The 57,671-nt window shown below is 44.9% G+C and carries 43 protein-coding genes (2 of these 43 only partly in view); 35 read left to right on the plus strand and 8 right to left on the minus strand.

All coding sequences use genetic code 11. The annotated features are described in order from the left end of the window. The 12 genes from NSS67_RS15930 to NSS67_RS15985 all read left to right on the plus strand — a co-directional run. On the plus strand, positions 1–1,069 hold the final stretch of the coding sequence (locus NSS67_RS15930) for an AraC family transcriptional regulator (protein ID WP_339320429.1). 1,226 nt of this gene lie to the left of the window's left edge; only the last 1,069 of its 2,295 coding nucleotides appear in the window; its start codon lies beyond the left edge, outside the window; the stop codon is at positions 1,067–1,069. Positions 1,070–1,292: 223 nt separating this feature from the next. Then, the gene (locus NSS67_RS15935; RefSeq protein ID WP_339320430.1) at positions 1,293–2,207 is read left to right on the plus strand and encodes an ABC transporter permease subunit; all 915 of its coding nucleotides are present in this window, start codon (positions 1,293–1,295) and stop codon (positions 2,205–2,207) included. Between the two features lie 14 nt (positions 2,208–2,221). Next, entirely contained in the window at positions 2,222–3,154 is a 933-nt protein-coding gene (locus NSS67_RS15940; RefSeq protein WP_339320613.1) for a carbohydrate ABC transporter permease, read from the plus strand. 108 nt (positions 3,155–3,262) lie between these two features. After that, entirely contained in the window at positions 3,263–4,762 is a 1,500-nt protein-coding gene (locus tag NSS67_RS15945; protein WP_339320431.1) for an ABC transporter substrate-binding protein, read from the plus strand. Between the two features lie 124 nt (positions 4,763–4,886). Then, a complete protein-coding gene (locus NSS67_RS15950) occupies positions 4,887–6,773 on the plus strand; it encodes a heparinase II/III family protein (protein WP_339320432.1) in 1,887 nt (628 codons plus the stop codon). 15 nt (positions 6,774–6,788) lie between these two features. Continuing rightward, the gene (locus NSS67_RS15955) at positions 6,789–7,691 is read left to right on the plus strand and encodes an aldo/keto reductase (protein ID WP_339320433.1); all 903 of its coding nucleotides are present in this window, start codon (positions 6,789–6,791) and stop codon (positions 7,689–7,691) included. A 128-nt stretch (positions 7,692–7,819) separates the two neighbouring features. Further along, a complete protein-coding gene (locus NSS67_RS15960) occupies positions 7,820–9,751 on the plus strand; it encodes a hypothetical protein (protein ID WP_339320434.1) in 1,932 nt (643 codons plus the stop codon). Between the two features lie 25 nt (positions 9,752–9,776). After that, positions 9,777–11,000, plus strand: coding sequence for a hypothetical protein (locus tag NSS67_RS15965; protein WP_339320435.1), 1,224 nt, complete (start codon positions 9,777–9,779; stop codon positions 10,998–11,000). A gap of 2 nt (positions 11,001–11,002) precedes the next feature. Further along, positions 11,003–11,830 (plus strand): hypothetical protein, encoded by an 828-nt coding sequence (locus NSS67_RS15970; RefSeq protein ID WP_339320436.1) that lies wholly within the window; start codon positions 11,003–11,005, stop codon positions 11,828–11,830. Positions 11,831–11,857: 27 nt separating this feature from the next. Then, entirely contained in the window at positions 11,858–12,997 is a 1,140-nt protein-coding gene (locus NSS67_RS15975; protein WP_339320437.1) for a glycoside hydrolase family 88 protein, read from the plus strand. Positions 12,998–13,011: 14 nt separating this feature from the next. Beyond that, the gene (locus NSS67_RS15980) at positions 13,012–13,692 is read left to right on the plus strand and encodes a hypothetical protein (RefSeq protein ID WP_339320438.1); all 681 of its coding nucleotides are present in this window, start codon (positions 13,012–13,014) and stop codon (positions 13,690–13,692) included. 24 nt (positions 13,693–13,716) lie between these two features. Then, positions 13,717–16,578, plus strand: coding sequence for a right-handed parallel beta-helix repeat-containing protein (locus NSS67_RS15985; protein ID WP_339320439.1), 2,862 nt, complete (start codon positions 13,717–13,719; stop codon positions 16,576–16,578). A 205-nt stretch (positions 16,579–16,783) separates the two neighbouring features. Here the strand turns inward: NSS67_RS15985 and NSS67_RS15990 are convergent, their stop codons facing one another. Then, entirely contained in the window at positions 16,784–17,413 is a 630-nt protein-coding gene (locus tag NSS67_RS15990) for a YfbR-like 5'-deoxynucleotidase (protein ID WP_339320440.1), read from the minus strand. A gap of 222 nt (positions 17,414–17,635) precedes the next feature. Here NSS67_RS15990 and NSS67_RS15995 point away from each other — a divergent pair, with 222 nt between their 5' ends. The 11 genes from NSS67_RS15995 to NSS67_RS16045 all read left to right on the plus strand — a co-directional run bounded on the left by NSS67_RS15995 (position 17,636) and on the right by NSS67_RS16045 (position 31,776). Continuing rightward, positions 17,636–18,685 (plus strand): LacI family DNA-binding transcriptional regulator, encoded by a 1,050-nt coding sequence (locus NSS67_RS15995; RefSeq protein WP_339320441.1) that lies wholly within the window; start codon positions 17,636–17,638, stop codon positions 18,683–18,685. Positions 18,686–19,198: 513 nt separating this feature from the next. Next, entirely contained in the window at positions 19,199–19,375 is a 177-nt protein-coding gene (locus NSS67_RS16000) for a hypothetical protein (RefSeq protein WP_339320442.1), read from the plus strand. 278 nt (positions 19,376–19,653) lie between these two features. Beyond that, entirely contained in the window at positions 19,654–21,330 is a 1,677-nt protein-coding gene (locus NSS67_RS16005; protein ID WP_339320443.1) for a sugar ABC transporter substrate-binding protein, read from the plus strand. 65 nt (positions 21,331–21,395) lie between these two features. Continuing rightward, on the plus strand, positions 21,396–22,352 hold the full coding sequence (locus tag NSS67_RS16010; protein ID WP_339320444.1) for an ABC transporter permease subunit: 957 nt from the start codon (positions 21,396–21,398) through the stop codon (positions 22,350–22,352). Positions 22,353–22,386: 34 nt separating this feature from the next. Further along, positions 22,387–23,283, plus strand: coding sequence for a carbohydrate ABC transporter permease (locus NSS67_RS16015; RefSeq protein WP_339320445.1), 897 nt, complete (start codon positions 22,387–22,389; stop codon positions 23,281–23,283). A gap of 27 nt (positions 23,284–23,310) precedes the next feature. Next, entirely contained in the window at positions 23,311–25,071 is a 1,761-nt protein-coding gene (locus tag NSS67_RS16020; protein WP_339320446.1) for a glycoside hydrolase family 36 protein, read from the plus strand. A gap of 42 nt (positions 25,072–25,113) precedes the next feature. Then, a complete protein-coding gene (locus NSS67_RS16025; protein WP_339320447.1) occupies positions 25,114–26,481 on the plus strand; it encodes a hypothetical protein in 1,368 nt (455 codons plus the stop codon). 31 nt (positions 26,482–26,512) lie between these two features. Further along, positions 26,513–27,811 (plus strand): alpha-glucosidase/alpha-galactosidase, encoded by a 1,299-nt coding sequence (locus tag NSS67_RS16030; protein ID WP_339320448.1) that lies wholly within the window; start codon positions 26,513–26,515, stop codon positions 27,809–27,811. 334 nt (positions 27,812–28,145) lie between these two features. Beyond that, positions 28,146–29,336 carry a glycine C-acetyltransferase gene (locus NSS67_RS16035; protein WP_339320449.1) on the plus strand — a complete coding sequence of 397 codons (1,191 nt, stop codon included), beginning with the start codon at positions 28,146–28,148 and terminating at the stop codon, positions 29,334–29,336. A gap of 31 nt (positions 29,337–29,367) precedes the next feature. Next, positions 29,368–30,315 carry an NAD-dependent epimerase/dehydratase family protein gene (locus tag NSS67_RS16040; protein ID WP_339320450.1) on the plus strand — a complete coding sequence of 316 codons (948 nt, stop codon included), beginning with the start codon at positions 29,368–29,370 and terminating at the stop codon, positions 30,313–30,315. 216 nt (positions 30,316–30,531) lie between these two features. After that, positions 30,532–31,776: an anaerobic sulfatase maturase gene (locus tag NSS67_RS16045; RefSeq protein ID WP_339320451.1), complete on the plus strand. Its 1,245-nt coding sequence runs from the start codon at positions 30,532–30,534 to the stop codon at positions 31,774–31,776. A gap of 64 nt (positions 31,777–31,840) precedes the next feature. Here the strand turns inward: NSS67_RS16045 and NSS67_RS16050 are convergent, their stop codons facing one another. Then, a complete protein-coding gene (locus NSS67_RS16050; protein ID WP_339320452.1) occupies positions 31,841–33,040 on the minus strand; it encodes an ROK family protein in 1,200 nt (399 codons plus the stop codon). 186 nt (positions 33,041–33,226) lie between these two features. Here NSS67_RS16050 and NSS67_RS16055 point away from each other — a divergent pair, with 186 nt between their 5' ends. The 5 genes from NSS67_RS16055 (at position 33,227) to NSS67_RS16075 (ending at position 37,829) form a co-directional block, all read left to right on the plus strand. Continuing rightward, complete coding sequence (locus NSS67_RS16055) at positions 33,227–33,892, plus strand: chromate transporter (protein WP_339314195.1); 666 nt, start codon at positions 33,227–33,229, stop codon at positions 33,890–33,892. 11 nt (positions 33,893–33,903) lie between these two features. After that, positions 33,904–34,437 (plus strand): chromate transporter, encoded by a 534-nt coding sequence (locus NSS67_RS16060; RefSeq protein ID WP_339314197.1) that lies wholly within the window; start codon positions 33,904–33,906, stop codon positions 34,435–34,437. Between the two features lie 36 nt (positions 34,438–34,473). Further along, positions 34,474–35,451, plus strand: a complete 978-nt coding sequence (locus NSS67_RS16065; RefSeq protein WP_339314199.1) for a formylglycine-generating enzyme family protein — start codon at positions 34,474–34,476, stop codon at positions 35,449–35,451. A gap of 39 nt (positions 35,452–35,490) precedes the next feature. Continuing rightward, entirely contained in the window at positions 35,491–36,324 is an 834-nt protein-coding gene (locus tag NSS67_RS16070; protein WP_339314201.1) for an AraC family transcriptional regulator, read from the plus strand. A 107-nt stretch (positions 36,325–36,431) separates the two neighbouring features. Next, the gene (locus NSS67_RS16075) at positions 36,432–37,829 is read left to right on the plus strand and encodes a sulfatase (RefSeq protein ID WP_339314203.1); all 1,398 of its coding nucleotides are present in this window, start codon (positions 36,432–36,434) and stop codon (positions 37,827–37,829) included. A gap of 73 nt (positions 37,830–37,902) precedes the next feature. Here NSS67_RS16075 and NSS67_RS16080 read toward each other — a convergent pair whose 3' ends face one another. Beyond that, on the minus strand, positions 37,903–39,681 hold the full coding sequence (locus NSS67_RS16080; protein WP_339314205.1) for a histidine kinase: 1,779 nt from the start codon (positions 39,679–39,681) through the stop codon (positions 37,903–37,905). Continuing rightward, positions 39,668–41,107: a helix-turn-helix domain-containing protein gene (locus NSS67_RS16085; protein ID WP_339314207.1), complete on the minus strand. Its 1,440-nt coding sequence runs from the start codon at positions 41,105–41,107 to the stop codon at positions 39,668–39,670. The genes NSS67_RS16080 and NSS67_RS16085 overlap by 14 nt, the downstream gene beginning before the upstream one ends. Before the next feature lie 249 nt (positions 41,108–41,356). On the opposite strand from NSS67_RS16085, the gene NSS67_RS16090 reads away from it, so the two are divergent. The 5 genes from NSS67_RS16090 to NSS67_RS16110 all read left to right on the plus strand — a co-directional run bounded on the left by NSS67_RS16090 (position 41,357) and on the right by NSS67_RS16110 (position 48,473). Then, positions 41,357–42,325 (plus strand): ABC transporter permease subunit, encoded by a 969-nt coding sequence (locus NSS67_RS16090; protein WP_339314209.1) that lies wholly within the window; start codon positions 41,357–41,359, stop codon positions 42,323–42,325. 24 nt (positions 42,326–42,349) lie between these two features. Further along, entirely contained in the window at positions 42,350–43,249 is a 900-nt protein-coding gene (locus tag NSS67_RS16095) for a carbohydrate ABC transporter permease (RefSeq protein ID WP_339314211.1), read from the plus strand. 57 nt (positions 43,250–43,306) lie between these two features. Next, the gene (locus tag NSS67_RS16100) at positions 43,307–44,938 is read left to right on the plus strand and encodes an extracellular solute-binding protein (protein WP_339314213.1); all 1,632 of its coding nucleotides are present in this window, start codon (positions 43,307–43,309) and stop codon (positions 44,936–44,938) included. A gap of 121 nt (positions 44,939–45,059) precedes the next feature. Then, positions 45,060–46,955, plus strand: coding sequence for a family 20 glycosylhydrolase (locus tag NSS67_RS16105; RefSeq protein ID WP_339314215.1), 1,896 nt, complete (start codon positions 45,060–45,062; stop codon positions 46,953–46,955). 15 nt (positions 46,956–46,970) lie between these two features. Beyond that, entirely contained in the window at positions 46,971–48,473 is a 1,503-nt protein-coding gene (locus NSS67_RS16110; RefSeq protein WP_339314217.1) for an arylsulfatase, read from the plus strand. 78 nt (positions 48,474–48,551) lie between these two features. Here the strand turns inward: NSS67_RS16110 and NSS67_RS16115 are convergent, their stop codons facing one another. Then, positions 48,552–50,006, minus strand: a complete 1,455-nt coding sequence (locus NSS67_RS16115) for a sulfatase-like hydrolase/transferase (RefSeq protein WP_339314219.1) — start codon at positions 50,004–50,006, stop codon at positions 48,552–48,554. 154 nt (positions 50,007–50,160) lie between these two features. Here NSS67_RS16115 and NSS67_RS16120 point away from each other — a divergent pair, with 154 nt between their 5' ends. After that, on the plus strand, positions 50,161–51,906 hold the full coding sequence (locus tag NSS67_RS16120) for a beta-galactosidase family protein (protein WP_339314221.1): 1,746 nt from the start codon (positions 50,161–50,163) through the stop codon (positions 51,904–51,906). A 255-nt stretch (positions 51,907–52,161) separates the two neighbouring features. Then, a complete protein-coding gene (locus NSS67_RS16125; protein ID WP_339314223.1) occupies positions 52,162–52,551 on the plus strand; it encodes a hypothetical protein in 390 nt (129 codons plus the stop codon). A gap of 82 nt (positions 52,552–52,633) precedes the next feature. Here the strand turns inward: NSS67_RS16125 and NSS67_RS16130 are convergent, their stop codons facing one another. The 3 genes from NSS67_RS16130 to NSS67_RS16140 all read right to left on the minus strand — a co-directional run. Further along, positions 52,634–53,659, minus strand: coding sequence for a serine hydrolase (locus tag NSS67_RS16130; RefSeq protein ID WP_339314225.1), 1,026 nt, complete (start codon positions 53,657–53,659; stop codon positions 52,634–52,636). Positions 53,660–53,705: 46 nt separating this feature from the next. Continuing rightward, positions 53,706–54,533 (minus strand): MerR family transcriptional regulator, encoded by an 828-nt coding sequence (locus NSS67_RS16135; protein WP_339320614.1) that lies wholly within the window; start codon positions 54,531–54,533, stop codon positions 53,706–53,708. A gap of 197 nt (positions 54,534–54,730) precedes the next feature. Continuing rightward, on the minus strand, positions 54,731–57,671 hold the 3' portion of the coding sequence (locus tag NSS67_RS16140) for a bacterial Ig-like domain-containing protein (RefSeq protein ID WP_339314227.1). 2,261 nt of this gene lie beyond the right edge of the window; 2,941 of the gene's 5,202 nt are visible here — the last part of the coding sequence; the start codon falls outside the window, past its right edge; it ends in the stop codon at positions 54,731–54,733.

Raw genomic sequence — 57,671 nt, forward strand, 5'->3', positions numbered from 1 at the left:
CGATGATCTGGAGGCATTTGAAAGACAATCAAGCGATTCTGATAAGCGTCTCTATAAATTTGCAATTGCCAATATTACTAAGGAAATTTTAGCGAGAGATTTGCACTGTGAAGTCGTGCCTATGCAGAACGATCATTTCGTCCTGCTGCTAGGGGAAGACCGTGAAGGCTCCAATATGCACTTGGATGACCTGATTGGAGTCTTACAAGAGCTTCAGCAAACCATTAAAGCATATTACCGAATTTCTTTCTCCATTACGATCGGGAATGAGATGGAGGATTACAGCCAGCTTTCACGTCAATATGGACAGGTTTTGGAAAATGCATCCTACCGCATCATTTATGGGGAATCTTGTATTATTACATCCGAGCATGTTAAACGTAATATGGAAAATAACGGGCCATTTCAATTCCCGGCAGAGGTGGAGAAGAAAATTTCGGAATCCATCAAGTCCGGACATAGCAATATATTCCGTGAACAACTCGAAATTTTGTTTCACCAATTGGAAAGCTTGCATTATAACAACATCATGTATTCCATTTTTAATCTGTTCACCATTCTTAATCAAGCGGTGGGAGATATCAACAATCGATCCGTTAGACAAGTGAATTTGGACTTCAAATATCAATACCAGCAGCTGCTCAAACAGGAATCGCTGGAGGCCATGTTCAACATTTTCTTGAATATATTTCATGAAATTCAAGATCAACGCTCACAGGACTTCAAAATGCAGTCCAATCAGATTTTGATTGATACGGTAAAAGAAATGATTGAGGAGCAATATGATGATGCCAATCTAAGTCTGCAGAGTATAGCGAGCGCGATGAAATTATCATCAGCCCATATCAGCAAGCAGTTCAGGCAACATGAATCGATGTCGATCAGCGAATATATTAATGAGGTTCGTCTGTGCAATGCGCTAACGCTTCTTGAAAACAAAGATTACAGTATTTCACGCATTATGGACATGGTGGGTTACAGTAACGAAAGCTATTTCTTCAAGCTCTTCAAGAAAAAGTTTGGCACAACGCCCAAAGAATATCGTTTTAAAAAAGTCATTAAGGACTAGGAAGTTTCATTGGCTGCCCATAAGCCGTTTCAGTTTGAAGGTTTAATGCTGAAGCGATGCTTACTGGGCAGTTTTGCGTTTTTATCTTAAAACTACAGTGTTTTCGCGATTTTACCTACAAAAAGTAGAGTGTTTTTTTAAAATTACAGTATTTTTTATTCTTGTTTTCGCTGGATAATAGGGGCACAGAAGTCGCATGAGGCAATGAGAAGGAGGATCAGGAATGATAAAAAGGGAGTGGAGGCACTTCAAGCGTAACCGGGATTTGTTTGTCATGTCATTACCGGCGATCGTGTATAAAATGTTACTTAGTTATCTACCTATGCTTGGATTGGTCATTGCATTTAAGCAATATCGATACGATCTTGGCGTATTCGGAAGCGAGTGGGTGGGTTTAAAAAACTTTGAGTTTTTCTTCCGTTCGGATACAGCGTTCATTGTTACGAGGAACACAATTCTTTACAATCTTTCTTTTATTGTGCTCACAATGGTAATAGCGCTTACATTGGCGATCTTGTTGAATGAAGTCTCAAGAAAGTGGATCAAGTTGCATCAAACGGTATTATTTTTACCTTACTTCCTATCATGGGTAGTGGTCGGATATGTAGTACTGGCATTCCTAGATCATAAAAGCGGATTTATAAACGTTACGTTAGGAATGTTCGGTGAAGGGGCGATCAAATGGTATGAACAGGCGAAGTATTGGCCCGTAATCATCGTGATTACTCAGCTTTGGAAAGCGGTAGGATTCTCAACACTGATTTACTATGCAGGGCTTCTAGGAATTGACTCCAGTTATTATGAAGCCGCTAAAATTGATGGTGCAAACAAATGGCAGATGGTTCGAAAGATTACGATTCCATTACTGACACCGTTGATCGTGATCTTGTTCATTGTGGATGTGGGGAAAATATTTCGAGCCGACTTTGGATTATTCTACTTTATTCCGAACGATTCAAGTTTTCTCTACGGCACGACAGATGTTATCGATACTTATGTATACCGCTCACTTCGGGTTGTCGGGGATATTGGAATGTCTACTGCGATAGGATTTTACCAGTCCGTCGTCGGATTTGTTCTGGTCCTGTTAGCGAACTGGATTGTTAAAAAAATAAACGAAGATAACGCACTTTGGTAAGGAGGAGATGTATGATGCCGACTTCACAAGTCGCGATCAATAAGAAAACTGCAAATCGTTTTATCGAAAGCAAACAATCCAGATGGAGCTCCCGGATCATTAATCTATTCTTCTGTTTGCTATCTATCCTGTTTATTATCCCTTTGCTGCTGGTTATATCCATTTCATTTACGGATGAAAAGACACTATTGCAAAGCGGATACCAATTAATTCCGGAAAAGTTCAGTCTTGCCGCGTATTCCTTGATTTTTGATTCGCCAGGCGTTTTGCTTAATGCTTATGGCATTACGATTCTAGTGACGGTGATCGGGACGGTTATAGGCTTGTTTCTTACAAGTTTGACCGCCTACACGATTTCAAGGAAAGATTATCGGTACCGAAAAATAATGACTTTTTTTGTATTCTTTACAACATTATTTAGCGGCGGACTCGTTCCGTTCTATATTATGGTCACTCAGTACTTGCATCTGAAAGACACAATAGGGGCATTGATTGTTCCTTACCTGCTTAGTCCATTTTTCATTCTTGTGATGAAAGGCTTTATGGATAAAATACCCCTGGAGGTCATTGAATCTGCAAAGATGGATGGAGCAAGCGAATGGCGTATTTTCTTTACCATGGTGATTCCGCTTTCCCTGCCTGCGATGGTAACCATCGGACTATTTATTTCTTTCCAGTATTGGAACGACTGGTGGCTGGGCTTGCTGTTCATCGACAACCAAAATTTAATTCCGCTTCAATTGATGCTGTATCGTGTGATGAGTACCATTGAATATTTATCAAACAACTTATCATCCGTTAACGTAAGTATCGACATGACACAATTCCCGAGCTTGTCCACAAGAATGGCCATGGCGGTGCTTGCAGCAGGACCAATGATGCTTGTTTTCCCATTTTTCCAAAAATATTTCATTAGCGGCTTAACGGTAGGCTCTGTCAAAGGCTAACATCAAAGGACATTATCAAACTGTTTTCTGATGAACGTGCGGCTACAAGAATAACTTCACGTCATCACGAACTGTTGATATAAGAATCAAATTAGGGGGAATTATGCGATGAATAAACAATGGTTCAAAGTAATTGCAGGTGTGCTCGGTCTGTCAATGGTTTTGGTGGCATGCGGCGGTGCCAAGGAAGAGAAAAAGACAGCTGGGGAAGGACAACAGAAAGAAGAGCTTCCGATGGTGGAGCTCGTTTGGAATTTTCCGCTGAGTGCCATTCCGCAAGATCTGGATACCGTACAGGAAGCCGTAAACAAAATTACCAAGGGAAAAATCAACGCAACCGTAAAACTGAAAGCGCATACCTTTGCTGACTACAATCAAAAAATGAATACGGTCGTCGCATCTGGTGAGAGTTACGACATTGCATGGACGGCGAATTGGAACTGGGATTATTTGCAAAATCAATCGAAAGGCGCATTCCTTGAACTCGATGATTTGCTGAATAGCAACGCGCCAGGTTTATTGAAATCGATGCCTGAATTCGTGTGGGATGCAGCCAAAATTCAAGGTAAAGTTTATGGCGTTCCTAACTATCAGACGGTAACAAAAAGAGAAGGCTTCATCATTCAAAAGCGTTTCGCGGACAAATATAGTTTAGATGTGAGCTCCATCAAGAAGCTTGAAGACATCGAGCCGTTCCTGAAACAAATTAAAGAAGGTGAATCAGCGGAGATTGTACCATTTCTGAATGACAAGTATGGAAGATTCAATATCATGCCCCAATCTCTAGGTATGGAAGCGATTACGGCAAATAACATAATCGGCGTAGATCTGAAGAATCCCGAAACTCCGATTAATCTGTATGAGACCGAGCAGTATAAGCATTATTTGGATACGATGAGAAATTGGTATACAAAGGGCTACATCAATGAAAATGCGGCTACTTTGAAGAATAAAAACGATATTATCCAAACAGGCAATGCTGCAGTACAGTTTCATAATGTTCTTAAACCGGGCGGAGAAGTCGAAGCCAAAGCTGCTAATGGTGGAAATGATGTTATCTATGTTCCATTGACAGAGCCTTATGCATCTACAGGTACAGTTATTACTACCATGCAAGCCATCAATAAGAACTCTAAAAATCCTGAGCGTGCGATGATGTTTATAAACCTGTTGAACACAGATAAAGAACTTTATAACACCATCAGCTTTGGTGTGGAAGGAAAACATTACACCAAAGTGTCCGACAACGTGATTCAAGTAAACAAAGATGGGGGTTACGCGCCAAATGCAGGATGGGTATTCGGTAATACATTTAATGGCTACTTAGTTGAAGGCGTCGATCCTGCTGTCTTAGAGGAGACCAAAAAGGCGAATGAATCCGCGACGAAATCTCCATTAATGGGCTTTAAGTTTGACAGTACACCTGTTATGGCTGAAATCGCAAACCTGGCTACAGTAATCGATCAGTATCTACCTGCTTTGGAAACCGGTACATGGGATCCGAACGAAAAGCTGAAAGAATTCCAAGATAAACTGAAGCAAGCTGGTACCGATAAGGTTATGGATGAACTGGCGAAGCAGATTAAGGCCTGGAAGCAAACAAAGTAATCATAAATTGATGGATATGTATGCGTACAGCGACGATCGTAGCATGAGTCGCTGTACGTATCTGTTCATATGGACATCCACTTGTTTTTAGTTCATTAGGTCTTCAACAACAGAGGTGACGAAATTGATAAATAAATTGACATTAAAGCAGTTAAAGCAGGCTTTGGAAGAACCGCCACATTCAACATATAAGCTGTATGAGGAAGCGAGCTCTTCTGAACATTGGCGGAGAATTAGCGAAGATTCGAAATATTCAGCTTTTTGGGAGCAACTGAAGAAGCGCGGAAAAGAACGGATCAAAGAGCAGTCGCTTCCACCTCAATTCTCGGAGTTTATTTTATTCGGCACTACCGGTGACCGCTCTTTCTATCAGAATAAGCGAGATCATTTAATTGAAGGCGTTCATACGTTCAGCTTGCTGGTCATGACAGACAAGCAAAACCCGGAATGGGTCGCGGGACTAGAAAACGCACTTTGGAGCATTTGCAATGAATTTACCTGGGTACTACCTGCGCATGTGGGACTTTACATTAACCAATATCCGCATCGAATTTGGGACCAACCGAACATGCCGCGCGAAACGGTGGATTTGGCATCGGCGCATATCGGGTTTACGCTTGCTGAAATCATCCACTTCATGGGAAGCCGATTGCATCCATGGGTGGTGGAACGGGTCAAGGCCGAAATCGAACGACGACTTTTTCAAGTTTACTTTCATGACCCGGTTCCTCAGAACTGGGAACTCAAAACGAACAATTGGCCTGCCGTTTGCGCCTCTTCCATTGGAGCGGCAGCTATTTATATGGAACAGGACAGTGAAAAGCTAAGCGGAATGCTGTGGAGGGTGATTAATGTTCTGCGCGGTTACCTGTCGGGCTTTGATGAACAAGGAGCTACTCCCGAAGGACCGGCATACTGGCAGTATGGTTTCTCTCATTTCGTCTTTTTCTCGGAATTGTTAAAAGAGCGAACCCAAGGACGAATTTCCCTTCTAGCAGATTCCAAAATCGAGCAGATTTCACTCTTTCCGCAATTTTGTATGCTGGGTGACGGCAAAGTGGTCAATTTCTCCGACTCTCCTGAACAGGTGAAATGGAATCCGGGATTGATTCACCGCTTGCAAAGCTACGCACCATCTCTTCAAATGCCACAATCATCGAGCTTGCTGCAGCCGACATCCAGCAGCTGGATTGAGACCTCAAGACTTTTGCTGTGGTCGCCTGAACAGACAGAGTCCCGGGAAGCGGAATGGCATAAATCAGGGTCGATAGAAGAGCGAATTTTCGAAGGAAATCAGTGGGCCATTTCAAAGATCATCGATTCGGAGGGACATTTGGTTGCTTTTGCAGCAAAGGGCGGCTATAACGAAGAACCTCATAATCATAATGATTTAGGACACTTCATCCTGCATGTTGACGGTCAAAGCGTGCTTGCAGATATGGGGCTGGGTATCTATACCAGACAGTATTTCCAGCCAGAATATCGCTACAATCAATTGAATGCCGGCTCGCACGGGCACTCGGTGCCTATTGTGGACGGATGCAGACAGGGCTTCGGAAAACAGTATTACGCCGAATTGGTCGAACATCATCAGACGGATAAAGAGATGGGGTTTTCCCTTGATTTGACTCAAGCCTATGACTGTCCTTCTTTGGAAAGTCTTACTCGACATTTTGCATGGAAACGCACAGTGAATGAATCGCCTCAACTTTTGATCCGAGATCAGGTTTCATTTTTGGGCGAGCTGAATTCCTTCCAGGAGGTGTTTATTAGCAGTACCGAACCGGTAAAAAATGCTCCAGGTCAATTCATGTTGAACAGCGTGATGTTCTTCTATGAAGAGAACGACTGGCGTGTGGAAGTGGAGGAAGTAACACTAGATTCCGATACCGAAAAGGGAAAGGAATTCTACCGGATGATTCTACACTGCAAGCACCCTGAAAGAATCATGGAGATGACATTCAGGTTCGAAATTCACAAAGAGAATCACCTTGCACCTAATTTTCAATAAAGGAGTCGGAGCAGCGTGGAATATGCCACATTGGGGAAAACAGGTTTTCGAGTATCCAAAATCGGTTTGGGCGGCGCGCCACTTGGAGGCGATTTCGGCGAGACAACGGATGAAATCGTTACTCATGTAATCGATAGTGCTTTGGATTTTGGCATTAACTTTATTGATACTGCCCCTTTGTACGGACGTGGGGAAAGTGAGCGGAGAATCGGGAAAGCCCTGAAAGGTAAACGCGGGAATGTCATTCTTGCCTCCAAGGCGATTATGCGTGGGGAGCCTTATTCGTATGAAAATACAATCAAGTCCGTTGAAGATAGCTTACGCAGACTACACACGGATTATATTGATTTAATCCAATTGCATGAATTGGAGCAGACGACTTATGAACAGGCCGTAAATGAAACACTGCCTGCATTCCGCAAGCTGAAAGAGCAAGGGAAAGTAAGAGCGATTGGTGTAAATGCAGGAGATCTTGAGCTGTTGATGCCATTCCTGCGCGAAGATCTGGTCGATACCATTCAGACATATACAAAATATACATTAATAGACTATACGGCAAAAGATGAGCTATTACCCCTTGCGAAGGAAAAAAATATCGGCGTCATTCATGGCAGTCCACTTGCGATGGGAATTTTAGCGGACCGACCGGCGCCTTTTTTAAGGAATAATAAGGTGATGCTTGAAGAAGCGGAACGAAGAATAGCGCAGTTGGATTTTTTACGTAAAAGTGAAATGAATGGACTTGTTGAGGCCGCGCTTCGATTCAGTCTGACATGCCCAGATATCGCAATTACATTAGTCGGAACGACTTCAGTGAAGTCGCTGGAATTAAACACCGGCTATTGCGATGGAAGAGGATTATCTGATGAAGAGATGAAAAAAGTGATTGGATTATTCCCTGGACAGCGATTGTTTTAGAACAATATTGGATAGGAGGAGTCAGAATGAGACTCGCAGGAACAATCGCACTGAGGTCAATCACAATAAAATGGTAGCCGAATCGTAAAAAAAGAGTACAAAGGGACAGAGAAACAGGAGGTTTCACGATGGCCATTACAGAGAACCCGCAATCGATTCCTGTCATTGCCGCAAAGCGGAAAACAATACCGCCACAGTGGGCATTCATGCAGCGTCAATTATTTGATCAATTGAACAAGGCGGCAGTGGAGTTTGTTGAACGCTATACGCAGCCGGACGGTACGCTTATCTGGAGACAGGATTGGCCGGGTATGGATGGATCCGACGATCCCTATGAAGGATTTATGAATTTAGCTCTGCTATATATGCTTGGCGGTAGTTCTGAACTTCATGAGCTGTCCCGCAAAATTTGGGATGGCATCACATGGCAGTGGACGGAATATGGTCAAATTCATCGCGAATTCGACGCGTATTACGACTGGATGCATCACGGCGAAGGGTATTTGTACATCTATTTTCTGGGACTCGCCGGCCCTGCTACATTAAAGGATCATCAGCGGGCGGCGCGATTTGCCGCCATGTATATGGGTGAGGACAAAGAAGCGCCAAACTATGATAAAGAACGAAAGCTGATTCGTTCACCCATTACGGGAAGCCGTGGTCCTCGATTTGAACTTACTGGTGAGGATTGGTGCACACACCGCGGCATTCTCGATGATTATTTGGCACCTTATGAAGATATTCCGGGCGTGGACTTTGCTAGCGGAACATGCGCATGGTCGAACGATGAGGTTTATGCCCGCGTTATCGCCATGATGAACGAGCGGATGACTCGTGGTGATGTGCCATTGAATTTAAATGCCACCGGGCTTGTAACTCATGCATTCCTTCATTTCGGAGAAGAAAAGTATCGTGAGTGGGTTTTGGAATACCTGACCGTGTGGGAAGAGCGAACGAAACAAAACGGTGGGATCATACCCGATAATGTAGGTCTGACCGGTAAAATCGGGGAGTACAATGACGGCAAATGGTGGGGTGGATACTACGGATGGCGCTGGCCGCACGGGTTCTTGACGATTATTGAACCGCTAACGAATGCATGTATGAACGCGGTGCTGCTGTCAGGGGATATGAGCAAGTTGAACCTGGCCAGGGAGCAATTGGATGCAAACTGGGCGCTTCGAAAAGAACAGGACGGAAAATGGGTTGTTCCAAATAAAAAGTTTGACTCAGGTTGGTCGGATTTCCGCGGCGCGGATCCAAAATATGCGATTTACCTTTGGACGATGTCCATGGCGGATGAAGATCTGGTGCGCATTGAGCGCATTCCTAAGGATCATGATTGGAATGAAATTATTATTCCGAAACTATCCGGTACCGATAAAAAGACACGCAGAAACACTAAACATTATATCGGAAATACACAGCCATGGTTTCAATTTATCTCCGGCAAACATCCGGATTATCCGATACAGGCTTTAAAAGCCAACTTCGAGCTTGTTGAACAGCAATTGAGTAAACTGCGATCACAAGCCGGAGACCCTTACAACTGGTCCAATCAGTATAGTGAGAATGATTTCTCGAGCATTCATATTTGGCAAGAAATGTGTCCTGTGTATATGGAGAGTCTTGTCCAATTGACATTAGGCGGTCCGATGCATATTTCGCACGGTGGATTGCAGCATGCCCGGGTTCGATATTTCGACGTATGTGCCAAGAGACCCGGATTGCCGGAATCCGTTGCAGCGCTCGTCAAAGAGCTCTCTGCTAACTCCGTGACAGTGGAAATAGTGAATATCAGTTTGTTTGATCATCGCTCTGTTATCATTCAAGCCGGCACTTTTGGGGAGCACTTATTTAGAGAAGCATCCATTATCGGTGATAAAGATGAGGTGACTGAAACGATTTCAGTCCACCAAAAATGGCTTACCGTAGATTTAGCACCCGGAACCAGTGTGACTCTTCGAATCAGCATGGATCGATACGTGAGCTCCCCTTCTTACGATATGCCGTGGCTGGATTCAGAACAAAAAGACTTGCTTAAGGGCAGATTGCTATAGTCTAACAAGGAGTGAGAAGTACAGGATGAACGCTCATATCTCTTATTTAAATAAACTTGAAATGGCTGATCCTAACGCAGGTCTGAAGAATGACTTTATATCTCGTCAGCCTCACATGTCAGTTCAGACGACCACTATAAATAAAGAGTATTATTTGGATTTTGCCGAAGGGAGACTTCGCGCCTTTCTGCCTTATGTTACTGAGGAAGGTGCTGTTCTCGATCCGAAGGACGGAAAAGAACATGAATATGCAACGGCATCCTTCGCCAAGGCAGGTGCTGTACTTCTTCATTCAGGCCGGTGTCAGGAATTGCTGGACACCATTCTGAAAGCGATGGACTGGGGCAGCTATTGTCTTGGCGAAAACCAGGTTCCAGACGATCATGCGGATTTCACATCCCATATGCTGGTTCTGGCATATGAGCTGTTATCCGACTTCGCAGATTCTTTCCGTGTTGAACGCTGGCGTTACAATTTGCAGCGGTTCGAGCCGGAGCTTACCTATTCGCAAACCGAGCGGAACTTCCCTGATATCAGGCAAGTACGCAATTGGGCAACGTATGCAATGCACGGAGAGATGATGAGGTATCGCACCGGTCTAGCCGATACAACCAGCTTTATTGACAAGTACTTACCGTATCAACTGACACGGTTCACGCCAGAGGGCTTATATCGGGATCCAAATTTGCCTGCCGCTTATGATCTGGCAGCCAGAGATCAGTTAAACGGAGTGCTGGAAGCCGGATACCAGGGGGCATCCGCGGAACTGTTGAAGATTCTTCTTCATCGCGGAGCCCAGACCATGCTGTTTACGCAATCCGTTACCGGAGCTACAAGCTGCGGAGGCCGCAGCAACCAGCTGCTTTGGAATGAGCTGTCCTTTACCCATATTTGTGAAAGGGAGGCAGCTTATTACCTTCGACACGGAGATTTGTTGTGGGCAAAAACGTTTAAACGCGCGGCACATCTAGCTTATCAATCGATTCTACGATGGGTAGACGATCCTGAAGAATTTCGCCTTTTTAAAAATCGATTTCCTGTATCAGAGCGGGTTGGTTACGAATTTTACGCCTATCATTCCACGTACAGCTTGTATGCCGCTCAGATCGCTGTTTCGTGTTATATGGATGCGGATGACTCTATTGAAGAAGCGGCTGCACCATGCGATGTCGGAGGCTTTGTGCTGCATTTACCATCATCCATCGCATCTATGCAACTACCGGACCGAAGCAAGGCGGCTATCATATAAGTTTGGATACCGCTGCTCAGATGGGCCAGGACGCGACCGGATTTGTCCGTTTACATCGGTCAGGAATTCCGGAAGAGACGGCTCTGTCAACGGGAATAGCCGGCTTGGATGGGGAAATTCCGTGGATTTTTTATCGTCCCAAACAGACGATTCCCGCACCGTTGATTCCAGCAGCCATTGGCCCTACATGGAGAGATGAGCATGGAGCTTGGTACAGACTGGCCAATTACGGCCGCAGACAGCATGAAGTGTTCCACGCCTTGGATGTGGAGGGGCAACCTTTAAATGCGGAAAGGCTGCATTGGATAAATGAACTATCGTTGCTGGAAAGTCAGGAGGAGGACTTAAGCTTTTCTCTGTCGTATATCGCAAGCCCGCAGCCAAAGGCCTATCCTTTGGATCCGAATACTCCCGGTGCTAACGTTAATGAAGTATATCAGCGTGCGATCAGTGACGTTCTCCCCAGACCGGGAAATGGCAGTGCGGAACGTATTGAGGAAATTTACCAGATCGGTATGGAGGGAACAACGGTTACCTGGAAGCTGAATTCAGCTGAAGCGGCTGAGATAACTGCAGTTGGGGTTACCGTTCCGCTACTGGTGACGAATGGGACGGAACAATCAACCATCAACTCTGAAGGAAGCAAGGTTACGGTAAATTACGGTCATGCCAAATATACCGTGTGGGCGGATGAATCAGAGCATGGCGTGGAATTGGAAATGCTGCCCGGGCGAATGCCGAATCGGAACGGTCATTATCAGCTGGCCCAATGGACGCGAAAAGATAAACAGGAAATCACCTTACGCTTTTCACTAACGCTGGAACAATAAGGCCGTCAGGGACGGAAGGAGATTGAGATGAAGATTATCGAGCCGCATCCTGATTCGGAAAGTCAACTTTGGCTTGAAGCGACCTGGGGCAAGATTATAGGAAAAGTCGAGAACATGTGCGACTCGATCGGAGCGGATTTTCCATACGCTTCGTATCATGGCAAATATAATCGCGAACAAGCGGATTGGTGGACCAACGGTTTCTGGCCAGGACTGTTGTGGCTTGTATATCGTGAGACGAAAGATGAACGTTTGAAAGAAGTTGCAGCACTTACCGAAGCAAGAATGGATGTGGTGCTATATGATTTTTTTCCGCTTCATCACGATGTAGGCTTTATGTGGAGCTTGTCTTCCGTGGCGCAGTTCAAATTGCTTGGCCATGAAGATTCCAGACGACGGGCCATGACCGCGGCAAGTCATCTGGCGGGACGCTTCAATCCTGCTGGACAATTCATTCGGGCCTGGAATCAGCCAGAACGGGTCGGTTGGGCGATCATCGATTGCATGATGAATTTGCCATTGCTGTATTGGGCCAGCGAGGAGACCAAGGATCCGCGATTCCGTCATATCGCGAGGCTGCATGCGGATACCACGCTACGTGAGTTCCTAAGGCTGGATGGTTCGACTCATCATATCGTCTGCTTCGATCCGGAGACGGGAGAACGTCAGGAAGCGCTTGGTGGACAAGGCTATGACCCGAATTCAGCCTGGTCCCGCGGCACGGCATGGGCGATTTACGGGATGGCTTTAAGCGCTAGATATACCGGTGATCAACGCTATATCGATGCGGCCAAGCGTTCGGCCGATTTTTTCCTCGCAAATTTGCCGGATGACGGTCTTCCGCCATGGGATTTCCGGGCGCCTTGGGAAGAAGGAATGGCCATGGACTCCACGGCATCCGCATGCGCGGCAAGCGGAATCCTAGAACTTAGTTTGCTGGTACCGTCAAGTGAATCCCGTATGTACCATGATGCGGCTGAGAAGCTGCTTCGTAAGTTGGATGAACGATATACAACCTGGAATGATCCGCATGAAGAAGCAATTTTGCTGTTTGGTACAGCCAATAGTCCGCGAAAAACTCATGTGAACGTACCCATTATATACGGAGACTTTTTTTTTGCGGAAGCAATTTGCAAGCTGCGGGGCATCAAAGACACGTTCTGGTAAAGGGAGCTGCTTGTATGAAACGGTTGTTATATTATTCCCAACTTCGGAGTAACTCCGAAAGCAAGTTTCGCCGAACGGTCAATACAGATATTGAGTCTCTTCGAAAGGATTGGACAGCTCAGGGACTATCCGATGTTTCCATCTTTATCTTACAGCAGTTTGTGTTTATTTACGCGGAAGCAGACCCTTCAGCAGAACACGCAGAGTGGCGCTGGCCACGGCATTATAGCCGGATCTTGGTAACATGGCCGTCAGTTCCATTAAGTAAGGGCCATCCTTCCGGATCCAGGGAGAGTTTCGAAGTGCCTTTAATCGATGTTTTTCACGACGGGGTGCCGTCAGATCGTTCATCTTGGAGAGATCACCGTCACATTGATGAGCGTATCGGCTCGGTCGCTTGTTTACGTCCAGAGATGGCAGCAAGCTATATCTACTACCATTTTCAAAAACAGGAAGAAGCGGCGGCGAGCTTTAATCAAACTTATATAATTGGAATGTTCGGCACACTGATCTTTTCGTATCATGAGTTGCCCAGCCTGACTAGCGGACATAAACCTCATGGACTTCTTCATACGCAGCAATCACCGGTCCATTGGCATGAAGCGATGCTGCCTCACTTTATTCCTTGGAAGGATGAGTCGGGCAATGATATTTTGTGGATGCAGATGGAGAGAATCCAGGGAAGTAGCCTGTAACTAAATTAGCGAGGAGTGAACACAATGATAACCGGAATAAGGCAGTGGCTGATGCCATTTAACAAAGTCTGTTTAAGTGTCGTATTAATTGCTTCGTTCTCTTTTCCATTAATTATGAATCATTCGATTGTGATGGCTGCAGGCGCTACATATTATGTAGATACGAATGGAAGTGATGTCAATGACGGGATATCTTTAAGTACGCCGTTCCAAACGATTGGACGCGCCGCTCAAGCAGCGACAGCTGGCGATTCGGTGCTCATCCGTGGAGGAACATACAGGGAAACGGTCATCCCGCTACATTCTGGGACGAACGGGAATGAAATTACTTACCAAAATTACAATGATGAGAAAGTAATTGTCACTGGCAATGATGTCGTTACCGGATGGACGCAAGACAGTGGAAACATCTATAAAGCTCCGATGTCATGGAATTTAGGGGCGGGAAATCAAGTGTTCGTCAACGGAGCATTGATGGATGAAGCTCGTTGGCCTAACCAGACAGGAACGTTACTGAATCCTACAACATCCTCAGCGGGTACATTTACGAATGCGACCAATATTTACGATACCTCACTTCCGGGTGGGAATAATTTCTGGAAGGGTGCGACGATTTGGACTACAAGCGGAAGTGCGTGGATTGCTCAAACTTCAACCGTAACGGGGTACGATTCCATTTTAAAGAAGCTGACTATACAGCCTTTAAAGGGTACAGGAACCTATTACGATCCTAAATCTGGAAATCGGTATTATTTGAGCGGTATTAAAGGAGCGTTGGACACCGCAAAAGAATGGTGGTATGATTCCGCGAACGGTCAGCTCTATTTGTGGGCTCCTGGCGGCGGAAATCCATCTACCGTCATGGTTGAAGCCAAAAAGAGAAACAATGCTTTTGATTTATCCGGTAAATCCTACATCAACGTTAAAGGGATACAAATTACGGCTTCCACGATTGTGACGGATAACTCTACCGATCATGTTACGCTGCAGGAGATTGCAGCCAAATACGTTTCACACCATAATTTGAACACCAGCGCCGGAGAACAAGCGAATCTCGGAATCATTCTTAACGGCAGCTATAACGAGATACGCGATAGCGAGATTGCTTATAGCTCGGGCAGTCTTGTTACGATAAAAGGAACGAATAACAATATCATTAACAGTTATATTCACGACGGCGGCTATGTACCGAACTGGGAAGGTCTCGTCAACCTGCAGGGAGCGAACAGCTTGATCAGTCATAATACCGTATCGGATGCCGGGCGTGTGACGGTTTATTTCAGCGGCGGAATGACTGCTAATGTAATCCAATTCAACAATATTTATAACGCAGGCTGGCTGACCACGGATTTGGGCATGGTTTACGGGCCGAATACGGACGGTCAAAATACGGAAATCCATCACAACTATATTCACGATAATAAAGCAGCCGCTGCGAATTCAGGAATATATCTGGATAATTATACAAACAATTTTATTTTGCATCATAATGTCGTGTGGAACAACGAGGGCATTCGATTGAATACACCGTCTAATTACAATCTTATATATAATAATACCGTATGGTCCAATACGTCTCCGGTCGGAGCGTGGGGAGATGTTTTTGCTCAAGATATGTATGGCGACAAAATATACAATAATATCATCAAAGGTGTGGATACTGTAACCGCAGCCAACGCTGAGCATAGGTTTAATTTGACTAGTTCACCGGGATTTGTAGATGAAGCGAACGCCAATTATCGTTTGTTGTCTACTTCAGCGGCCAAGGATTCAGGCAAGGTGATCCCGGGGATTACTGATGGATACACAGGAAGTGCTCCGGACATCGGAGCTTACGAATATGGGGGTGAGGACTGGATTGCAGGTCACAATTTTGCAAGTTCACTTAGTCCGACCTATACAAGACCGGATACACCTCAAATGAATCGTGTGGTCAACGGTGGCTTTGAATGGGGAAATCTGAGTAATTGGACGAAAACGGATGGGGGAAATGCCTCGGTTGTTGCCGACAATCATTGGGGCAAAGCAGCTAATGCGGGGATGTCGAGATCGCAATTCAATGGTGTTAAGCTTAGCGGCAGCGTGGACGGGATCACGCAAACCGTTACTGGCCTTGAGCCTGACACGAACTATATCGCGGGAGCATGGCTGCGTTCACCCGCGGGCGAAAACGCGGTTCTCGGTGTGACGGACTTCGGTGGTACAGAGGTCAGCGCTTCTTCAAATAGTTCAACTTGGACTATTGTGAAGGTGAAATTTAAGACAGGTCCATCACAAACGAGCGCTAAAATCTTTTTGAAAAAGACTTCCACAACGGGGGAAGCATACGTGGATGATGCGGGTCTCGTATTGGATTCTTATTATCAATCCATGTATAGCTTCGAGGGATTCGAAAACGGCCTAGGAAACTGGATCTCTGTCCCAGGCAAAGGTACGCCATCCCTCAGCAGTACAAAAGCACACTCAGGAATTAACAGCTACCTTGTTAGTGAGGATATGGATGCGATCCAACAGACGTTCCATTCTTTGCAAAATAAAATTGTAACGATGTGGTTCTATGATGATGCAAACGCAGCGAGCATGCAAGTGGCGGGCTTTGTTGACAACAGTTCGGCAATCCGTGGAATCGCTGTCAATACGCCGACCTCTACCACCAAGTATTCGGTCCGTCTGGACGGAGTATATACTGCAACTTCTGTAAGCAGAACGACAGGTTGGCACGAACTGAAGTGGGATTACACTTCGGGGACGAAAGTCGATATGTATATTGACGGAGTACTGGTTGCTTCACCGACGGGCGGAACAAGCTTTAATCGCATTGTTATCGGTGACTCCTGGTCTGGAAATACGACGACGACTTACTTCGATGATATTTTTATTCAATAGATTACTCAGCAATATGGCATTATGCCAAATAAAGAGCGAGGATTCCCCTCCTATGGAGAGAAATTCTCGCTCACTTTCTCGTTGTCTAAGTCAAGTCTATAACATCCATTAATAGAACCAGTGAGACCGCCCTATCAATGTGGAAAATATAGCTTGATTCTTCAATTACATAAATATCGGAAACTGTTAGTAGCTAGAAAGACACTTAGAAGTCTAATGCTTCTTTTGTAATCTTTTTGATATCAACAGGACAGTTGGAGCTTTCCTCAACAAGATCAGGAAGTATATGTCGCAAGAAATAATCTACACAATGTAGTTTGATGTTCTTGATTTTAATCAATGCCTCGCGGTACATGACAATAAATTCTTTCTCCGTGTTGCCCCTTCTTAGTTCAGTAAAGGCTTCGTATACTTGATCGAGTTTGTCAGCCATTTCAAGTATTAACCCTTCTACAGAATCATCTTTGCCTTCACGTAATTGTCTACGGAAGATCGATTTGAGGTCCTCAGGAATATTTTCGTCAATGAAATGTGCAATCATTCCTTCTTCTACTTTCTGGAGCATACCTCGAAGTTCGAGAGAATAATGTTTCACGGGAGTTTTGATATCTCCAATAAATATTTCACCGTAATCGTGGCTACTTGTAATTTCATAAAGCTTTTTCCAATCCACAGTTACGCCATTACTTTCCTCAATATCGGCTAATGTTTTTGCATATTGCACAACTTTCCATGAATGAGCAGATACACTATGTTCTTCAAATTTGAATTTACCTGGACAGCGAATAATACGTTCGAGATCGTTGAGCGATTGAAAATAGGTGTGAATCCCCATAAATGTCGATCCTTCCTGTATATAAAGTGATGGTGTTGTTACCTTATCCTAGTATAGGGGGGATTTGTTATTAGAGAATTAAATCAAAAATTGGGCGTCGTTGAATTCGTCACTCAGTCATAAGTCCTATGCTTAGATTTAGTAAGTAAATAAATTTCATTGCTATTTACATTTCTTGTTGGTAAAATATTTAGTAAATTAAACCGAGGGTGTGATGGTGAATTGGTCACAATAAAGGATGTTGCGAAAAAAGCGGAAGTTTCTAGTGCTACGGTTTCGCGCGTGTTGAACAAAGACTATACATTACAGGTTTCAGAAGATACGAGACAGAGAATCATTGTGGCGGCTAAAGCATTGGGTTACCGAAAGGGAGGAATCCGTTCGAAAAGACCGGTTGATTCAGAAATAGTGAAGAAAAACGTAGGGTTGCTTATTACATGTTCCGAGAAATTGGAGTTTTCTGACCCTTACTTTTTGTCTATTCGACAAGGAATCGAACAAGAATGCGTTAAACAAAACATCAACGTATCCAAGATATTTCGGATCATGGATGAATCTGAACATGCTATCGACTCGAACGAGTTGGATGGTTTGTTTGTTATCGGCAAAGTACACAACGAGCTATTGAACCACCTGACACGGATGCATCAAATTGTTTCTGTTGACTACATGATCGATGATAAATTCGACTCTGTTATGTTCGATTTGCAGAAGGCGGCTAGACAGGCCATTCAACATCTCATCGCGCTTGGTCATCGAAAAATAGGTTATATCGGCGGAATCAGTTACATCCGTAAGATAAGCGGTAGATGTTATGCTGCGGATATTCGTCAAGTTGAATATGAAGCGATCATGAAAGAAGCGGGATATTATAATCCGAAGCACATCTTTGTGGGGGAATGGCGAACAGAGGAAGGGTATGCGCTCATGAGAAAAGCATTGGAACAGGATGATCGACCTACAGCTTTCTTGATTGGGAGCGATCCAATGGCGATTGCGGCGTTGAAGGCTGTGAGCGAGTTTAAGTTAAAAGTCCCTGAAGATATTTCTATCGTGAGCTTTGACGATATTCCGTTCGCTTCTTTCGTCACACCTCCGTTGACAACTGTGAAAATATTTTCTGAAGAGATGGGAAGAACAGCTGTAAAATTAATGGCCGATCGCTTCAATGGGCGTGAAATTCCTCTGCATGTCACAATACCAACGAATCTTGTCATCAGGAATAGCTGCGGATCGGAAAGCGGAAGTACTAGTATTGATACACAAAAATAGTGATGCTATGCATAAAATGCATAGTTTGGAAGAACCGCTACGTGCTTCCTAAGCCCGGCATTTGAAAAGAATTTCGATAAAACGGTAGCCAAACTCGGACCTGATTTTATTGGCTATCGTTCACTCGATCTTGCATGAGGAAGTAACCTCACTTCCAAACCCGAAGCAACTTTTTTCTCCCTCCCTCACATGATTTCCCCCTAATATTATTGATGTTTTAGTTGTACTGAATAATAGGAAAAATATTTCAGAAGATGTATTGACTTTTACTGAAATATCGGTAAAATAAAGCCGTGTTTATTGTTTGTTTTACTAAATAAGTGTGTTCTACATTGTTTTTAAGTACGAAAAACGGGAAGGTCAGAGCGTGAAGAAGGAGAAGTTCTTTTTTTTATTCAAAAATGTAAGCGGTATCATTGTTGGGGTGTCAACTTTATTTCTAAGGAAAGAAGGGATTTCTGTGAAAAAATCCTAAAGGTCGTTCTAATGTTAATATTGGTCCTGTCCACACTTGTGACATGCTCAATAAAGAATAACGGCGGCAACGAAGCGCAAGCTACCCCAGCTCCATATGAATCCGCATCCACAGATCCGCAGGCTAAATCGAATGAGTTTGAGTGGGAAGTGACGAAGGAAACGTATCCAAATGGGCTTCGGCAATCGAGCGTGCCCCCCTTATCCAGCACCTAATTAAATTATTGTTGAATTTCAATTCACCCAGAAGAGTATCGATGTTCAAGTTGTACTGCATAATAGGTAAAATATTTCAGTGAAAGTATTGACTTTTACTAAAATGTAGGTAAAATTAAGCCGTAATCGTTGTTGTTTTACTAAATAATAGATTGTCATCCAGATCGAAAAAGGGGAAAGTCAGTGCGAAGAAGGAGGAGCGATTTTTTTAAGATTCAGATTGTAAGCGGTGTCATTATTGGGTGTTAACTTCATTTCTAAGGAGAGAAGGGATTTATTTGAAAAAAACCTTAATTTTCGTTCTAGCGTTAATCTTGGTCCTGTCCACGCTTGCGGCATGCTCGAAAAAGAATAACGACAGCAACGAGGCGCAAGCTACCCCAGCAGTTTCTGAATCTGTATCTACAGATCCAGTAGCCAAATCGAATGAGTTTGGTTGGGAACTGCCAGAGAAAACGATCGAATTTAGCTATTATGCGGGTCAAGCCAATCCGGATAAAGCGGAGAAAAACGCCAAGCAACTGAAGCAGTACATCCTCGATAAATTTAACGTAAAAATCAACAAGCTCGTTTACGACGTTAAACGCGACGAAAGACAAAACCTGATGCTCGTATCGAATGATTATCCTGAAGTTATCGCAGGTATGGACGAAGCAACCGTATCCAAATGGGTTGCCCAAGGCAAGGCGATCGAGCTAGGTCAATTCATCGACAAGTATGCTCCGCATATCAAAGAACAGCTTGGTGACCTGTACAAAACTTACTTAACCGACGGAAAGCTGTATGCGCTACCTAGCTATTGGGGGCTATTGCCGATTCCGGACTACGCCGCACATATGCGTTATGACTATTTGAACGAGCTGGGCAACCCGACATTCGAGACGCCTGACCAATTCTACGACATTTTGAAGCAAATGCAAGCCAAGCATCCAAAGAACGATAAGGGAGAAAAAACGTACGCGCTTTCGGCATACGCTCCGGTTACGACCAATACTGTGCCGACGCTTGCGGGCATTTGGGGCCTAAAAGAAGGTTATAAAGTAACGCCGGAAGGTGTAATGACGCATTGGGTCAATACGCCGGAAGGTCTCGAATTGACGAAATTCATGAATAAAATTTTTAGGGACGGCCTGCTTGATCCCGACTCGTTCATTAATAAATACGAAAACATGAAAGCGAAAATGTCCACCGACCGCGTCATGGGCTATGTAGGCGCTTGGTGGATCGGCTGGAACGCCGGCCATGAATTATGGCAAAAAGCGGATACGAAATGGACGGAAGACAAGCGCTTCATGCAATATGCCCTGAAAGCGCCTAATGCGGAACAATCGTTTATGTCCGGTAAAAATGCTAGAAGCGGCAATATGACGATTATTACGGACAAAGCGAAAAACCCTGAAGACATCGTCAAATGGTTGGATTTCTCCATGACTGATATCGGAACCCGATTAATCGGATGGGGCGTTCCGAATACGGATAAATCCACTTGGAAATTCGAGAACGACCAACCAAGCTTCGTCGACGCTGCAAAGCAAGCGATTCTCGATTCGACGTTCGACTATGACGCCGGTGAGCTGATCGGCATGGATCAATTAAATTTGGTTTCGCCCGATGGAACGATGAAGGACGATGGCAAGAGCACCTACTGGTACGATCAAAATTTCAATGAAGAAGCCAAATGGAAGAAAATGTTGAACGACAATCTGAAGGATACAATCTACGACAATACTTTCGGCAACATTCCGATCCTGGCGAACAATCCGTTGGCAGTAACCGATAAACAAATCACCGATTTGCTAGAAACATTATGGTCGAAAGCGGTCATGAGCAAGACTGAGGAAGAAAGCGTTGCGAATTTCAAAGCGATGCAGGATAAGTTGAATGCCGCGGGTCTGAACAAGATCGAACAATTCAAATCGGAAGAGTACCAAAGAAGATTGAAGGATTGGAAGTAAGGACGCCCGGGAGGAAGGGGGCTTCCCCCTTCCACTTGTAAAAAAAAAGATTTGGAGGCGTATGCGTGAACAAATTGAATCAATTACATCGGGCGGCACCATCGCAAATGAAAATTCGGAACGCGATGAGAAGTTTGTATCGGGAACGGCAATTATGGCTGATCAGCATCCCTATGATCATTTGGGTTCTAATATTCTGCTATATGCCGATGTATGGTATTTTGATGGCTTTCGTCAACTATATTCCCGGCAATACGATTCTACAGAGCGATTGGGTAGGGCTTACCCATTTTAAGATGTTCTTTGATTCGCCGGACTTCCCACTCGTCTTGCGAAATACGTTGGCTATTAGCGGACTGAGTATCTTATTCGGATTTCCCGCGCCGATCGTGCTGGCCATCTTGCTGAACGAGCTGAATAACAAACGATTTAAAAAGACGATTCAGACGATTTCTTATTTGCCTCACTTTATTTCATGGGTTGTCGTGGCTAGCATTTTGTTCGCCCTCCTAGGCAACGAGGGTATCTTGAACGACGTGTTAATGCGATTGGATATCATTGATCAACCGATCTCTTATCTGGGCGAAGGAAAATACTTCTGGGGGATCATCACTTCAGCGAATTTGTGGAAGGACGTCGGTTGGTCCACCATTATTTATTTATCCGCGATGGCGGGCGTCGATTCGGAAATGTACGATGCCGGCAAAGTCGACGGGTTGAACCGATTCGGACTGATCTGGCATATTACGCTTCCAAGCATTCGGTCGACGATCGTACTGCTCTGGATACTCGGCATCGGCGGCATCTTGAACGCAGGATTCGAACAGCAGTTGTTGATCGGAAACGCGCAGACGAGAGAGTATTACGAGGTTATCGATACGTATGCCTATAAATACGGCATCGAGCTAGGGAACTATTCGTACGGTGCAGCCATCGGGCTGTTGAAAGCGATTATCGGGGTTACTCTCGTGTTCGGTGCGAACAGGTTCTCGAAAAAAGTGCTGGATACGTCGATCATTTAATACGATACATGTCAATGACAGGAGGCGCGACCTGATGAATTCGTCTTTTCAAAAGAAGTCGCTCGGAAGCAAAATTTTTGATATTGCCAATGTTGGCTTTATGTTGCTTTTTTCAGTGCTCATGATATATCCCTTTCTGAATTTGCTGGCCCTCTCGTTAAACGACGGCGCGGATGCAGCAAGAGGGGGCATCTTTCTTTGGCCGAGAATGTTTTCGTTCGATGCATACAGCTTCATGCTTCACGAGAATAAATTGTTTTCGGGGTTCGGCATTTCGATCCTGAGAGTGCTTGTAGGTACGACCACCTGCGTGATGGCAACAGGTTTGCTGGCTTATTTAAGCACGATACGGCATTTTTCGGGCAGAAGATTAATGAGATTATTGTTTTTGATGACGATGTACATCAGCGGTGGATTGATTCCGACGTATATGTTGATCGTGAAGTTGGGATTGATCAATTCATTTCATGTTTATTGGATCCCAAGCTTATTGAATGCGTACTACATGCTCATTATGGCTTCCTATATGCAAAATTTACCCGAATCGCTATTTGAATCGGCGCGCATCGATGGGGCCAATGAGCTTGGCATATACTTCCGGATTGTCATTCCAATTTCGTTGCCGGTATTCGCGTCGATCGCCGTCTTCAGTTCGGTCGGACATTGGAATTCTTGGTTCGATGTCGTCTTGTACAACTCGAACGGACATTGGGATACGCTACAGGTTTACTTGCGGAAATTGCTACTCGAAGTGGAATCGTTCGAAGAGATCAAAAATCAGCAGATCGCGCAATCCAAATTCAGAACGTTGTCTCCGGTCACCTTGCGGGCTGCGGTTACGATGGTCGTGACGCTACCGATCGTGTTTATCTACCCGTTCCTTCAAAAATATTTTGTCGGGGGCATTACGCTAGGCGCGGTAAAAGGTTAATCAGTCGCGATAGAGAGGAGTTATGGTATGCAAAATATTTCATCAGGCGGTTATACGTTTACCTTGACGGGAGGAGAAGAAGATTTTGATGTTTCGCTCTCCTTGAAACAATCGGCAACTGGCATAATTCGTTTAAACATGAAGCTTCAGTCCGATGAACCTAGAATTCCCGGAGCAATGGAGTTGACCTGGCAACTTCCGATTATCGACGTGTTCGCCAGCTGGCATCCGGGCTTTTATCGGAACAAGAGGCTTCGAGTGGACTGGGAGAGTGGATTCCGTTCAAAGGCTACGTCGTCCGCACCGGTTTGCGTCCTTTACGGCTTCCAAGGAAACAACAAGATGACGTTTGCTTTTTCCGACGCGCTCAATCTGGTCGAATTAAAAGCGGGCATTCACGAAGAAACATCGAATTTTCTTTGTTCTGTCAAGCTGTTTCAGGATCTGACCTCGCCGATCCAGTCTTACGAAGCGACGCTCCATATCGATACGCGTGACATTCCGTATGAAGAAAGCCTTGCGGATGTGCAACGATGGTGGTCTACGCTACCGGGATATGAACCGAGTCCTGTTCCTGATACGGCAAAGCTTCCGATGTACGCGACCTGGTACAGCTTTCATCAGCAACTGTCGGCAGAATCGGTAGAACGACAATGTGAGATCGCCAAAGCAATGGGCTGCGAAGCCGTCATTGTTGACGATGGGTGGCAAACGGCGGACAATGCGCGCGGGTACGCCTATTGCGGTGATTGGGATGTGTTCGAGGGCAAAATTCCAGATATGAGGGCGCATGTCGATCGTGTTCACGAGATCGGAATGAAGTTTCTGCTATGGTATTCCGTTCCATTCGTCGGGAAGCACAGCAACGTCTGGCTACAGTTCGAGAATAAACTGCTCGGAAAAATCGAAGATTTGGGCGCGGGTGTGCTCGATCCGCGATTCCCGGACGTTAGGGAATATATTATTGGAACTTACGAGAAAGCGCTGCGGGACTGGGATTTGGATGGATTTAAGCTTGATTTCGTGGACAGCTTTAATCTCACATTAGCCAGCGACATCGAAGGAAGAGATTACGAATCGGTACCTGAAGCGGTCGACTGTCTCTTGAGCGACGTGATGTCTAGGCTAAGGGCGATCAAGCCGGATATTATGATCGAATTCCGCCAATCGTACATCGGACCGCTCATGCGTAAATACGGCAATATGTTCCGTGCGATGGACTGTCCGAACGATGCGTTAGAGAATCGTTCACGTACGCTGGACGTTCGACTGCTCGCGGGAGATACCGCCGTTCATGCCGATCCGCTCATGTGGAATCCGGAAGAGCCGACGGAGAACGCGGCGCTGCAATTGGTGAATACGTTGTTTGCCGTCCCGCAAGTATCAGTTTTGCTAGATCAACTTCCCGAATCCCATCTCCGGATGTTACGGTTCTGGCTGTCATTCTGGCGCGAGAAGAGAGCTATTCTACTGGACGGGCGGTTGACAGCGAAGCATCCGGAGCTGGTCTATCCGCTTGTGACTGCCAGCGGCGATGACGAAGCCATTACGGCCGTGTATGCGGATATCGTTGCGAATCCGGGCTCCCGGATACCGAAAACGTGGTTCATCGTCAATGGCACGCTTAACGATAGAATCGTGATAGAGCTCGAGGAAAGCATGGGCGAGCGAAACGTCGTCGTTAGGGATTGCCAAGGCCAGGTAACGGCTACGTATAAATCAGTGTTCGCGATGGGGCTTCATCCGATCGCGATCCCTCCGGCGGGCATTGCCGTATTCGAAGCGTAATCCCGACCGTGATCAAAAATTTGTGGAAGGATGAATCCACCAATGAGCATTTATGATCCACAACTCGGACGAGTGACGATTGACTCTTCGAACCAGCAACTATTTGCAGGCTTCGACTGGGCGAAAAGCCAAGCGCTTGCCTATGTCTCGGACGGAACGCCGGTCGGTAAATTTTACGAAGCCGCGCTGCCGGGCAGGGATGCGTTCTGCATGCGCGACTTGAGCCATCAGAGTGTCGGGGCTAACGTACTCGGTCTGCAGGACTATACAAAAAACATGCTGTTTAAGTTCGCGGAGGGTATTGCCGAATCTCGGGATTGGTGCACGTACTGGGAGATCGACAAATACGATCGGCCAGCTCCGGTCGATTATACGGACGATTCCGACTTCTGGTATAACCTTCCTGCGAACTTCGACATTCTGGATTGCTGCTATAAGCAATACCTGTGGACGGGAGACCGCGATTACGTGGATCATCCGATATTCCGGAATTTCTACGAGCGGACCGTCACCGATTACATCGATCGTTGGGACAAGGACAAGGATGGGTTTCCTGAGCATTACGCTCCTTACGGCCGAAGAGGTATCGCCTCCTACGTGGAAGACGGCCTTCAACCGCTTCTTGGAGGCGATGTGCTGGCAGCACAATACGCGGCATTTGGCTCCTATTCCCGTCTTCTTGCGATAAGTGGACAGGCGGCTCTGGCAGAACATTACGAGAACAAGGCGAAAGACGTCCGGAAGCTGTACAACCGAGACTGGTGGAACGAAGAGAATGGCAGATTCAACGGCGCACTCATGCAGGATCGCCGGGGGTATCCTGGTTTCTACTACTCGGCTACTTACTTGCCATTCTATTTCGATCTGGTAGAGCCGGGCGACAGAAAACAACGCGCCTTAAGGGATGTTGTCCATCACGGCGGCTCGAATGTCGAGGAAAAATCCCACATGGCCGAGATTTTCTACAGACACGGCTTGAATCGGGAGGCCTATTCATCCTTGCTGGAAATGATGGATCCACAGCTGAAGAGACGGGAATATCCCGAAGTGAGCTATAGCATCATCGGAGCTATTTTAACGGGTACGATGGGCTTGTCCGCAGACGCTCATCGTCAAAGTTTGGTCACCATGTCCCGCCTGACGGACTCGATCGATTGGATCGAAGCAAAGGATATTCCCGTAATGAACGGACAAATCGATATTGCTCATACGAACGGTCGCGAATCGTCGTTGACGAATAGGACGGGACGCACGATTCAGTGGGAGGCGCGGTTCTCCGGCTTCCATCAGAAGCTATACGTAAACGGAACCGACATGCTTGCGTCGATCGGAAGCGACGGAAATGGAGAATTCGTGAGCACGGCGGTAATAGAGTTGAACCCGGGCGATCGGGCTACGGTAAAAATATAAACTTGCAACATAGAGGGATGAGGGGAAATATATGTCCAAAATTACTTTTCTCGGTGCGGGAAGCACCATTTTTGCCAAAAACGTTTTAGGGGATTGCATGTTGTCGCCAGCGCTTCAGGATTTCGAGCTAGCGTTATTCGATATTGACGAGGAACGATTGAAAGATTCGGAGAACATCATTCTGAACTTGAAACAAACACTCGGCAGCAATTGTTCGGTTAAAGCCTATCGTAACCGTAAAGAAGCACTACAAGGTGCCAAGTATGTAGTTAACGCGATCCAGGTCGGCGGATATGATCCGTGCACGATTACCGATTTCGAGGTTTCGAAGAAATACGGCTTGCGGCAAACGATTGCCGATACCATCGGCATCGGCGGTATCTTCCGCAACTTGCGGACAATTCCGGTCATGCTTGATTCCGCCGAAGACATGAAGGAGGTTTGTCCTGATGCGTTGTTCTTGAACTATACGAATCCGATGGCTGTGCTGACGAACGTAATGAATACGTACGGTGGAATTAATACGATAGGCTTGTGCCATAGCGTTCAAGTGTGCGTCCCTCATATTTTCGACCATCTGGGGATGGATCACGAGGGTGTGCAATGGAAAATCGCGGGCATCAACCATATGGCCTGGTTGCTGGAAGTGACGAAAAACGGCGTCGATTTGTATCCGGAAATCAAACGGCGGGCAGCGGAAAAGCAAAAGGAAAAGCACGACGACATGGTGCGGTTCGAGCTGATGCAGAAGTTCGGATATTACATCACGGAATCGTCCGAACATAACGCTGAATACCATCCGTATTTCATCAAACGGCAATATCCGGAGCTGATCGAGCGCTTCAATATTCCGCTGGACGAATACCCTCGTCGGTGCGTTAACCAGATTGAGCGTTGGAAGACGATGCGGAACGAATTGATCGGGAACAAAAACCTGACGCACAAGCGGACGTCCGAATATGCTTCCTTTATTTTCGAAGCGATGGAGACGAACGTACCGATCAAAATCGGGGGTAATGTTATGAATACGGGCCTTATCACGAACTTGCCTAAGGAAGCCTGTGTCGAAGTGCCGTGCATAGTCGACTCGAGCGGAGTCACTCCGACATTCGTCGGGGATTTGCCGCCGCAATGCGCCGCGTTGAACCGCACGAATATCAATACGCAATTGCTAACGATCGAAGCGGCGATGACGGGCAAGAAAGAACATATTTATCACGCAGCAATGCTCGACCCGCACACATCTGCTGAATTGTCTATGGACGAAATCGTTTCCTTATGCGACGACCTGATCGAAGCGCACGGTAATTGGCTACCTGAATTTAAATGAGCAAAAGACTCCGCTTAAGGCATGTTTGCGATCATGGCGGTCGTGTGCATCGAGGGCATCAGCATGGATTTGATCGCCGATAAGCTGTCCGATGCGCATAGGGCGCAGACAGCTTCCGAATAAAACAAATGACTCATGTGACTAGTGATCCCCGCTCCCTCACGGGAAGGGGATCTTTTTCTCACGTTTTGACAGGTGTTTTGAGGGCTTATTATTGCGTTTTTCCATATCGTCGAAATATAAGGGTCGGACTCGTCTTATTCGGAAGCGATCACAATTTGCTTGCACCCGTACAAAAAAGTATTTTGAACAAAAAGTAAAAGGGGAGATGGGAATGAGCAGTAAAATTCTAATAAAGTTTCTTCAGAATGGTCTATCCGAATTGAAGAGTAAGGGTTTATATAACGAAATCGATCCACTGGAGGGGCCGAACGGTCCAATCATTATGATCAGGGGCGTGAAGCGGATCAACCTATCCTCTAACAATTATCTTGGCCTTGCAACGGATGATAGGCTTATTGCCGCTGCCGTGAAGGCAACTGAGAAGTATGGTGCCGGATCAGGAGCCGTTCGAACCATCAACGGAACGTTCGACCTGCATGTGCAACTTGAAGAAAAGCTCGCCGCATTCAAGCACACAGAGGCTGCAATTGCTTACCAATCCGGTTTCAACTGTAACATGGCCGCCATCTCGGCCGTCATGGACGAACATGATGCGATTTTGTCCGATGAGCTTAATCATGCATCCATCATCGATGGATGCCGTTTGTCCCGAGCGAAAATCATTCGTTATCGCCATTCAGACATGGATGATCTACGCACAAAGGCAGAGGAGGCTACCAGATCCGGCGCATACGGCAAGATAATGGTGATCACGGATGGCGTGTTTTCGATGGATGGAGACATTGCGAAGTTGCCTGAAATTCAGGAAATCGCTGAAATATTCGACTTGATTACGTATGTGGACGATGCTCATGGCTCAGGGGTGTTGGGAGGGGGAGCTGGGACGGTCAAACATTTCGGGTTGTCTGATCGAATCGATTTTCAAATTGGAACATTGTCTAAAGCAATCGGCGTGGCTGGCGGTTATGTGGCAGGGTGTCGCGATTTGATCGATTGGCTGAAAGTACGAAGCCGGCCGTTCCTGTTTTCTACTTCGCTCCCTCCGGCGGCGATAGGGGCTTGCATTGAGGCGATCGATATATTGGAGCAGAGTACGGAGTTGCAGGATCGTCTTTGGGCAAACGGTGATTATTTGAAGCAAGGGCTTATTAAGCTTGGTTACAACGTCGGAGCGAGTGATACGCCGATCACCCCGTGTATCATCGGAGATGAAGCATTGACCCAAACATTCAGTAGACGACTGATGGAGGAAGGCGTCTATGCGAAAGCGATCGTGTTTCCGACAGTACCGAAAGGTACAGGACGCATTCGCAATATGCCAACCGCGGCGCATACGACAGATATGCTCAATGAGGCATTAGCTGCATATGAACGGGTGGGACGCGAGATGAGCTTGATCTAACAAGACTAATAGGAAAGGAGAGTTATTCAGTATGAAAAAGATTCTAGTAACCGGTGCCCTCGGGCAAATCGGATCTGAACTAGTGTGCCATTTGCGTCGACTTTATGGCGCGACTCAGGTGGTGGCAACGGATATTCGATTAAGTGATAATGCCGCTGCTCATTCGGGACCTTTTGAGCTGTTGGATGTCATGGACGGCGCGTCGATGCTAGAAATCGCGAAGGCGCATCAAGTCGATACGATCCTGCATCTGGCTGCCTTACTGTCCGCCACCGCGGAAGCTAAACCGCTTCTAGCTTGGAACCTTAACATGGGTGGATTGACCAATGCTCTAGAAGTCTCGCGGGAGTTAGGGTGTTCGTTCTTTGCACCGAGCTCGATCGGAGCGTTCGGGCCTGGCACGCCCAAAAAGGGAACGCCTCAAGATACCGTTCAGAGACCGGTAACGATGTACGGCGTGAGCAAAGTAGCCGGTGAACTCCTATGCGACTATTATCATCAGAAGTATGGTATTGATACGCGTAGTTTACGTTTTCCCGGATTGATATCGTACATGGCGCCTCCCGGCGGCGGAACGACGGACTATGTAGTCGATATGTATGTCGAAGCTCTTGCTAAAGGACAATACACTTCTTATATTGCAGCTGGTACTTTCCTAGATATGATGTATTTGCCGGACGCATTGGACGCGATCGTGAAGTTGATGGAGGCGGATCCAGTGCGTCTGCTTCACCGCAATGCTTTTAACGTAACGGCCATGAGCGTCGATCCGGAGACAGTTGCAACGTCGATTCGACGTTATATCCCTAACTTCGTACTGAACTATGAGGTGGATCCGGTTCGTCAATCGATCGCAGAAAGTTGGCCTAATTCGCTCGATACGACCGCTGCAATGCAGGAGTGGGGGTTTTCCCCAGTATACGATTTAGGGGGCATGACCAAGGACATGTTTGAGAACTTGAGTGTTCGCCTGACATAATATCTAATATATTCTGCTATTCATTCACAAAGAAACTGCACCCTCATTAGTTCGTCGCAACGGACAATGAGGACTGCAGTCTTTTTTATCTCCAGTTATTCGACAAGCTATGATGTTTTACTCATCGTCGAAGCATATACCTATGATTTAATAGAAGAAATAGGAAATAGCTTTCACAAAGCAAAGATAGTATTTACATAGGAGGGGCAGAATCGTATGACAACATGCATACAGACCTCGAGGCCAGAAACTCTTCATGTCATGTGGAAAACAGTCTCTGAGGACTGTAATCTAGCCTGTGATTATTGCTATTACAGTACAGCTGGGGGTCATCCTCATCATCCGATCCGAGTGATGGACTTGGATCTTCTGGAGCGGTTTATCGCTCAGTACATGGGTAGATCATCTGGTATAGCGACTTTCTCTTGGCAGGGAGGGGAGCCGTTATTGGCTGGACTTCCGTATTTTGAACAAGTGATATCGCTGCAAGCGAAGTACGCTCCACCTCATACTATGATTAGTAATGTGCTGCAGACCAATGGTACGCTTATTAATGAGAAATGGGCGCGATTTTTCAAACGGTATAACTTTTTGGTTGGAATTAGTCTGGACGGTCCTGAGCCCATTCATGATGCTCATCGAATAACGGGTTCGGGGAAAGGTAGTTATGATCTAGTTATGCGTGGGATTCGCCATTTACAGAATGAGGGTGTGGATTATAACATTCTGACGGTGATCCATGAAGATAACGTAGCGAACCCGGACGAATTGATGGCATTTTACCAAGAGCATAAATTCCCTTATATTCAGTTCATTCCTTGCATGGATTTTGTTTCACAGAAGAGTGATATGCCCGGGAGCTTCCGAATTACACCTGAACAATATGGAGAGTTTTTATGTCGCACATTTGATTTGTGGTACAACGACGGGTACCCAGAGCTTCCCATTCGTATTTTTGAGAATATGCTTCTTGTATTCATGCATCGTGAGGCAGAATTATGCGTTCACAGCTCATGCTGCCCGAAGATGATGGTGCTTGAAACAAACGGGGATGCCTACCCTTGCGATTTCTTTATTGATGAAGAGCATAGGCTAGGAAATATCGGCCAAACCGACCTGGAAGCGTTGCTTACTAGCCCAGTATATGATGACTTTTTGTTAATGAAGCCCAATATGAATGAATCATGTCATAAATGTGAGTACCTAAGCTTTTGCAATGGGGGATGCCCGCGGAACCGGAACTGGCTCGATGTTAACGATCGTACGGAGGCTGATTATTTCTGTCACAGCTATAAAATGTTCTACTCACATGCCTATGAACGCATGATGATACTTGCGAATCGACTTAGATTGGAGCAGATGCTGGAGTACAGGAAAAGCGCAAAAACACTTCCAGGTCGAAATGATCCATGTCTCTGCGGAAGCGGGAAAAAATTCAAAAATTGCTGCCAGTCATTATAGGTCAGGTTAAATAAGGTTGTCCCAACAATCAAGCAAATGGTTGTGGGACAACTTTTTTATTATGCTAAAGAACCATGTGATTCCTAACCATTATAGCCGCACCAGTCACCACAGCTTCTTCTTTTAATATACCTAGGGAGAAGTTAGGTTGGTATTCAGGATAACGGTAAGTGTTTCTCTGTGCTACTTCCACAGCCGTTTGGAAGAACAATTCGTGAGAGTGAATGAGCGCACCACCTAGAATGATGGTCTCAGGATGAAACAGGTTGATAACATTGGCGAGGCCAATACCGAAGTGAATGGCGGCTTGGGTAAATAATTCACGCGCATGTGGATTACCATCTCTAAAGGCTTGTACCAATACATCATAAGTCAGTTTCTCTGGCGATACTTTATATCTTTGGAGGATCAGATCGTTGTCCATTTTCGCCTCCGAGCGTGCACTTTGTTCTAACGCCTGCACGGATACGAATGCTTCCAGAGCACCGTAGTTCCCTTTATTATTTAAACGTGGTCCGTCTGTCTGGATGATCATTTGACCAATGGCATCTTCCATATCCATCGTGCCATGAACAATACTTCCATGCGACATCATCGCATAGCGGAGCCCTGCTCCAGCATGTACATAGAGCATATGTTGAATGTTAGCGTGACGGATGGACCAGCGTTCCCCAAGCAGTGCGGAATTGGCACCGTTATCCAACCAAGCTTTGAAGCCCGTCCGTTCCTCCACCAGTTTACAAATAGGGAGATTGTTCCAGCCTGAAGAAGGGAAGTGGAGCGGTTTTAAGATTAAACCATTTTCTCGGTCAAGTGGTCCCACGGCCCCTATTCCTATCCCAATGATTTGACTATCCTTCAGCTGGTGGTCTCTAAGGAAAGCGCGTATTTGATTACTTATATGATCCATAAATTTTTCTGGTGTGAATGCCTGATCCATTCGCCAATGTACAATTGATTTTGGGTTCATTTGCATATCAAATAATCCAAGGGAAGAATACAACCTGGAAATCTCTAAACCGATGATGTAACCGTAGGAAGGATTGATCTGGTATAAAATAGGTCTTCTGCCTCCGCTAGATTCCCCAAATCCGCATTCTATCAGCAAGCCTTCTTCTGTCATTTCATCTAATAATCGGGTCATTGTGCTTTTGGTAAGTGAAAATGTTTGTAGAAGATCCAACTTGGAAACAGTGCCTTGTTCGGCGATTCGGTCATATAGGAGTTTCTTTGGGGATGGAATGTGTGTTGATCGCTTTTCCACGATATACCTCCAAGCTATATATAAGATTAACTTTGAATATGGCAACTTATATAGTTTGTAATAATTAACATTAATATAGTATAACTCATAAACCATAGATTGTATTTTACCGTTCAAAAAACTTAATTCCATTTTGGAAAAAAGTGATATAATGAAATTACGACAGAACATATTGAGGGTGAAGTCATGAAAACAACAACAATGAAAACAAACTCGATGATGAATACAAATCTAAAGCTTAGTCTACTGTTCCAGTTGTTTTGGGTATTTGTTCGAATCGGTCCCGTAACTTTCGGGGGAGGTTATGCGATGATCCCTATGATCGAACGGGAAATTTCCGCTAAACGAAAATGGCTGGGAGAAGAGGAAATGGATGAAATTCTCTCTTTAGCTGGCGCTGCACCTGGTGGTGTAGGTGTAAATGCGGCGGCATTCATTGGTTATCGTCTTGCTGGTGTGAAGGGTGCGATTGCTGCGATCGCAGGGATCACGATTCCAACCTTTATGATTGTTTGTGTGCTTAGCGCCGTTTACTCACAACTGGCTGAAGAACCGAAAGTTATTGCCGCAATGAAGGGGATTCATGGTGCTGTAATCGCTCTGATCCTAGTAGCTGCGTATCGCATGGCTAAGAATGCTATTTTTGACAAGACTACCGCTGTTACAGCGATAGTTATACCGATCGTTTTATTAGTTTTCGGAATCAATCCCATTTACGTGATCGCAGTTGGATTAATTATCGGATTTGTATTTTTGCCAATCAAACAGCTTTTAGGGCTCCAAGTTCGGACCGAGAAGGAGTCCTTGAATTATACTGATGAAGAGTCGAATTATCCGGAGTATTACATCTAGGGGGAAGCGATGTGATTTGGAATTTATTTTTTACATTTATAAAAATCGGACTACTCTCCTTTGGCGGAGGGTACGCAATCATACCGATGATTCAGCATGAAGCCATGGCTGGTGGTTGGTTGTCCGAAAGGGAATTTCAAGAGGTAGTTTCCATCGCAGGGATGTCACCTGGCCCAGTTGCAACTAACAGTGCAACCTTGATTGGATATCGTATAGCCGGAATTGAAGGAGCAATTGTGTCAACATTAGGCATGGTTCTACCTTCATTAATCATTATCATTGTTATTTCCATTTTCTTTTATCGGGTGAGAGACAGTCAATGGATTAAAACACTATTCTATGGTTTGCGACCAGTGATTACAGGTTTGATTGCCTATGCTGCGATTCGGTTTGGATTAAATAGCGTGGAACACGCTTTCGTTACTTGGCAAACCATTGGCACGTTGATCATTGTATTCGCTGCACTTTATGGTTTAATGAAATATAAGCTGCATCCGCTCACCATTATCGTTGCCTCTGGCATTCTTGGTGTAGCCTTTTTTTAGACAGAGCCGGGACGATCCCAGATTGGAGGTAAGTACATGTCAGAGAATATACGGGACTGCTGTTCAGCCAGTCGAAATCAAGTCGAGAAACAAGGGGCTGTCGATGTCTGTAAGGAGATCACAACAGTCCAAGGACTAAAAGGGGATAAAGATTTATCGGACATGATCCTTATTCCAGAAGGCACTTTTCTTATGGGGACGGATGACAAGGAAGGGTTTCCAGCAGATGGGGAAGGACCCGCTAGGAATGTTACGGTATCTACTTTTTTAATCGATGCAACGGCGGTTACAAATAAGCAGTTCGCTTCTTTTATTGAGGCAACAAAATACGTTACAGACGCTGAACGTTTCGGCTGGTCTTACGTGTTTCACTCCTTTGTTTCCGAAGAGACAGGCAAGAAGGTGGCCCAAGTGGCCAATCAAACCCCATGGTGGTGGGTTGTAGAGGGAGCGGATTGGTCTCATCCTGAAGGTCCGGATTCACATGTGGATGAACGTCTTGATCATCCGGTGATCCACATATCATGGCATGATGCTGATGCATATTGTCGCTGGGCCGGCAAACGTCTACCGACGGAAGCGGAGTGGGAGTATGCAGCACGAGGTGGTCTAGTTCAGAAAAGATATCCTTGGGGCGATGAATTAAAACCGGGCGGTGAGCATCGATGCAATATTTGGCAAGGAAAGTTCCCCGATAAAAATCATGCCAGCGACGGTTATGCAGGTACTGCACCTGTAAAATCCTATCTGCCCAACGGATATGGTCTATATAATATGTCAGGAAACGTGTGGGAATGGTGCGAGGATTGGTTTACTAAGGAGTATCATTTATCTTCCGAATCCGTGAATCCGAGAGGCCCGGTAAGTGGTGAAGCGAGGTCGATGCGTGGTGGATCGTATTTATGCCATAAATCTTATTGTAACCGCTATCGGGTGGCGGCCAGAAGCAAAAATACACCAGACAGCTCTGCAGGAAATATTGGCTTTCGATGTGCGGCTGATTATACCAGTTGAGAATACATAAAGACTATTACTTTAGAAGGAGGAACTCCTTTGTCCTCTATCATTCATAGTCAGTTTGACATCACCGTGCTGGACGTCATAAAAATTCAATATCAGAAGCGGATCCTGTTCGATTACGTCCAGTCTTGTTATACCGTCTCTTATATCCAAAAAGGTGAGGTATTGACGACTTCCTCCGAGGGTGAATATGTTGCTTCTGCCGGTGACGTGATGATCCATCGTCCGAACGAGCCCTTTAATGTGATCTCCAAAACGGATGGCATACATTATCTGTTTAATATTAACGCTAAGGTGAGAGATGGAGATGACTTCTTTAAGTTATTCCCTCTAGGCAAGGTAATTCGGATTAGGGATCAAAGCGAGTATGAGCGAAGGTTTGACGAGCTGCGAAGCCTATGGTTACAAGAGGAAGATGATTTCAGAAATGTTCAGGCCGGTTCATTAGCATTTTTTCTCCTTTATGAAATTATGGAGAGTACCAAGCTTGGCGGGCGCCGATCATCACGAGATCCCTTTATCACGGACCGCTTTAACGAAGCGTTGCAATATATGGAGGAGAGACTTGATCAGGAGATTAGTAGAGAGGAGCTTTCCAAGCTCTATCATATGAATCCTGTTTATTTTAGCCGGGCATTTCAGAAAATATATAAACTGACACCTATGCAAATGCTTCGAAAATTGCGGCTGCAGCAAGCCAAACAAATGTTAGAATATACGGATTATTCAATAGAGCATATCTCCCAGAGATGTGGCTATTATGATGCTTCGCACTTCAACAAGGTATTCCGTAGCGAATACGGCAAGGGTCCGGCTGAGTATCGAAAAAGTATCGAATTTACAAAAACAAACATCGCCACTCCATAGTGGAGCTTTCCATATTCCTTTACACTTATAAGCATGAGCAGATTATGCTGAGCTGCCCGAATCGATGCGTAACTATTTCGATCAAAAGGAAAGGCAGGGAAAAACTCATGAGAATCTTATATTTGGATTTGGATTCGCTTCGCCCGGACCATCTGGGATGTTATGGCTATCATCGGAATACGTCCCCGAATATCGATTCAATCGCCAAAGAAGGTGTCACCTTTACCAACTACTATTGTTCAGATGCTCCTTGTCTGCCGTCCCGTTCTGCTTTAATGTCGGGGAGATTTGGCATTCATAATGGGATTGTCGGACATGGCGGAACTGCTGCTGATATGCGTAGAGAAGGGGCGAAACGTGAATTCAATGATCGACTGGGGATGGAGAGCCTTCCCGCTATATTAAGGCAAGCGGCCATGAAAACCGCGTCGATCAGCACCTTCGCCGAACGGCATTCGGCTTGGACCTTTAATGCTGGGTTTCAAGAAGTGTTCAATGTTGGTGGAAGAGGGCATGAGACGGCAGAACAGGTGCTTCCAGTAGCGCTTAAATGGCTTGAGGATAATGGGGAGTCCGAGAATTGGTTTCTGCACCTGAATTTCTGGGATCCTCATACGCCTTATCGTACACCCGAGAGCTACGGCAATCCGTTCGAGAAGGATCCTTTACCCGATTGGATCACCGAAGAGGTGTTTGAGCTTCACCGAAATAAGAAGGGCCAGCACAGTATCGAAGATATGAATGCACTCGCTAAATCGCATTATCATCAGCATTTGAGGCATAATCGGGAGATAGCCAATCATGACGACCTGCGTGTTATCTTTGACAACTATGATGCCGGAGTCAAATATCTGGACGAGCATCTCGGGCAAATCTTCTCCAAGCTGAGGGAACTTGGCGTGATGGAGGATACGGCTATCTTGATCTCTGCGGATCACGGAGAAAGTCTGGGCGAGCTAGGAATTTACTCCGAGCATGGTACGGCAGACGAGGCAACTTGCCGTATTCCGATGATTGTTCGCTGGCCTGGGGGCAAGAAGGGAATGGTGGAGGATGGGCTACATTATCACCTTGATTTAGGACCGACATTAGCAAGTCTTTTGAATTTGAATGGGGCTGCTTCTTGGGATGGTGAAAGTTATGCTGACGCCATAATGGAGGGACATTTGGGAGGGCGTGATTATCTCGTAATTTCACAATGCGCGCATGTATGTCAACGCAGCGTCCGATTTGAGGATTGGTTATATATACGTACCTATCATGATGGACACCATGGATTTCCGAAAGAAATGTTGTTTGATTTGAAGCGCGACCCTTACGAACAACATAATCTCGCCGAAGCGCGTAAAGACATCTGTATGGAGGCTGTCTATCTGTTGAATGAATGGCATGACAACATGATGGGCTCCATGGACTGTGATATCGATCCATTATGGACGGTATTAATGGAAGGCGGTCCCTACCATGCGAAAGAGTATGTGAGCTCATCCTCACAGGATGTTTAGCGTTGTCCTTGTGAATGCTGCGAACGATAAACATATGAAATGGAGGTTGCCCCTGAATGGGCAACCTCCATATTTATTCTATGGCTTCTTGTGGATCTATTAAAGATCCGGGAAGCCTCAAAACGGTCTTCGTCCCGCTACCTTCCTTACTGTACAGCAGAACTCCACAGGGATCTCCGTACTTAAGATTTAGACGATTATTGACGTTTAGGAGCCCGATATGATCGCCGGATTCTATATTCTTACCTGCCAGCAGCTCGGTTAGTTGTTCTAGCCTCTCAGCATCGATGCCTACACCATTATCTTCTACAGCGATTTCAAGGAGTCCCGCTTCGCTTTTCTCTACTGTGATCAGCAAGATGCCCTGACCTTGAGTTTCAAGCCCATGTCCAAGTGCATTTTCGACAATAGGTTGAAGGATCATTTTAGGTACCGGAATGTGTAACCATTCCTCTGGACAGAACAGCTTGTAAGTGAATTTGTCCGGGAAACGGCCTTGGTAAATCCTCACACAAGATTCTGCGATTTTCAGTTCCTCTCCAAGAGTTACCTCCTCTTTGCCTTTGATGCTGTACTTGAGCATCGTGCTTAACGCGGTAGTCATCTCGAAGATTTCTCGGTTTCCTTTTACTATCGCAACACCTTTGATGGTATCTAAAGTATTGCTTAAGAAATGGGGATTAATTTGACTTTGCAAATACGAGTATTCGGCTCGTTGCTTTTCTAGGTCAGTCTGGTAAAGCTGGGTTGTAGCATCGATTAATTGGTCCGTCAAATCGTGAATCCTTGTTGTCATATCATTGAACTGTCGAGAGATGATTTCAATCTCAGCGTAGCCCTTTAAATCGACCTTGTTGTTCAATATCCCTAGACTTCCGCCCTTTAATTGATTCATATAGCGCATAAGCCTAGACAACGGTCTTAAGAGATTCATCATGAGTACTGAGTACGGAATAGAGACGACCAACAAGATTAATGCTAGAAAAGCATAGCTGACCTTCTTCAATTTCTCCAGTTCTTTCATTAAATTATGTACAGGAACAGCGGTTATGATTTTTCCAGAGATCTCAGGTAGGCGAAAGGATTGAATAGCATATTTATTTCCGTTGACTGTTTCGACGATTGACTCTCCATCACTACCAGTTGCCCGGGTTTGAAACTGCTGGAGCATATCTTCCGGCTCATCGCTATTAGAGTAGATCATCCCTTTATCATCCATCATAAAAAAGCTGGTTCCGACCAATCGAGGATACTCAGAAATTTCAGTTTGAATGGCCTTCATATCCACAATAACAGCGATATAGCCGATTTTTTCTCCATATAGGGACGTGTCACCTGAAGCAAAGATGTTCATCCCGAAAAGTAATTTTCTCTTGTCGATTACCTTGTCTGGAGGACTGTATCCGCGATAATGAACGATTCCATCATCCCCGGCCGTCTTCATAAGATCTACAGCATATTTTGTTCTTCCTGCTAATGAAATACGAGTGTTTGAGCTCCCGATAATAATAATATCCAGGATGTCCGTATTCATGTTTCGGGCGATACTGAGCAATCCGTCTACCTTTTGAGAAAGGTCGTACTCCCGAAGCTTATCATTCTCGACAAGAAACTTTTGGACAGTCGAGTCGTACCCTACATTCATCATCATGGATGAAACGTTGGCATAGTTGGCAGAAATTCGTTGCTTGAGGAGGGACACTAGTTCCGTATTGTATTGCGTATTCTGATTGATGATGGTCTCGCTTGATAGTTGATATACCTTAGAGACGATGATTGGGATAATGGCTACAATAAACAACCCGAACAACAGAACCTGAGTACGGATGGATAGTCTCTTAAATGTCTTCATTGTTTTGTTCCCTATATTGCGTTGGTGTCATTTTGAGATGCCGTTTAAAAATTCGCGTGAAGTAGAAATAATCCTGAAAACCACATTTCTCACCAATTTGGTAAATGGAAAGGTCGGTTTCGACCAGCATTTTACAAGCATATTCAATTCGTAAACGACTGATATGTTCGATGATGGTCTCGCCAACTTCTTTTTTGAATAATTGGCACAAGTAATTAGGACTTAAAAAAAACTGATTGGCTAAATGTTGGATGGAAATCTCTTGGTTAAAATGGTTGCGAATGTACAACATGATTTCTTTGACTTTGTTGTTTGAAATTCGTGAAATATCAGTTTCGTTTCTGTTCATAAAAATATCAAGCGTCATAAGAATCAGATCATCGATCATAGCTTCAGCCGTGCCGTATCGATAATAGAGCTGTTCATACCCTTCAAAAAAACGACCATTAACTCGAGTCCCTTCCCGAGGAAATAAGTATAGGATCGATGTATAGAGCAAATAGGCCTCTTTAATGGTGAAGGTTCCCTCTTTGAATAACTTCTTTATTGATTCCATGGCTGCTATAAAACCGAGCCGGTCTTTACTATGAAGAATCCGGGAAATCTCTTTGAGCTTCTCGTCGATCGGTATTTCCTGTTGCTGATTCACACGATAACATCCAGGCATTCCCGTTGTGAACATACTGAAAGCAGCATGAGAGGCGGATTCTAAAGATGCATCCAATTGGTGTATATCCGAAATAGGAGGACCGATCCCAACCCCACACTCTTGTACAACTTCTGTTTGTTCAAGACCCCGGAGGAAGGCTTCGTATTGGCACTCTTCCAATAAGTAACCATACCGACGGCGGCTCATCGGGAATAACAGGGAAGAGAACTGCCCGACATTTACGGGTGAACTTAATCCTTGGATAACAATGGGGATATGAGGCGTATCTCTTGACAATGGTATTCTCTTTTCATTCAACCATGAGCTAATTCGTTCAAGATCTCCGGAACAAACTGCTTCATACAGTTCAAAGTCGTGGACAGGGTTGTCTTTAACCGCCTTCGATTCGTGTTGCTGCGCTATTCGGTTAAGCATTCCTTCAATTTCTTCGATTTCAAAGGGTTTCAGGCAGTATCCGAAAGTACCATAATTCATCGCTTTTTGTGCATAAGCGAACTCTGCATGTCCGCTGAGTACGATAAAGATTGTGTCAGGTGCGACAGCCTTGCCACGTTGTATGAGCTCTAGTCCATTCATTACAGGCATCTTAATATCTGTTAGGACAAGGGTGGGGCGAAGCGATTGAATTAATTGAAGGGCTTCTAGCCCGTTTTCGGCGTCGTCGATCACTTCAAAGCCGTATTTTTTCCAATTCACTCCTGCTTTAATTCCTTCTACAATCCACTTCTCATCATCTGCAATAATCACTGAACGCATAAGTGAATCCCCCTTCTCTTTGGAGCTCTTAGATTCATCCTAGCGATTGTGGGCCTAGGGGGGTATGGATTATCTTACGCTCACTATGTCGGATATTAAGCGTCACCGGTAGGTCACTCGCTTAGGTGTGAAAAATCCACATGATCGGAGTTGTATTCTCTATACACGATAATTTACACTCCCGATATAATTTACCATATAAATCGCTTACAAGCATAAACAATCTCATACAGAAAGGTGAGGAGAAGATTGGCTGATTCTGTAACCGCTCGTACGCCTAAGCGAAGCTTAAGAACTCTTGCACCTAAGCAGAGCTTAGGAAAAACGATTTTACAGTACAAGTATTTTTACCTCATGGTTCTACCAGTGTTAATCTGGTACGCCCTCTTCAGCTATGCTCCCATGTACGGAGTAACCCTAGCATTCAAATCTTTTAATTACAGTAAAGGGATTCTGGGAAGTCCCTGGATTGGCTTGGAGAATTTTCAAACGCTGTTGACCGACCCCGATTTTCGCAGAGCATTTTGGAATACGGTCATTATCAGCTTGATGAAGTTGATCACTCATTTTCCAATGCCCATTATCCTGGCGATTGTTTTATATGAGTTTTCCAGGACAAAAATGAAGCGATTTTTTCAGACGATCCTGACGTTCCCACATTTTATTTCATGGGTTGTACTGTCGGGGATCATCATCAATATTTTAAGCAAGGACGGGATTTATAACCAGATCATCATGTTGTTTGGTGGGGATCCAAATTCTCCTCTGGTGGATGAAAGTGCATTCAGACCCGTTCTATATATCACGCATGTGTGGCGAGAGATCGGTTGGGATTCAATCATTTACCTGGCGGCTCTTGCAGGGATCAATCCTGAGCTGTTTGAGGCGGCAGAAGTGGATGGAGCGAATCGGTTTCGCCGTTTGCTTAACATCGCATGGCCGGGCTTGAAAAGTACAGTCGCAGTCCTGCTAATCCTTCAAGTTGGACAACTACTAACCCAAGGCTCGAGCTTCGAGCAAATATTCAATCTGTATAGTTCACCGGTATATTCGGTTGCCGACACAATCGATACATACATTTATCGGACATCTTTCACGATTGGAAGCGACTTTGGATATACGACCGCCGTGGGTGTCGTCAAGTCCATTATCAGCCTAATTCTTTTATGGGCGGCCAACACGTTTGCTAAGAAGATGGGCGAGGAAGGACTGTATTAATTTGCATGAAAAGGGGAGAAGCAAGTGACCGACACAACGGTTAAAAAGAGAAAAAAATGGAGTGTCTTCGATATCGTCGCATTCGTGGTTCTGGGGCTTCTAGCACTAGTAACATTTTTTCCCTTCTATAATGTTCTTATTATCTCTGTTGCAAAGTTCGAAGCGATTAGTAAAAGCGACTTTTATATTTTTCCACTTTCATTTGACTTGTCGGCTTACAAGCTGTTGCTTCAGGATATGAAGTTTTGGTCTTCGATTTTAAATTCTGTCATCGTAACGGTGGTTGGCGTGTTGTTCAGCATGACAATCTCTGTGGCAGGAGCATACGCATTATCCAAGCGGGGAATGCCCGGCAGAAACATAATGCTTAGTTTGATCTTGTTCACTATGTTTTTCAATGGCGGTTTGATCCCCTTTTATCTAGTCGTTAAGGATCTGGGATTCGTAAATAATTTACTCGTCATGATCATACCCGCCGGTCTCAATACATTTTACCTAATCATTATGAAAAACTATTTTAATACTATCCCTGAGAGTTTAGAAGAATCGGCTAAGCTGGATGGGGCGAATGATCTGTATATCCTTTATAAAATCATTATTCCGATCTCTGCTCCATTCATGGCGACTTTTGCTTTGTTCTATGCGGTGGAAAGATGGAACGAATGGTGGTATGCGCTGATCTTCATCAGTGACGCCTCAAAAGCACCGCTCCAGATTTATTTACGGGAGACACTCATTACTTCGAATTCTTTGCTAAGTCAAATGGCACAGACGCTGGCTGAGCAGGAGCAGACGGGTAAGGTCTATACACCTGCACTTCAAATGGCGGCGATTGTGGTTTCGAGTATTCCGATTATTGTTGTGTATCCGTTCCTTCAGAAGCACTTTAATAAAGGCATTATGGTTGGTTCAATAAAAGGATAAGAAAGATTTTAAATAGATTGATTCTATCCTAAAATAGTATAAAGGGAGGTTTCAAGCATGCTTAGAAAGAAAATGATGACACTGGCATTATGTATAACTTTATTAGCTTCGGTGCTCACGGCTTGCGGTGGAGGCAATAACGACAAAGGGCAGTCGGGATCAAACGGTGAAGGGACTACCGACTCTTTTAATTCCACTGACAACCCTTACAAGGATCCGATGACCATTACTCTTGGTTTTTGGGACGCGGATGCTGAAATTGCTAACATCGAAAAAGATCCGATCGCTAAACAAGTATTGGAAAAATTTAAAATTACATTAAAACCTGTCAACATGACCTGGGATGACTATACCCAGAAGATTCAAATGTGGGCAGCTTCCGGTCAATTGCCTGACATTTTCGCGATCGACGCCGTCGGCACACAATATCAGCGCAAATGGGTTGAGCAAGGTGTTGTCAAAGCGCTTCCGGAGCTTTCTAAGTATCCTAACCTTGCAAAATACTTCGAATCGCCGGACATTAAAGGTTTAGGTGTAGATGGCAAGTATTATACCGTTCCTCGCCGGATGTTCCCGAGTGTCGATTGGAGCGCACTGGATCGTATGGTTTTCTATCGATGGGATCTTGCACAAAAGGTTGGTATCACAAAAGAACCAGAGACATGGGAAGAGTTCGAAGCCATGCTTGATGCAATCGTAAAGGCGGATCCAGAAGGCAAACGTATTACCGGTCTTACGACAACAACTACCAAGATGCTGGGTGGATTCTTCTGGTTGTATGGTAACCCGGTCGCCACGAGCGATGGAAGCGGCAGTGACTTCAAATGGATAAAAGAGGACGGAAAGTTTATCCCGGCTGTATTTTCCAAGAATGCTCTACCAGCGCTTCAGAACATGAAGAATATGTACGAAAAAGGATTGATTGATCCAGACATCGCGCTTGTTAAGCCAGCAGAATCCTATGACAATTTCGTGGCAGGTAAGGCGGCTGCTCTCCTGAGCGGTGGCGGTTATATAAATTTAAATGGAGATATGTATGAAAAACGCTGGAAAACAGCCTATCCGGATAAGGATATGACTGAGAGCGTGAAGGCGCTCAAGCCGCTTATCGGACCTGATGGTGAACGCTCACATGCTATCTTTAAAACATATTGGTCGGAAAGCTATTTCAGCAATAAGGTTGACGATAAAAAGATGGATCGCATCATGGCACTCTATGATTATGTGTTGTCGACGGAAGGCAAGGATCTGTTGACTTATGGCATCGAGGGTGTGGATTACAAGATTGAAAATGGGCAGAAGGTTGTCATTGAAAAGGGTTCGTTAAATGAGAAGTATCCGGCCAGTAGATTTCTAAAGAATTTGGTGGCGTATGAAACTTCGGATAGCTATAACATGGATAACCCGACGATCGCTAACGAAAGTATCCGCCAAGATGCTGTCGATTATATCGATTGGATTCAGAACAATACAAAGGTTCCAGAATACGACATTCGGTTAACTTATATGTCCACCCCAACAAAAGATAAATTTACTGTGCTTGACCATGATGATTTGCTTAAGATCATGCTTTCCAAAGAACCGGTGGAAAGTTATTGGAATAATATCTTGAACGATTATAAGGCTAAAGGCCTTGATAAAATGATAGAGGAAGTTAATGCGAAGGCCAAGGAACAAGGTATTGAATAATCGATTGATAGAGAAGATCCGGGCTAAATTAGCCCGGATCTTCCATTTAATTATTTGGAGTAGAACCAAGAATGTACGGCATTACTGATCGCATACTTATAAGATTAGGAGGGGAAAGTCTATGAACCTTAGCATTCACTTGACAGGGTTAACCGAGAAACAGCTATCAGCTGTTTCAGAAGTAGCAGGAATATTGAACATTCGAATGGAACGGTCAGGGATCCCAGTAAATTGTAAGAATCAAGGAAAGGGAATTCGAATAGCTTTCGATGAGGTTCAGGTCACCATTGCGTATGAACAGGAACATCAATTGATTCGGGCGCTCAGCCGATTCCTCGAGAACATACGTCGTGGAGAAAGAGTTGAAATAAATGAACTGCCGGTTTATGAACAGCTAGGATTCATGGTAGACTGCTCGCGAAATGCTGTTCTTAACCATGAAGGATATAAGGAATTGATCCGGCGCTTAGCGCTTATGGGATATTCAACGGTTCAACTGTATACGGAAGACACCTACGAACTTGAAGGGTATCCTTATTTCGGCTATTTAAGAGGACGATATACAGGGGATCAAATTCGAGAGATGGACCAGTATGCCGCGCTATTTGGTATAGAATTGGTTCCTTGTATCCAGACGCTGGCTCATCTGGGCCAAGCATTGAAATGGCAAGCACATGCAGCGCTAGTGGATTTCCAGGATATTCTTCTCATTGATGATCCCAGAACTTACGAGTTAATTGATCGAATGTTCGCTTTCATGTCGACCTATGTAAGCAGTCGCCGCATAAATATTGGGATGGATGAAGCGCATATGATGGGACTTGGTAAATATCTAGATAAGCATGGGTACCAGGATCGATCCTCCTTAATGTTGAAACACTTTAGCACTGTTATGGAAATCGCCAGGAAATATGGTTTCCGTACGATGATGTGGAGCGACATGTTTTTCCGTCTAGCAAGTTCCGGAGAATATTACGATGCTGAAAGTCCAATTAGCCCCGATATTGTAAAGCTGATCCCTGAAGACGTTACCTTGATCTACTGGGATTATTATACGGAAACGCAGGAGAAATACGACGGAATGTTACGCAAACATAAGCAGCTGAATGATCATATCGGTTTTGCAGGTGGAGCCTGGAAATGGATGGGATTCGCTCCAAACAATGAATTCAGTCGCCAAGTTAGTTTGTTGGCTCATGATAGCTGTGTTAAGCATGGAATTCAAGAAGTACTGATTACTGCATGGGGAGATAATGGGGCGGAGGCTTCCGTTTTCTCGGTTCTTCCTACCCTTCAACTTTGGGCGGAGCTGTGTTATACGGGATGTTTCGTGGAGAGCCATGTCAAAGACAGATTCGGCAGCTGCGTGCAAGGCGATTATGATGACTTTATGGCACTCGATGCGGCCAATCTGGTTCCAGGCAATTCGGCACCGGGGGGATGTTCCGTCAATCCGGCTAAATACTTGCTTTATCAAGATATTTTATACGGGTTGTTCGATCGACATGTCGTTCCCCACGCTTATTCGAAGCATTACCAGCAAAGTGCGGAAATGTTCGAACAGGCGATCACTCGCAATTCGCCTTGGCAATCCTTATTCACTGTACAGGCGAGCTTGTGTCGCGTACTCGAGATAAAGAGTGAAGTAGGGATTTCCATACGAGATGCGTATAGCCGTGGGAATTTGGAGGAATTGGCTCATTTTTCTAATGTGACATTGCCAGAACTATCAGATTTGATAGGGCGATTTATGGATGACTATCGTGTGCAATGGGAGCAGGAAAACAAGGTGTTTGGTCTTGATGTTTTTGATCTTCGTATGGGAGGAATGCTTCAGAGGATTAGGACGGCTATTCATCGAATCAATAGTTATGTCGAAGGGAAAGTGGAACAGATAGCTGAATTAGAAGAGGAGCTGCTAACGTTCGACGGTCTCGTTGATGATGACGGCCCAAGGGCGATAAGTGCGAATTTGTGGCACACGATCGCAACGCCTTCCGTCATCGCAGGAGTATAAGAAGGGAGTGAGGTTATGATTGACACTAAGCTGGACCATCAAAATGGCTCAAAGCGGCCTAACCTTTTGCTTATCACAGTGGATCAGATGCGTTTTGATTGCCTGAGCATCATGGGACATCCCGTCGTTGAGACACCCAACCTGGATTCTCTGGCATCAAGAGGAATATTATTTGAACACGCTTACTCAGCTACCCCGAGTTGTATTCCCGCAAGGGCTGCTATCATGACAGGAATGGGCCAGAGATCACATGGGCGGGTTGGTTATCAGGATAAGGTTGAATGGAATTACGCACATACGATTGCCGGAGAGCTTGCTCAAGCTGGTTATCATACGCAGTGTGTTGGCAAGATGCATGTGTATCCTGCACGTAATCTATGTGGGTTCCATAATGTGGTGCTGCATGATGGATATCTTCACTACAATCGGGACAAGAGCCAAACGTTCCAAGATGAACACTATGATCAAGTGGACGATTATTTACAGTGGCTGCGAAGACAAACTAATGCCAATTCGGATATCACTGATTTAGGCCTTGATTGCAACGCCTCAACGGTTGCCCGACCATGGCACTTGCCGGAAGCGATGCATCCAACGAATTGGTGCGTAACCGAGTCGCTAGACTTCTTGCGAAGAAGAGACCCTGGGAAACCATTTTTCCTATGGTCTTCCTTCGTTCGCCCGCATTCCCCATTGGATCCACCGCAATGTTATCTAGATATGTACAAGGACTTGGAATTTCCGGATCCTCCAGTCGGTGATTGGGTGGACGAGAATGCGGCATTAAACAGGGTTAAGGATCCAACTTCTTCGTTCACTTCTTTGCCAAAACGCAGATTGGATCGTGCCCGTGCTGCGTATTATGCGCTAATTACGCATCTAGACGATCAAATTGGGAGGTTGATCAATGGGCTGCAGGAATACGGAGTTGTAAATGAAACTTTGATTCTATTTACTTCTGATCATGGTGAGATGATGGGTGATCATCATAGCTTTCGTAAATCTCTTCCATATGAAGGGAGTGCTAAGATTCCCTTCATAGTATATGACCCGGGAGAAACGCTTGGACTTCTTGCAGGCTCCCGGCTCGATTCCGTTGTAGAGCTTCGCGATATTATGCCAACATTTCTTGAAGCTGCTGGCATCCAAACACCAGTTACAGTAGAAGGGCAAAGTGTGTTACCACTGTGTAGGGGAGATCTGACAGTGTGGCGATCTTATATTCATGGGGAACATGCCTATGGCGATAAGTCCAACCACTTCTTAACGGATGGAAGAGAGAAATTCATTTGGTATTCGCAGACTGGGGAAGAGCAGTACTTTAATCTAGTGGCCGACCCCACAGAGAAGGTTAATGCGATCAGATGTACCGATATATCCGAGCGTATAAATGAATGGAGAGAGCGTCTTATTCACGAGCTGGAGGGACGTGAGGAAGGGTTTGTAAACAACGGCGAATTGATTGCCGGGCGACCCATCTGCAATATTCTTAAAGAGTCCGAATTGAGGGAATCATAATAACTTAGGGCAGGCTGAACTATCAGCTTGCCCTAAGTTTTTTACGGAATTATTAAGGAGTTTAGCTTGTGTTTTGATTCACCAGCTACTCCGGCGCTCTGGCAAAGGGTCCTGATCTTGAATCATTCGATGGACAAGCAATTCTACCATTGAACGGCGAATTTCACTATAATCGGGATCCTCAAAACGATTGTGGTTTTCATGAGGATCCTCTTTCAGATCATATAACTCACCGTAGGTCTCTCCTGCAAAGAGAACTAGCTTATAACGTGATGTTCGCAAACACTTAGCGTTAATGCCTCGATCATGAGCAATATAAGCCGTTAGTGCAGAATTACGTACATGGGACTCCCTTCCGGCTAACACCTCCATCTGTGACACACCTTGAATTCCGTAGGGACAGTTGAGACCTGCAGCTTCAAGTAGTGTGGGAACAATATCAACATGCTCCATCAAGGCAGAGACGCGTTGCCCGGAAGCAATCCCAGGACCGCGTACGATCATCGGGATCCGCGTTAAACCTTCATAAAACCACGGCCCCTTGTAAATCAGTCCATGGTCACCGAGCAACTCTCCATGGTCGCTGGTGAACAGAATGACTACATCATCGTACACCCCTTTTTGACGCCAAGCCTTTATAATACGTCCGATTTGTTCATCAATGAAGGTAATCATCGCATAATAATTTCGAGTGAGCCGTTTCATAAGCGCTTCATCTAAAAAATGCTCCTCACCGCCACCAGGCCAATACCCTCCCTGACTCTGACGCAATAGATGTGGAGGACGAAGATGCACGTCGTCAGCTTCTCTGGTTGGTGATGGAATGTCAATGTCCGCGTACATATCCGCGTAAGCTTTTGGTGGGTCAAAGGGATGATGTGGATCGACGAAACTGGACCATAAGAATAGCGGTTGCTCGGTTTTGTGGGAAAGGATAGCATTGATGCTCCGTTCAGCAATCCAGTATGTCTGATGCAGCTCCGGAGGGATTTCGCTCTCCCATACGTCGTTTTGAGCATTAGAGGCTCTGTAACGGTCCTTGGTGAAACGCTCAGCTACTTCAGGGTTGCGCTCCCTAAGCCACTCTATGTATTCACCGATGCAATTGTCTTCAGTAATGTGATGTTCATCAAATCCGTAGTACGTTCCATCGGAAGCTCTTCCGCGATCTCGATAAGCGGGATCTTCATATTCTTGTGAAAAGTCCCCCTTCATTTGAGGACGGAAATGCATCTTTCCTATACCGATGGTTTTATAATTCGCTGTCTTTAAATGATCGCATAAGGTAAGTTCATCTTCTTTTAGAGTGGTACCGATGTTCCAAGCCCCATGAACATGCGGGTGCCTTCCTGTAAAAATGGAAGAACGTGAGGGCGTGCAAACGGGACTAGCGCAGTAAGCTCCAGTGAAGAGTGTGCCTTCCGAAGCAAGCTTGTCTAGCTCAGGTGTCAGTACGGAATCGTTTTCGATACCTAGTGCATCCGCACGCATTTGATCTGTAGTAATTAACCAAATATGAGTTCTTTTTGACATCCGTAACAACCCCCTATGAGTATAGTGTATAGCATCAGAAAAGCCTCTAGCAACCAATGAATTCTCCATATAATTTATTAGAATCGTCCATATGGGTTGATATTTTTATTACCTATAATTGAATAGTCTATCTCAATGTTGGAGGGAGAATTATATGCGGAAGTTATCCATATCAGGGGATCATTTTATATTAGACGAACAACCCATCCGGTTGCTTTCAGGTGCGCTTCATTATTTCCGGATTGTTCCGGAATATTGGCAAGACCGTTTGTTGAAGCTGAAGGCTTGCGGATTGAATGCAGTTGAAACCTATATTCCTTGGAATTTACACGAACCAGAGGAAGGTAGCTTCAATTTCGCAGGCTATGCTGACATCGAGGCTTTCGTTAGACTTGCTGGAGAGCTCGGTTTACACGTGATTTTACGACCAAGTCCTTATATTTGTGCGGAATGGGAATTCGGAGGATTGCCAGCTTGGTTACTTGCGGACGATAACATACAGCTGCGTTGTAATAGTAAGGTTTATTTATCTAAGCTGGATGCCTACTTCGATGAGTTGCTTCCCCGTTTGCGCCCTTTGTTAAGCACTAACGGTGGGCCTGTGCTTGCCCTTCAAGTAGAGAACGAATATGGAAGCTTTGGAAGTGATAAGACTTACCTGAATTATCTAAAAGAAGGAATGATCGCCCGCGGCATGGATGTTCTGCTGTTCACTTCAGATGGAGCTGAAGATCATATGCTACAAGGCGGTATGATCGAAGGAGTGTTCGCCACGGTAAATTTCGGTTCACGAGCAAAGGAAGCCTTTGCTAAACTACGTGAATATCAGCCTACGGGGCCGTTGATGTGCATGGAATTCTGGAATGGATGGTTTGACCACTGGATGAAACCGCATAATACACGCCCCGAGTCTGAAGTAGCGGAGACGTTGGAGGAGATGCTGGCTTTAGGTGCGTCTGTTAACTTCTATATGTTCCATGGGGGAACGAATTTTGGATTTATGAATGGGGCAAATCTTTTTGACAAATATGAGCCCATCGTAACTAGCTACGATTATGATACGTTACTGGACGAATCCGGTAAGCCAACTGCAAAATTCTTCGCCGTCCGAAAAATAATTGAGAAATACGTAGCGTTGCCGCCACTGGAATTACCACCCGTAATTCAGTCACGAGCTTACGGTAAAGTGCTAATGATAGAAGCCGCACCTTTGTTCACTCAGTTAGAAGTTTTGTCTCACCCTGAACGTAGAGCATGTCCCGAGCCAATGGAGAAACTAGGTCAGGATTATGGGTTTATCTTGTATTCGACGAAGATCAGTGGACCACGCAGCGGTATGGAGCTTGTTCTTCAAGAAGTACGCGATCGAGCGCTTGTATTTGCGAATGGTAATTTTGTCGGTACAGTAGGACGCTGGGATCCGAGAGGGATTCCATTAGAGGTTCCAACGGAGGGACTGCAAATCGACATTCTTGTGGAGAACATGGGGCGCGTAAATTATGGCCCGCAGCTTCGTGATCCGAAAGGCATAACATGTGGCGTTAGACTAGGCTATCAATTCTTGCATGATTGGACTATTCGTTCATTGCCTTTAACCGATCTTAAGGGATTATCATTCACACCAATAGATTGCGAGCAACGTCAGCAGCCTACTTTCTACCGGGGATGCTTTCAAGTCAGTGAGCCTGAGGATACTTTTTTGCGGCTGGACGGATGGGGCAAAGGCCAAGCTTTTATAAATGGCATTAATTTAGGTCGCTACTGGGAGAAGGGCCCGACAAAAACGCTTTACATACCGGCACCGCTTCTGCGTCAAGGCGGGAACGAACTAATCTTGTTTGAATTACATGGCGTAATGGAGCCAGTGGTTACTTTTGTCGATACACCAGAGCTCACATGATAGTTAACGGGTGAGTAAGTATCTTGATTCTATAGTATTGATCTGATGATTTTTAATATATAATCAAGACAATAGTCATTTCATAAAATTACCACTAGAAGTGAATGATTGAAGAATCTCTCTGTCCACTGGGAATTGTACAATAATTGAACATACGTCTAATGATGACTTCCGTCTCCCTGAATTAGTGGGATGAATATTTAACCTACCAGAAGAGTTGGCTGAGGCTAGAAGAGCTATAGAGGAGGATTTAAAATGAGTTATGATTTGATGGCGTTCGAGACGTCTAAAGCACCGCAAGAGAGAGCAACGTTTATGAAGTGGTATGAGCAGCAAGTGCAGTGGTCGGAAGACCATGCCTATAATGATCCATCAGTTTTATCGGAGGCGCTGCAACGCTTTTATAGTGAGTTGTCCGAGCAATTTCCTAATATGAATGTAGAGGATGAGATTTTTGAGGCGATGGAGGAAGCCGGAACGGATAACCGGTTGACTGACTACTCGCTTGGCACATCCGTCATCTATGCGGCGTTCGCGTATTCCATAGCTGACGAAGCTTACACGGCGATGCGGGAGTTGGCTATAAAACACAAAGTAGGATTTTTTGATGTAAGCAGCAACGAAGGCGATATTATTTTTCCTTGAAGTAAAATGATTTAGAGTGTAGACAGCTGGTTGCTCTTCTTGATGTTAATGAAGTGGCAACCAGCATGTTCTAACTTCTTTACTATACTACAGACGGAATTATACAATCCTTAATCAGAGGCCACCGGTCACGAGGCTGAAGTGTGAATTCTGAGGCGATGGCTACGATAAGTTTTTTTTCTGGAATGCAACAAATGACATTACCACCATCCCCTAACGCTGAGTAAGTGTAAATCTCATCTTCTTCGCGTAGCCACCACAAATAACCGTAATGATTAGGGTTCATCGCTGTTGATTCTTCAATCCATGTCTCCGAAATAATCTGATTATTCTCCCATTTTCCCCGGTTCAAATATAATAAACCAAAACGCGCCATTTCGCGTGGAGACAACGTAAGTCCCCATCCTCCTGTGGTGATACGATTGGGGTCTTCCACCCATCCCTTCACATTTACCCCAAATAAATCATCAAACCCAAATGATTTCATCTCATAATCCGGGATTTCCGTCATGCCGATAGATCTGAATAATCGCTCGTTAGCAAACTCACGGGCACTTTTTCCTGTGGAACGAGAGATGATAGCTGACAGCAAGTGCGCCCCTGCAGTAGAATATTTGAAATCTCCAACGTTCCCTTGGTGGCCAAGGCTGTCTAGTGTGTATTTGACCCAGTCGGACGATTTACACAGTTGGTCGAGTGGTTCGTGCCAGTCCTCGAAAGCATAGGGTGCTGTCATAGTGAGCAAATGGCGTATAGTGATTTCTCGTTTTTGTAGATTAGCAGCAGCATCGTCGGGAACATAGTCGGGGAAAAAATCCAGCACCTTCTGATCAACATGCTTGATAAATCCGGCATCAATGGCAATACCAATGAGGGCGGATAAGATGCTTTTCGTTTCAGAAGCCACATGATGCAGATCATCCGGGCTATAGCCATTGAAGTATTGTTCATAGGCAATATATCCATTTCTCACTACTACAATTCCGTTTATATTGCTATAGTCGGATTTAATCTTCGCTTCTAGTGCTGAAAGTTGTTCAGCATCCATTCCTAAGGTAGCTGGATCTGACGTTTGCCAGTCTGTCGTGGGCCAGTAGTTTCTATTCATTTAGGTAACTCCTTATATTTAAATTTTGGTGTGAATATGAGTGTGGCTACGATCTTTTCTTAACTGGAAAATACACCTCAGTAACAAGATCCTCAGGATCAGTATTTTGCGTGGGGTCTGTTATATATTTTTCATAGGGTGAGTTCACCATTTCATAACCTTCATTTTCTATCCATTCTGTGAGCTTCGCATAAACCGATGTTAATTCTGAATATGGGCCCTTATAAACAGACTTCGCACACAGCCCTTCACGTAATTCTCTCGTTCCATTTACGATCTCCTCAATAGGTAGGGCAAACTCTGTATCATTCCCGGCAGGATTATATTCTTGGCTGTGATAAATTGTTATTGGCGTGCCAAGCAAGGTCAGCTTTTCAGTGGCAATAGTTTCATACAGTTTGCTAAAATACTTACCATATCCAAGCGCATAATCATCACTGCTCAACATTTGACGCGTGAAAAGAATATGCATTGGTTTGGTTTCAACAAGTTGCACTTCTATCTTATTTAGGTAGGACATCATAGATAATCCTTTCTCTAAATTTAGAACATCACTATTAATTTGCTTTAACGTATATTCGTAAGTTCGTAGTTTCTCTTGTAGTTTTCTTTTTTTGAGATTTAGGGCTGTACTAAGCTTCTCTTCAAAATGATCCTGCTCCCATTCCAGAATATCTTTGATTTCTTCTAGTGAGAAATGATAAGATTTCAAACGGTTGATAAAGAGCATTTTTGTTAGTTGTTTGATGGAATAATACCTATAACCGTTCACGGGATTAATCTCATCGGGATGAATTAATCCAATTTCATCATAATACCGCAGCGTTTTGGTTGACACTTCGCATATCTTCGAGAATTCTCCTATGGACAGCAACAATCTCATCTCCATTTCTTCGATATTTAATGATATATAAACTTTGAATTTCGGTGGTTTGTTCAATTCCACTATGCACCTTCCCCTTAGGGTAAAGTCAATAGCAAACTATTGTATCCACTCCAAGGTTACGACTCAAAAAAAGAACCCCAAAAACCACATGGATATGATTTTTGAGGTGCTCTATTTTGGATTTATTATTGTATAAGAATTCTGTAAATCAGCATGGCCGCTTCGGCACGTGTGGAATGGGTAGTTGGCATGAGCTGCTGCTGAGCGTCCCCTTTAATTAGACCTGCTGCTACAAGCACCGCTACATCATCTGCTGCATATTGAGAGATTTGGTCATGGTCAGTAAAGTCAACTAGTGATGTAGATGATGAAGGCGTAGAACTCAACTTTCCTGCTGCCTTCAGTGCTCTAGCCACCATAACAAACATCTCTTGTCTAGAGATAGATTCATGCGGTTGATAACGTCCATCCGTTTGACCGTTAACGATTCCTGATTTCTGAGCAATCATAAGTCCCTCGTAAAAGTAATCGCTCGGTGACACATCGGAGAAGCCAATCTCATCTACTTTAGTGAGTCCCAAAATTCTAACTAATAAAAGTGCGAAATCTGCGCGAGTAATCGCCTGATCAGGTTTGAATTCTGTGTCTGATATGCCGTTAATGACGCCCTTAGATGTTAGCACTTCTACTACGAATTTCGCCCAATGTGAATCATTGATATCCCTAAATGTTTTGTGATTGTAGACAGCTGCATACTGGCCGAAAGAATCTGTTGTCGAGAAAATAGCCTGCTTCCTTACTGCATCATAATCTCCATTTAATAATGGATGAATGTTTTCGTTAACGTCGATGTTCCACACGACAATAAAAGCATTGTTCGATGCAGGTACTGCTGCTGGATGAGAAAGTCCAATCTGTATAGCTGATTGTAGAGTGTTCAAAGGAATCTTTATTCCATCCAAGCGAAGCTCATATTCGATGAGAGAACTTTCTCCTAACATCTCTTGTATTTTCCCTACGGTATCGACCGTTCTCAGTAGCAAAGTAACAGTCTTCACTTTGTCTATCATATTCGCCGGGAAAATACTATCTGCTAACAAGATGGTAGCTAACGATGAATTGATCTCAAGCTGTAAGGAAGAAGTTCCTGCATGAAATGCAGTAGCAGGGAGTGTTATTTGATATTCCTTTATGTCTGAGGCTGGATCAACTGATAGCTGAATTCGGACAGTAGTATTACCAGTTGAATTAGGCTTGGCTAGTGTAATTATCCTCTGAAAGGAGGATTCATTCAATATTGCGCTAGCGGTTCCTGCTTCCATAGAAATAGGTAGGTCAACCTTTACACTGCCATCCAACAAGAGTACAGTAGTGGCTGAATCCCCAACAGATGAGCCGGAACTTCCTGAGCTCGATGAAGAAGTCGGACGCGGCGAAGTGGTCGGGACTGGTGAAGCGTTCGGATCTGGTGTAGCGTTCGGACTCGGTGAATTGGTAGGACTAGGTGAAGAAGTAGGACTAGGTGAAGAAGTAGGACTTGATGTTGGGCTTGGCTCCGGCTCATCAAAAGGAATGAATTTCAGGAAGTCCCCCCAGATGACATTACCCTCCGTATCCCGCATATAAGTACTTACCGGTAGTAAGCTGACAAAGTTTGAATCCGTGAGCTGCTTACCAGACTTATTGGCTAAGGTTGTACCGTCATACATAAAGTTGTTGTCAGACGCCAATGAGGAGGGATACTGGTCTTTCGCAATGTTGTTCGTCCGGTAGGATTTGAAGCCATCGATCTTAAAGTCTGCTGTAATATGATCATAAGTCGTAAAGCTCAGATTTCCACGTGCATTGTTGAACCCAATGTTGTTAATAGCAATAACGCCTGGATTACTGTTGCTTGTAAAACCATATGCACCATTGCCGAAGGCGATAGAATTTCGGATGGTATGAGTGACGTAAATGCCTTCACCACCCAGTTTAAATCCATTCTTGTCACCAGCACCTACGGTTCCATCCGTTAAGAATCCGTTGTTAAAGGCAGCACTATTCTCAATCAATACAGGGCCGATCGTACCTGAACCTGCCTTGGTGTACAAGTCCCAGCCATCGTCGATATTGTTATGTGCTAGGCAGCCTCTGAAAATATTACCAACACCGGCAGTCAATTTCGCTGCGAAACCATCGGCATTATTGTCGGATGGATCGCGGTTATCAAAGGATGTACTGTTCAGAATTAAGTTGTAAGATGGCCATTCAGCTATTTCTTGAGCTGTTCCATCAGTACGGCTAATTTGTAGACCGGTGTCACCATTTGCATAAAATCTACTATTTTCTACGATGTTATGATTTCCCCCAACAGTAAAGCCCTTTGTATTACCAGCCGAGCGGGTGATATCTAGACCCTTCACATGCCAATAGTTCCCGCTGAGAAGGACACCTTCTGTTTTTTTGTCAAAATCAATTATCGGACGTGCGTCTGGTGCAGCCTCCAAATATTTCTTTGCGGTTGCTTTACCGTCATTGTACTTTTTAATTTGGAGTGGTGATTTCTGCACATAACGACCATCAAGTACGATAATGTGTTGACCTGGCTTGACGAAATCAATCGCTGTGTCGATATCAAGCGGGAGATCTATCGTTCCATCACCAGTACTAGTTCCGGTTGGAGATACATAAATATCTTCATCCTCACGGTAGCTATTCATTGTGACTGTGAAGTTATGAACGATTTTATCATATGAGGTCAAATATTGAGTATCGTCTGGTAAAAAAGTAATACTGAAGTTCGTATCTCCTAAATTCGCAAGCGTTGCTGGAATAGTGAGTAGTTTATTGGCTTCAACTTCAATATCCTGCGCGATGATCGTAGATCCTTGCTTCAAAGTTACTGTTCCATTGACATTAGGGCGCACAATCATTGGATACGCTGGAGCTGAAGTCTTGCTAAGGGATAATATGCTTATGCTTGGTGTAACCGGCGCTGATGGTGGTTCAACTTTGGGTGAGTCCGTAGCCGCTGAAGTCACCGTTAACTGGATATTACTGATATTGATCGTAGCTAGCCGAGCTGCATAAAAGCCGACATACATCTTGGAATCTTGAACCTTAAGGATATCTGGCGTAAAGATT

The organism is Paenibacillus sp. FSL R10-2734 (assembly GCF_037963865.1).
Lineage (GTDB): Bacteria > Bacillota > Bacilli > Paenibacillales > Paenibacillaceae > Paenibacillus_AQ.

What these genes read in the sequence shown, in the direction of transcription:
- NSS67_RS15965 (WP_339320435.1), top strand. Translation starts at nt 9,777, where the DNA reads ATGAACGCTCATATCTCTTATTTAAATAAACTTGAAATGGCTGATCCT.
- NSS67_RS16020 (WP_339320446.1), top strand. Translation starts at nt 23,311, where the DNA reads ATGCAAAATATTTCATCAGGCGGTTATACGTTTACCTTGACGGGAGGA.
- NSS67_RS15940 (WP_339320613.1), top strand. Translation starts at nt 2,222, where the DNA reads ATGCCGACTTCACAAGTCGCGATCAATAAGAAAACTGCAAATCGTTTT.
- NSS67_RS16120 (WP_339314221.1), top strand. Translation starts at nt 50,161, where the DNA reads ATGCGGAAGTTATCCATATCAGGGGATCATTTTATATTAGACGAACAA.
- NSS67_RS16045 (WP_339320451.1), top strand. Translation starts at nt 30,532, where the DNA reads ATGACAACATGCATACAGACCTCGAGGCCAGAAACTCTTCATGTCATG.
- NSS67_RS16115 (WP_339314219.1), bottom strand. Translation starts at nt 50,006, where the DNA reads ATGTCAAAAAGAACTCATATTTGGTTAATTACTACAGATCAAATGCGT.
- NSS67_RS16085 (WP_339314207.1), bottom strand. Translation starts at nt 41,107, where the DNA reads ATGCGTTCAGTGATTATTGCAGATGATGAGAAGTGGATTGTAGAAGGA.
- NSS67_RS15945 (WP_339320431.1), top strand. Translation starts at nt 3,263, where the DNA reads ATGAATAAACAATGGTTCAAAGTAATTGCAGGTGTGCTCGGTCTGTCA.
- NSS67_RS16040 (WP_339320450.1), top strand. Translation starts at nt 29,368, where the DNA reads ATGAAAAAGATTCTAGTAACCGGTGCCCTCGGGCAAATCGGATCTGAA.
- NSS67_RS16015 (WP_339320445.1), top strand. Translation starts at nt 22,387, where the DNA reads ATGAATTCGTCTTTTCAAAAGAAGTCGCTCGGAAGCAAAATTTTTGAT.
- NSS67_RS16105 (WP_339314215.1), top strand. Translation starts at nt 45,060, where the DNA reads ATGAACCTTAGCATTCACTTGACAGGGTTAACCGAGAAACAGCTATCA.
- NSS67_RS16100 (WP_339314213.1), top strand. Translation starts at nt 43,307, where the DNA reads ATGCTTAGAAAGAAAATGATGACACTGGCATTATGTATAACTTTATTA.
- NSS67_RS15985 (WP_339320439.1), top strand. Translation starts at nt 13,717, where the DNA reads ATGATAACCGGAATAAGGCAGTGGCTGATGCCATTTAACAAAGTCTGT.
- NSS67_RS16130 (WP_339314225.1), bottom strand. Translation starts at nt 53,659, where the DNA reads ATGAATAGAAACTACTGGCCCACGACAGACTGGCAAACGTCAGATCCA.
- NSS67_RS16025 (WP_339320447.1), top strand. Translation starts at nt 25,114, where the DNA reads ATGAGCATTTATGATCCACAACTCGGACGAGTGACGATTGACTCTTCG.
- NSS67_RS15975 (WP_339320437.1), top strand. Translation starts at nt 11,858, where the DNA reads ATGAAGATTATCGAGCCGCATCCTGATTCGGAAAGTCAACTTTGGCTT.
- NSS67_RS16055 (WP_339314195.1), top strand. Translation starts at nt 33,227, where the DNA reads ATGAAAACAACAACAATGAAAACAAACTCGATGATGAATACAAATCTA.
- NSS67_RS15990 (WP_339320440.1), bottom strand. Translation starts at nt 17,413, where the DNA reads ATGGGGATTCACACCTATTTTCAATCGCTCAACGATCTCGAACGTATT.
- NSS67_RS16110 (WP_339314217.1), top strand. Translation starts at nt 46,971, where the DNA reads ATGATTGACACTAAGCTGGACCATCAAAATGGCTCAAAGCGGCCTAAC.
- NSS67_RS16075 (WP_339314203.1), top strand. Translation starts at nt 36,432, where the DNA reads ATGAGAATCTTATATTTGGATTTGGATTCGCTTCGCCCGGACCATCTG.
- NSS67_RS15935 (WP_339320430.1), top strand. Translation starts at nt 1,293, where the DNA reads ATGATAAAAAGGGAGTGGAGGCACTTCAAGCGTAACCGGGATTTGTTT.
- NSS67_RS16080 (WP_339314205.1), bottom strand. Translation starts at nt 39,681, where the DNA reads ATGAAGACATTTAAGAGACTATCCATCCGTACTCAGGTTCTGTTGTTC.
- NSS67_RS16030 (WP_339320448.1), top strand. Translation starts at nt 26,513, where the DNA reads ATGTCCAAAATTACTTTTCTCGGTGCGGGAAGCACCATTTTTGCCAAA.
- NSS67_RS16125 (WP_339314223.1), top strand. Translation starts at nt 52,162, where the DNA reads ATGAGTTATGATTTGATGGCGTTCGAGACGTCTAAAGCACCGCAAGAG.
- NSS67_RS16065 (WP_339314199.1), top strand. Translation starts at nt 34,474, where the DNA reads ATGTCAGAGAATATACGGGACTGCTGTTCAGCCAGTCGAAATCAAGTC.
- NSS67_RS16035 (WP_339320449.1), top strand. Translation starts at nt 28,146, where the DNA reads ATGAGCAGTAAAATTCTAATAAAGTTTCTTCAGAATGGTCTATCCGAA.
- NSS67_RS15960 (WP_339320434.1), top strand. Translation starts at nt 7,820, where the DNA reads ATGGCCATTACAGAGAACCCGCAATCGATTCCTGTCATTGCCGCAAAG.
- NSS67_RS15980 (WP_339320438.1), top strand. Translation starts at nt 13,012, where the DNA reads ATGAAACGGTTGTTATATTATTCCCAACTTCGGAGTAACTCCGAAAGC.